Raw genomic sequence first — 57,671 nt, 5'->3', positions numbered from 1 at the left:
TCTCAATGACACCGTCTTCATGACTGACATCCACGATGGTACGAAGTTCCTGCTCTGTCATGGCATTTGGCTTGGCATCGGGATCTACATGAAGCAGAAATAAGACACCTCGCGAAAGCAGATTCACAAGGAAAATTACAGGAGTCAGCAGCCTGGTCAGAGGATAGATTACCGGTGCATAGGCAAGAGAGATTTTTTCTGCCTGTAATGTTGCCAGGGTTTTCGGAGTAATCTCACCAAACAGAAGAATCAGCAAGGTCAGAACGCCGGTGATAAAACCAATAAAGGCATTACCAAGAACTCTCGTGGTCCAGGTGGTTGCCAGAGAAGATGCCGACAGGTTGACAATATTATTGCCGATCAGGATCGTACTCAGAAGCTTTCCCGGATTTTCAATAATTTTCAATAAGGTTTTTGCTTTTTTATTCCCATCGTCAGCAAGAGACATGATACGGATCTTGTTGACTGTAGTCATGGCCGTCTCTGCGGAAGAGAAAAATGCGGAAAGCAAAATTAACAGCAGTAACACAATTAGTTGTATGGCGTCGCCAGAATCCAAAAATATTCACTCCTTTGAAAATATGTAGTAGTTGTACTTGAATATACAGGAATTCGATTCAAAAATCAAGACAAATTCTTGTAAAATCATATTTTTTAGGGTGTTGAAAAAGAGAAGTATATGTTATAATATAAAATTGAATAACTGTGAAAGTAGTAAAAAAAGCTGTGAAACCGCAGCTGAGAATACAAGCAGGAGAGATGTGGATAATGAAGAAAAATAATAAACCGGCAGCGAAGCGATACATGAAGACGGTGGGAATGGTGATGGCATCTGTGATGGTTCTTTCTTCCACAACCGGTCAGATGGTATATGCGGAGTCTGCAAAAGACCAGAAAGATACTCAGGATGGGGAAAAGAAAGAAGAAAAAACTATCGTATATCTGAATGGAAAAACGGGAAATGATAAGAATAGCGGCGAGAGCCAGGATGAGGCAGTAAAAAGCTTTGAAAAGGCAGCAGAACTTGCAGGAGAGTCCGGCGTGATCCGAATCAGCGGAACCGTTACCGTAGAGGATGAGGAGACATGGGAACTGCCATCCGGCGTTTCTATCCGCCGTGCGAAAGATTTTGAAGAGGCACTGGTTCAGGTAAACGGAAGCCTGAAACTGGACAATGTCCGTATGTACACCGAAGACATTACCGGAGACGGCAAGGTGGAAGGTGCAGTGGAAAAAGAAAATATCTATGTTCCCAAAGTGATCACCGTAAAAGATCCAAAAGCATTATCGGAAATTTCGCTGGAAGGATGCGACGGCGACGGTGTATTTTCCTGGAAAGACGAGGATACAGTTCCGTCCGAATACGAGACGGACTATCAGGTGGTTTTCCATCCGTATGACATGAAAAAGATTGATTACAGCAAGGAAAAGGGCTGGGATGCGGAAAGTGAGACCGTTACCAGACAGATCACGGTTCGTGTAAAATCTCTGAAACCGGAAGTAACGCCGACGCCGGAAGTGACCGATACACCGGAAGCCACTCCGACCCCGGAGGCAGCACCGGAAGTGACCGTAACACCGGAGCCGACCACAGCACCGGAAGCTCCTGAACAGACGGAGACCACTCCGGAGCCAACACCTGAGGTGACAGAACCGGCGGATTCCGATACAGGAGTGACCGCTCCGACTGCAACACCGGAACCGACTGCAGAGCCGTCGACAGAACCGGAAGTACCGGCAGAAGATCATACGGCAGCGCCGACACCTGAGACACCGGAAGAACCGGGAACAGAGACACCGGATACGGACAGCACACAGAAGCCGTCAGGACTTACCTGGGAGCAAATGAATGAGATCGCAGCTGTACAGGAACAGCTGGATTTCCTCCCGAGTGAGGTGACAACACCGGAAGAAGTAGAAGCAATCGTGGCAGCCACAAAAGAATACGAAGCACTGTCGGAAGCACAGAAAGCATACATTGAGTCTGACAGCCTGGTACTGTTACAGACAGCCCAGGAAGGAGCGAAGACGGTCAATCGGACAAGCAACGGCGTTACGGTGGCCGGAGATTTTCCATGGTATATCCAGTTTCAGGTACAGCTGAATAACGATAAGTCCGACAGCTCCGTTCTGGCAGGTCAGAATGCAGATACTTTTATCAGCCCGTATGAGATGCAGCTGTGGGATCTGATGAATGAATGTGAATATCAGTTAAATGGACAGCAGGTGCGCATTACGATGCCTGCACCGGACGATCAGCTTTATACACAACTTGTTGTGATCCATTATCTGAAAGACGGAAGCGTCGAATATATCACTCCGATTTATAATGCGGACGGAACACTGAGTTTTGTGACAACTTCTTTCAGCCCGTACGATGTAGCAGGTTTGAAGCTGGCAGGAAGTCAGTCTCTGGTAGGAAATACGGATAAAGCGTATGGAAATAAAAATACCACTTCTTCCTCCGGCACGACGACAAAACTGACACCGAATGTGTCCGCAGGAAGTACATCCGGAAGTGTGACAAAGAAAAATACGCAGAAGAGCCAGACCACACAGTCCCAGACCGGTAAGAAGTCTTCCGGCACAACACTGAGAAGAGTAAATCCGAAAACAGGCGATATGCAGCAGACAGCCTGGTATGCAGGATTTGCGGCAGCAGCGCTTGCAGTACTCGGTATTGCCGGTAAGAAAACCCGTAAAAAAGAAATCTGAGACCGATAAGGTATAGAACGAACAACCCTCCCATATAGTACTGTATGGGAGGGATTTTTTTGGATACAGGGAAAAGCATCTGGATACAAAAGAGCAGCAGAGTCGTGAAAGGACTGATCGTATCGTACCTGGTCAGCGGGACAGGACTTTTGCTTCTGGCATTGCTTTTGCTGAAGTGCCAGCTGGATGAGGGAAAAGTATCCGCAGGTATTCTGGCTGTTTATGTGCTCTCTGGACTCTGCGGGGGAATCTATATGGGAAAAACAGCGGAAAGAAAGAGATATCTGTGGGGAATGGTACTCGGAGGGATGTACTGGATCATTCTGATGAGCATTACGGTGTTTTCCGGTGCGGGTATAGGAACGGGAGTGAAAGGTGCATTTCTTACGCTGCTCATCTGCGCCGGATCGTCAACTTTGGGCGCGATGGTGGCGGGCGCGTGAAAATAGCGTAAATAGGAAGAAGTTGCGAAAAAAACTCTTTGAAAATGAAGGAAGATATGCTATAATGCAAGAAGTAATAACATAAGGAGGAAGCAAAAATGAAACATATCAAAACTTTAAATACAAAAAGTTTACAGAACACAATGAAAAAAGGTGGATGTGGCGAATGTCAGACATCCTGCCAGTCTGCTTGCAAGACTTCTTGTACAGTAGGAAATCAGAGCTGCGAAAACACAAAATAAGAATTCGACAGGCTCCATGATGCTTGGAACATAACAGGCAGCGGTTCAAAAAGCCGCTGCTTGCTTTTTGTTTGTTGTGCATCGGATAAAAACTGCTGATTGAGAAAAGAAAAAGGAGAACAGAAAGTGATTCATCAATATAAAAGTAATGGATACGCAATTGTTCTTGATGTAAACAGCGGATCAGTTCATGTGGTGGATGATATTGTATATGACTGTATCGCCCTGCTGGATCAGGGATGTTCGAAGGGAGAAGTGACAGAAAAACTGTCTGCTTCTTATTCCAAAGAAGACCTGAAGACGGCTCTCGAAGAGATTCAGGAGTTGACCGATCAGGGAATGTTGTTTACCGAGGACATTTATGAAAATGCGATCGAGCATTTTAAAGAGCGGCCAACGGTAGTCAAAGCGCTGTGTCTGCATATTGCGCATGACTGTAACTTGGCCTGTAAGTACTGCTTTGCGGAAGAGGGAGAATACCATGGAAGACGTGCACTGATGTCCTACGAAGTAGGAAAGAAAGCACTGGATTTCCTGATCGCCAATTCCGGAAGCAGAAGAAATCTGGAAGTAGACTTCTTCGGAGGGGAACCTCTGATGAACTGGCAGGTTGTCAAAGACCTGGTAGCTTACGGAAGAGAGCAGGAAAAGATATATAATAAAAACTTCCGTTTTACACTGACCACCAACGGTGTTCTGGTCAATGATGAAGTGATGGAATTCTGTAACAAAGAGATGGGCAACGTGGTTATGAGTATCGATGGACGAAAAGAAGTTCACGATCATATGCGTCCGTTCCGTAAAGGTGCCGGAAGCTATGACCTGGTAGTTCCGAAGTTCCAGAAATGGGCAGAGAGCCGTAACCAGGACAAATATTATGCCCGTGGTACATTTACCCATTATAATCTCGACTTTTCCAAGGATGTACTGAATCTGGCAGATCTGGGATTCAAACAGATCTCTGTAGAGCCGGTTGTGGCACCTTCGGATGCGGATTACGCATTGCAGCCGGAAGATCTTCCGAAACTGTTTGAAGAGTACGATAACCTGGCGAAAGAGATGATCAAACGAAATAAAGAAGGAAACGGATTTAATTTCTTCCACTTTATGCTTGATCTGACCGGTGGTCCATGTGTATACAAACGTCTGTCCGGATGTGGATCAGGAACGGAATATCTGGCAGTTACCCCTTGGGGCGACCTGTATCCGTGCCATCAGTTTGTAGGAAATGAAGATTTCCTTCTCGGTAATGTGGATGAGGGAATCACAAAACCTGCAATCTGCAAAGACTTTAAAAACTGCAACGTCTATGCAAAAGAGGCATGTAAGAAATGTTTTGCGCGGTTCTACTGCAGCGGCGGCTGTGCGGCAAACTCCTATAACTTCAAAGGCAAGATCGATGATGTTTACGAAGTGGGCTGCGAGCTGGAGCGTAAGCGTGTAGAGTGTGCAATCATGATAAAAGCTGCAATGGCAGAAGAAGAGGTATAAGAAAATGAAGAAGAAACAGGGAGTTCTTGTGCTGGTTCTTACAGTAGTTCTGATTGGTCTTTTGGCATTCACAACTGCTGTGGGATTTGGCCCGACAGGGACCGGATCTGCAAGAAACATCAAGACCGGTCTGGATCTTGCCGGTGGTGTAAGTATCACCTACCAGGCAAAAGGAGACAATCCGTCTCAGGAAGATATGGATGATACCGTCTATAAACTTCAGAAACGTGTGGAAGACTACAGTGAAGAAGCACAGGTATATCAGGAAGGTGATGACCGTATCACCGTAGAAATTCCTGGTGTTACCGATGCAAACAAGATTCTGGAAGATCTTGGTAAACCGGGATCTCTGGAGTTCCAGGATGAAAGCGGCAACGTGGTTCTCGACGGAAGCGATATCGCCGGTGCAGAAGGCGGTGTCACAGAGGATTCACAGACCGGAACCAAACAGTATATTGTGGAACTGACACTGACCAAAGACGGTACCACAAAGTTTGCAGATGCAACTGCAGCAAACCTGCAGAAGAGAATCTCTATCGTGTATGATGGAGAAACCATCAGCTCACCGGTTGTACAGGCAGTCATCTCTGACGGTAAAGCACAGATCAGCGGACAGCAGTCCATCGAAGAAGCAAAAGAACTGGCATCGATTATCCGTATCGGTTCCCTGAAACTGGAACTGGAAGAACTTCGTTCCAACGTGGTAGGTGCACAGCTGGGACAGCAGGCAATTAAGACAAGCCTGATCGCCGGTGCCATCGGTCTGGTACTGGTTGGAATCTTTATGATCGTTGTTTATGCACTGCCGGGTGTGGTAGCTGCCCTGTCACTGGCAATCTATACCGGTCTGGAACTGGTTATGTTAAATGCCTTTGACCTGACACTGACCCTTCCGGGTATCGCAGGTATCATTCTTTCCATCGGTATGGCGGTAGATGCGAACGTTATCATCTATGCACGTATCCGTGAGGAAATTGCAGCAGGTAAGAGCGTAAGAAGTGCCATCAAGATCGGTTTCCAGAAAGCGATGTCCGCCATCGTGGACGGTAACATCACAACCCTGATCGCAGCAGCCGTTCTGGGTGCAATGGGAAGCGGAAGTGTCAAAGGATTTGCCATGACACTGGCTCTTGGTATCGTTCTTTCCATGTTTACCGCGCTGGTAATCTCCAGACTGCTGGTAAATGCATTCTATGCCGTGGGACTCCGCGATGAAAAATTCTACGGAAGACAGAAAGAAAGAAAAACGATCGACTTCCTTGGAAAGAGAAAAGTATTCTTTACGATTTCCATTATCCTGATTCTGCTTGCACCGATCGGTATGGGCGTGTTCCATGCAAAAGACGGAAAAGCACTGAACTACAGCCTGGAGTTCATGGGCGGTACTTCTACGAATGTAACTTTCAATGAAGACCTGTCCATCGACGATCTTGACAGCCAGGTAAAACCGGTAGTACAGGAAGTAACCGGTGATGCGAATATTCAGATTTCCAAAGTTGCTGACAGCAATGCGGTTATCATCAAGACAAGATCTCTGACTCTGGATGAACGTCAGGAACTGAATCAGAAACTGGTAGACAGCTTTGGTGTGGATGAAAGCAAGATCACTGCGGAGAGTATTTCCTCGACGGTAAGTTCCGAGATGAGAAGAGATGCTATCGTGGCAGTCCTGATCGCTACAATCTGTATGCTGCTGTACATCTGGTTCCGTTTCAAAGATGTACGTTTTGCATCCAGTGCGGTTCTGGCATTGTTACATGATGTTCTGGTAGTTCTGGCATTTTATGCACTGTCAAGAATCTCTGTAGGTAATACCTTTATCGCCTGCATGCTGACGATCGTTGGTTATTCTATCAATGCGACCATCGTTATTTTCGACCGTATCCGTGAGAATCTGAAGACTGCGGGCAAGAAAGCGGATCTGAAAGAACTGGTGAACTTAAGTATTACCCAGACACTGACCAGAAGTATTTATACATCTTTCACAACCTTTATTACAATCTTTGTAGTATTTGTTATGGGTGTATCTTCTATCCGTGAGTTCGCACTTCCGATCATGGTAGGTATCGTATGCGGTGCTTATTCTTCCGTATGCATCACAGGTGCTCTGTGGTATGTTCTGAAGACAAAAGTTGGAAAACGTGCAAAATAAAAATCAGTAAGCAAAAAAGCTGTTGCAGCGATGCAGCAGCTTTTTTCAATCACAGAGGAAACAGGAGCAGACAAATATGGAAAAATGGATGGTAGCAGCGAAACGTGCTGATTTTAAGGAAATCGGAGAGCACTTCGGCATTGATCAGGTTACGGCGAGGATTATCCGCAACCGCGATGTGATCGGGGAGGAAGCGATTGAGAAATATCTGCATGGAAGCCGGAAAGATTTCTACAGTCCATGGCTGCTAAAAGACATGGAAAAAGCAGTGGCTATCCTGCAGGAAAAGATAACGAATAAAAATAAGATCCGGATCATCGGAGATTATGATATTGACGGAGTGATGTCCACCTATATCTTACTGGTGAGCCTGCGGGGACTCGGAGCGGATGCGGACATGGTGATTCCAAACCGCATCATGGACGGATATGGAATCAATGAACATCTGATCGAACAGGCATGGGAGGACAAAAGAGATACGATTATTACCTGCGACAATGGAATCGCAGCGGCAACACAGATTCAGAAAGCGAAAGATCTAGGAATGACGGTGATCGTGACAGATCATCACGAGGTGCCGTTTGAAGAAACCGAAAACGGTAGGACAGAGATTCTGCCGCCGGCGGATGCCGTTGTCAATCCGAAACAGAAAGACTGTGGGTATCCGTTTTCCGGACTCTGCGGTGCGGTAGTGGCAATGAAAGTGATGGAAGCACTGTATGAGAAAATGGTACCGGAAGTGGATCTGGTAGACCGGATGCTTCCTTTTGCGGGAATCGCAACGATCGGAGATGTGATGGATCTGAAGGATGAGAACAGGATTCTGGTAAAGGAAGGTTTGCAGGGACTCCATCACACGACGAACCTGGGATTACAGGAACTGATCCGGGTAAATGGTCTCGAACCGGAGAATATCAGTCCCTATCATATCGGATTCGTCCTCGGTCCGTGTCTGAATGCCTCGGGAAGGCTGGATACGGCAAAGCGTGCCCTTAAGCTGCTGCTGGCAGAGACCAGAGAGGAAGCAGCCGTGCTGGCAGGTGATCTGAAGAATCTGAACGAGAGCCGCAAGGAGATGACCGCACAGGGAGTAGAAAAAGCCATCGAACAGGTAGAATCCACTTCCATGATGGAAGATACGGTTCTGGTAGTCTTCCTGCCGGAATGTCATGAGAGTCTGGCGGGCATTATCGCCGGCCGTCTGCGTGAGCGATACCACAAACCGTCCTTTGTGCTCACCAGAGGGGAAGAGGGTGTCAAAGGATCGGGACGGTCAATTGAAGCCTATTCGATGTACGAGAAACTCTGCGAGTGTAAGGAATATCTGACAAAATTCGGCGGACATCCGATGGCGGCAGGACTGTCACTGGAGGAAGAAAATGTGGAAACATTCCGCAGAAAATTAAATGAGAGCTCCGGGCTGTCACAGGATGATCTTGTAGAAAAAGTGTCAATCGATGTTCCGATGCCGATTCATTATATCCGCAAGGATCTGGTGCGGGAACTGTCCCTGCTTGAACCGTTCGGAAAAGGAAATGAAAAGCCGCTGTTTGCACAGAAAAATCTGTGGATCAGTCAGCTGCGTGTCTTTGGAAAAAATCGGAATGTCGTAAAGATGCGTCTGACCGATGAAAACGGTTATCCGATGGACGGCGTGTACTTTGGGGATGGCGATGCATTTGCCGAGGAGGCGAGAGGAAAACAGAAAATTGCCATCGTATACTACCCGGATATCAACGTGTATCAGGGACGGGAAAGCCTGCAGGTGATCATTCGGCATTATCAGTTTGATTGAAAGATCAGATGAAATAATAGAGTTACTGTTCACACGCTACTATCCCGCGAGGTGTTTTGGCATGAATATGCCAAAATCCCGAGACATACAGCGCGAATTTATGCGGTTAGCATAAATTCTGTGCATCGCGAAGCGTGTTACTGAGAACGGAGTGAACAGTAACATAATAGATAAGAATCATAGATAAAAATGACGGAAAATATTGCTTCAAAAGATGGTTTATGGTACTATATATACAAAACTATGGTATGCAGACCATAAATAAACGAAGCAGGAGAAAAGAGCGAGCTTACCTGGCGGCGCGCGCCGCTTTGGTTCGTTTGCTCTTTTTCTTTTGAAATGATTTTGGGAGGAAAGAATGGCAAAATATGTAATGGCACTGGATGCAGGAACTACCAGCAACCGCTGTATCCTGTTTAACGAAAAGGGAGAAATGTGCAGTGTGGCACAGAAAGAATTTACCCAGTATTTTCCGAAGCCGGGCTGGGTAGAACATGATGCCAATGAGATTTGGTCCACCCAGCTTGGAGTAGCGGTGGAAGCGATGTCAAAGATCGGGGCATCTGCGGAAGATATCGCAGCCATCGGAATCACCAATCAGAGAGAAACTGCTATCGTCTGGGATCGTCATACCGGGGAACCGGTGTACCGGGCAATCGTCTGGCAGTGCCGCAGAACTTCAGAATACTGTGATTCTCTGAAAGAAAAAGGACTGACGGAAGTGTTCCGTAAAAAAACCGGACTGATCATCGATGCGTATTTTGCCGGTACAAAGGTAAAATGGATCCTTGACAATGTACCGGGAGCACGGGAGAGAGCAGAAAAAGGAGATCTGTTATTCGGAACGGTAGAAACGTGGCTGATCTGGAAGCTGACGAAGGGTGCGGTTCATGTGACGGATTATTCCAACGCATCCCGAACCATGTTATTTAACATCAATACGCTGGACTGGGATGACGATATCTTAAAAGAACTGAACATTCCAAGATGCATGCTTCCGAAACCGATGCCGTCAAGCTGTGTATACGGTTATGCGGATCCTGCATTTTTCGGAGGAAAGATCCCGATCGGCGGGGCAGCGGGAGATCAGCAGTCCGCACTGTTCGGACAGACCTGTTTTGCACCGGGAGATGCCAAGAATACGTATGGCACAGGTTGTTTCCTGCTGATGAACACCGGGGAAGAGCCGGTATTTTCGGAAAATGGGCTGGTTACTACGATCGCGTGGGGCATCGACGGAAAAGTGTATTATGCGCTGGAGGGATCAATCTTCGTGGCAGGAGCGGCGATTCAGTGGCTGCGTGATGAACTGCGGGTGATTGATTCCGCGGCAGATTCGGAATATATGGCAAAGAAAGTAAAAGATACCCACGGCTGCTATGTAGTGCCGGCATTTACCGGACTGGGAGCACCGTACTGGGATCAGTACGCCAGAGGAACGATCGTGGGACTGACACGTGGTGTAAATAAGTATCACATTATCCGGGCAACACTGGAGTCCATCGCGTATCAGGCACACGATGTCATCAAAGCGATGGAAGCCGATGCGGGCATCCGGCTAACCGGACTGAAGGTAGATGGCGGAGCAAGTGCCAACGATTTCCTGATGCAGACGCAGGCGGACATGATCCAGGCACAGGTCAACCGGCCATCCTGCGTGGAGACGACAGCGATGGGAGCCGCTTATCTGGCGGGGATGGCTGTAGGATACTGGAAAGACCAGGAAGAAGTAAAAGCCAACTGGTCCATTGACCGGACCTTCGAACCGGAAATTTCCGTGGAAGAACAGGAAAAACGGATGAAGGGATGGAAAAAGGCGGTTCGTTATTCGTTCGACTGGGCGAAAGACGAAGACTGAAAATAACAGCAAAAGTAGTTGTTAAAGTAAAACAAACAATTCAATAAGAACTTGCGGAGAACAGAGACAGGCAGGAAAGACATCCGGTGACGGGTGTTTTTCGGCTTGTCTTTTTTCATTTTATCTATCGCGTTTATTTACAGGAGGGAAAGATTATGTATGATGTAATAATTATAGGCTCCGGTGTCAGCGGGAGTGCTGCTGCCCGGGAATTATCCCGGTATGATCTGAAAATCGGGGTACTGGAAAAGGAAGAGGATGTCTGCTGTGGAACATCCAAGGCGAACAGCGGAATCGTGCATGCCGGATTTGATGCCAGTCCGGGCAGTCTGATGGCAAAGATGAATGTGCGGGGAAACCGGATGATGGAACAGCTGGCGAAAGATCTGGATATTCCGTTTGAGCGAAACGGTTCCCTGGTACTTTGTTTTGCTAAAGAAGAGAGGAATCGTCTGGAAAAACTGAAAGAACAGGGCGAGGAAAACGGTGTGGAAGGACTTCAAATTCTTTCCGGCGATGAAGTGCGCCGGATGGAGCCGGATCTTTCCGAAGAAGTGTATGCAGCCCTGTATGCACCGACCGGCGGTATTGTGTGTCCGTTTGAACTGAACCTTGCACTTGCGGAGAATGCCTGTGAAAACGGAGCAGAATTTTATTTTGACACCGCAGTGGAACAGATTGAAAAGACAGAAGGCGGCTACCGGATCCATGCAGAAGAAAAAATATACGAGACCCGGTGTGTGGTCAATGCGGCGGGTGTCTATGCGGATGTCTTTCACAATATGGTAAGTGCAAAAAAGATCCATATCACACCGCGAAAGGGAGAATATTATCTGCTGGATAAAAAAGCGGGTACAACCGTGCACCATACGATTTTCCAGACACCGGGACCGTATGGAAAAGGCGTGCTGGTGACACCGACCACACATGGCAATCTTTTAGTGGGACCGACCGCTTTGGATATTGAGGAGAAAGAGGGAACGAACACCACAAAAGGAGGACTGGATGAAGTGGCACAGAAGGCGGTGCGAAGCGTTCCGAAGCTGCCGCTTCGCCAGGTGATTACCTCGTTTGCAGGACTGAGAGCGCATGAAGCCGGACATGAATTTATCATTCAGGAAGTGGAGGATGCAAAAGGATTTTTTGACTGTGCGGGAATCGAATCGCCGGGACTTACCAGTGCACCGGCGATCGGAGAGCTGGTGGCAGAGCTGGTGAGCACACACCTGTATGCGAAGAAGAAAGAGCATTTTGTGGAAAAAAGAAAAGGGCTTGTGGATCCGAAAAAACTTTCCAGAGAAGAGTATCAGGAACTGATCCGGAAAAATCCGGCTTACGGCAATGTGATCTGCCGGTGCGAGACGGTGACAGAAGGGGAAATCGTGGAAGCTATTCACCGCCCGATCCCGGCAAAGTCTCTTGACGGAGTCAAACGGAGAACCCGGGCAGGTATGGGAAGATGTCAGGCGGGCTTCTGTTCTCCGAAAACCATGGAGATTCTGGCAAGAGAATGGAATGTACCGATGGAGACAATCACAAAAGCAGGAAAAAATTCCCGGCTGATCAAAGGATACAATAAGGACAGCCTGTAGGCGAGGAGGAGTAAGATGAAGGCAACATATGATATTGTAATTATCGGCGGGGGACCGGCAGGACTTGCCGCAGCCTGCGCAGCATATGACCAGGGGGTACAGGATGTCCTGATCCTGGAACGTGACAAAGAGCTGGGAGGTATTCTGAATCAGTGCATCCATAACGGATTTGGACTGCATACATTTCAGGAAGAACTGACCGGACCGGAATATGCAAAACGGTACGAGGTGGAAACGGAAAAGAGAAAGATTCCGTATCTTCTCGAGACGATGGTTCTGGATATCAGTCCGGAGAAAGAAATCACAGCACTGAACCGGAAAGACGGATTATTTACCATTCAGGCAAAGGCAGTGATCCTTGCCATGGGATGCAGAGAGCGTCCGAGAGGGGCGCTGAATATTCCGGGGTATCGTCCGGCAGGCATCTATTCGGCGGGAACCGCACAGCGGCTGGTCAATATTGAGGGATATCTTCCGGGCAGAGAAGTCGTGATCCTGGGTTCCGGGGATATCGGGCTGATCATGGCAAGAAGAATGACACTTGAAGGGGCGAAAGTCAAGGTTGTGGCAGAACTGATGCCGTATTCCGGCGGTCTGAAACGAAATATTGTCCAGTGTCTGGATGATTTTGGGATTCCGTTAAAATTAAGCCATACCGTGGTGGATATCAAAGGAAAAGAACGGGTGGAAGCGGTGACACTGGCACAGGTGGATGAGAACCGGAAGCCGATTCCGGGAACGGAAGAAGAATATACCTGCGATACGCTGTTGTTATCGGTAGGACTGATCCCGGAAAATGAACTTTCCGATAAACTCGGTGTCCGCCTCCATCCGGTAACCGGAGGTCCGGTGGTCAATGAGAGTCTGGAAACGAGTATCCCGGGTGTATTTGCCTGTGGAAATGTCCTGCATGTGCATGACCTGGTGGATTTTGTATCGCAGGAGGCATCTATGGCGGGAAATTGTGCGGCTGCATTTGTAAAGACAGGAAGAACGGAGGAGACAGCGGAAGTTTTAGTCAAATGCGGAACTGGTGTGCGCTATACGGTTCCGGCGAAGATCCGTCCGGCATATATGGAAGAAAAATTGCCGGTGAGGTTCCGTGTGGGGGCGGTGTACCAGAGGGCAAGTATCGTGGTACGATCTGGTGATACGGTACTGTTGAGAAAAAAACGCCCGGTTATGGCACCGGGAGAGATGGAGACAGTATACATAAAAAAAGACGCTCTGTTATCTGACGAGAGACCGGAAGAGATAACCATCAGCATAGAGGAGGAGTAAACCATGGAAGAGAAAAAACTGACCTGTATCTGCTGCCCCATGGGATGTCAGCTGCAGGTTACACTGAAGGACGGACAGGTGGAAAAAGTAGAAGGAAACACCTGTAAAAGAGGAGCAGAATACGGGAAAAAAGAGGTGACCAATCCGACAAGGATCGTGACCACGACGGTGCGGGTACATGGCGGCAGCCTTCCGGTGGTACCGGTAAAGACAGCTTCAGATATTCCGAAGAGTGCAGTGATGGACTGCATCCGACAGTTAAAAGAAGTGGTTGTAGAGGCTCCAGTGTACATCGGGGATGTGGTGCTGACAGAAGTTGCAGGAACAAAAATCGCGGTAATAATTACTAAAAATATCGAAAAACTTTGTGAAAAACAGAACTTGTGATCCCTCAGACTCTTAGGTAAAATAAATCGTAACTATTCAGTAGGTAGTATCTCGCGAGGCGTTTTGGCTCGTAACTGTGAAGGTACCGAACAGTTACAATAAATCAAATAAAAGCAAGAAAAGGAGACGGGAAGGAAATAATTATGGCGGTAAATGAAAAAAATATGACCAGCGGATCTCCTGGGAAACTGATCATCACCTTTGCCATTCCACTGATGCTTGGAAACGTGTTCCAGCAATTTTATACGATGGCAGATACGATGATCGTCGGTCAGGTGGTCGGTGTGGAAGCTCTGGCAGCAGTGGGGGCTGCAGACTGGCTTGTCTGGCTGGTATTTGGTATCATGACAGGGATGGCGCAGGGCTTTTCAATTCTGATATCCCAGTATTACGGTGCAGGAGAGAAAGAAAATCTGAAAAGAGCAGTAGCAAAAAGCTATGTACTGACAGCGATACTTTCCATAATTGTACTGGTATTGAGCGAAGTGACCGTTCAACAGGTACTGCAGTTTTTACATACTCCGGAGAATGTTATCGGACTGAGTTTGATGTATATACGAATGGTATTTGCAGGAATTCCAATCATTGCAGCGTATAACATTTTTGCCGCAATCCTGCGGGCACTGGGAAACAGCAGATCTCCTCTGATTGCCATGATTATGGCAGCGTTTATCAATGTGGGACTGGATCTTCTGTTTGTGGCAGTGTTTGGCTGGGGTGTACTGGGAGCAGCGATTGCCACGGTGATCGCACAGGGCTTTTCAGCAGCGTATTGTCTGTCGGTCCTGCGGCACATTCCGGATGTGCGTCTGACAAGAGAAGATTTTCATCAGCAGCCGGCGATGAGTCTGCGGCTTTTAAAACTGGCAGCTCCGCTGGCAATACAGAATGTGATTATTTCTGTAGGAGGACTTACGGTACAGTACGTGGTGAATGGATTTGGATTCCTGTTTGTGGCAGGATTTACAGCTGCTAATAAGTTGTACGGTGTGCTTGAGATGGCATCGGTATCCTATGGCTATGCCATTACCACGTATGTAGGACAAAACCTCGGTGCCAAAAAATATCGCAGGATCCGAAATGGTGTCCGCAGTGGCGTTTACATGGCACTGATTACATCTATTGTGATAGCCGGTGTGATGGTGATTACCGGAAGAAATATCCTGTCACTGTTTGTATCCGGAGAAGCGGGGCAGGTAAAACAGGTATTGGATATTGCATACAAGTATCTGTTTATAATGGCAATATTTCTGTGGGTTTTATATCTTCTGTATGTCTATCGTTCAGCCATTCAGGGACTGGGCAATACACTGATACCGCTTGCCAGCGGCGTTGTGGAATTCTGCATGCGAGTGGGTGTGGCGCTGTTGCTGCCGAAACTGATCGGTGAGGATGGAATTTTTTATGCGGAGATCAGTGCATGGAGCGGAGCGGCGATTTTACTGATCGTCAGTTATGTGGTAATTATACGAAAATATAAAGAATAAGGTTTCCTCTTCAATTTTTCCCGGTTTCGTGGTATGATGAAGCCAGTTCGGGATTGTCCGGGAAGTGACCGGCACAGAGAGAGGAATTATTATGAAATGTGAAGAAGCACTGACAAAAATAGAAGCGTATATCGATCATACCCTGAGCGGGCGGGAGCTGGAAGAATTTCTGGAACATGTAAAATCCTGCCGGGAGTGTTATGACGAACTGGAGACCTATTACATTATCAGTGTGGGTATGCGGTATCTGGAGGAGGAAAATCTGGAATCCTATAATATTCCGAAGATGCTGCAGGAAGATCTGCACACCAGAGAACGGCAGGTGAGACGGAGAAATATTTTCCGGAAAACAGCGGTTTTTCTTGGTGTGCTTTTTTTCATAGTACTACTGGTTCTGGTGCTTTCCTATCTGGGACATCAGGAACTGCCCAGACTTTTTTGAACCGGGTAATCGGGGAAAAGTCTGAGAAAGGAATAAAACATGAGTGAAAAAATCTTACTGATTGACGGACACAGCATTTTGAACCGTGCGTATTACGGGCTGCCCAACCTGACGAACTGGGAAGGGCTGCATACCAATGCGGTGTACGGATTTTTAAATATTATGACGAAGGTGTTAGAGGAAGAAAAACCGGAATATCTGGCAGTTGCATTCGACCTTCATGCGCCTACGTTCCGTCATAAAATGTATGATGCTTACAAAGGAACGAGAAAACCTATGCCGGAAGAACTGCGGGAACAGGTTCCGCTGATCAAAGAGGTTCTGACAGCGATGGGTGTGGCTATTGTCACGAAGGAAGGATACGAGGCAGATGATCTGCTGGGAACCATTGCCGGGTTGGCGGAAAAGAAGGGGATGGATGCAACGATCCTGTCGGGTGACCGGGATCTTCTGCAGCTTGCTACCGATCATGTACTGATCCGGATTCCGAAGACCAAAGGCGGAAAGACAGAGGTGGAAGATTATCACGCGAAAGAAGTACTCGAGACGTATCAGGTGACGCCGCCGCAGATCATTGAACTGAAAGCCCTGATGGGAGATACCGCGGATAATATTCCGGGAATCCCGGGCGTGGGTGAAAAGACAGCGACGAAAATTATCGCAGCTTACGGCTCGATCGAGAATGCCCATGAGCATCTCGAGGAGATCAAACCAAACAAAGCGAAAGAATCCCTGCGGGATCACTATGATCTTGCGGTGCTCAGTAAAAAACTGGCAACCATCGATACAGAAAGTCCTGTAGAATTTTCCTGGGAGGCTGCCCGGATGGGTAATCTGTATACGCCGGAAGCGTATGATTACTTCAAACGGCTGGAATTCAAGAATCTGTTATCCAGATTTGACCAGCAGGAGACGGAACAGAAAGAACTACCTTCCTGGCGGAGCGTAGAAGATTTTGCAGAGGCGGAAAATATCTGGAACCAGGCAGAACAGTCCGCACAGACCGGCGTGGCTGTCGTGGACGGGATGGAAGGAATCCGCGGTGTCGCGGTAGCGATGGAAGATCAGGAAGTGGTGTATTTCCCGGTGGAAGGCTTCCAGACCGAAGGTGTGTTATGCGGTCATCTGGAGCGGCTTTTTGCGGGCAGTTCCGAGATTGGAGCCTGGGATGTAAAATCCATCCGTAAAAAGATAGAGATTCCGGAACGGAAAGGAATCTTTGATCTTGGCATCGGTGCATATCTGATGAATCCGCTGAAAAGTGATTACACCTATGACGATGTGGCAAAAGAATATCTGGGAGAGCAGCTTCCGTCGCAGGAAGAAGTATTTTCAGGAATGAAAAAGCCGGATCCGAAAAAAGCAGACAACGAACAGGCGGCAGCCTACGGAGCCTATCAGGCGTATGTGGCACTTCACGGAAAGGATGCCCTGAAAAAAGCCTTACAGGAAGCCGGTATGTGGAACCTGTTTGAAGAGATCGAGATGCCTCTGGTATTTACCCTGGACGATATGGAAAAAGAGGGAATCCTTGTAAAAGGAGAAGAACTGAAGTTGTACGGGGAAAAACTGGAAGTCCGTATCCGGGAGCTGGAGGAGAAGATTTACGAGGAAGCCGGAGAGACCTTTAATATCAATTCTCCGAAACAGTTGGGTGTGATCCTGTTTGAAAAGATGCAGATGCCGGGTGGAAAGAAGACAAAGACCGGATATTCCACCGCGGCAGATGTTCTGGACAAACTGGCACCGGACTATCCGTTTGTTGCCGACATTCTGGAATACCGACAGCTTACAAAATTAAAATCCACGTATGCAGACGGACTGGCAGGCTATATCGGGGAGGATGGAAGAATCCATTCCACCTTCAACCAGACGATCACAGCAACCGGAAGAATCAGCAGTACAGAACCGAACCTGCAGAATATCCCGGTGCGTATGGAACTGGGACGGCTGATCCGAAAAGTATTTGTTCCGAGAGACGGTTTTGTATTCCTGGATGCGGATTATTCACAGATTGAACTTCGTGTGCTGGCGCATCTTTCCGGGGATGAGATGCTGATCAAAGCGTACCGGGAGGCGCAGGATATCCACAGGATGACAGCTTCTCAGGTTTTTCATATCCCGTTTGATGAGGTAACGCCGTTACAGAGAAGAAATGCGAAAGCAGTCAACTTCGGCATCGTCTACGGGATCAGTTCTTTCGGACTGAGCCAGGATCTGAGTATCACAAGAAAAGAAGCAGCCGATTATATCGAAAAATATTTTGCCACCTATCCGAAGATCAAGAGTTATCTGGACGGAGAAGTGGAAAAAGCGAAAGCGGACGGATACAGCCTTACGATGTTCGGACGCCGCCGCCCGGTACCGGAATTAAAATCAAGCAATTTTATGCAGCGCTCTTTCGGGGAACGAATCGCGATGAACTCTCCGATTCAGGGAACGGCTGCGGATATCATAAAGATTGCGATGATCCGTGTCAATCAGGCACTTCGAAGCGAACATCTCCGCTCCCGCCTGGTGCTGCAGGTACATGATGAGCTGCTGATCGAGACGGCGAAAGAAGAAGTGGAAGAGGTATCTGCGATTCTGGAGCGTGAGATGCGCCAGGCGGCAGATCTGTCTGTTCCGCTGGAGGTGGATATGCACACAGGAGAAAACTGGTATGAAGCAAAATAATTGCTGTCCGGAATACGGGAAACGGTAACGAAAGAAAGGGGAGATACCAGATGAAGGTGATAGGAGTAACCGGCGGAGTAGGAGCCGGAAAAAGCGAAGTCCTTGGCTATATCGCAGGGAACTGGAATGCGACGGTTGTGGAAGCAGATGAAGTGGGTTATCTGGTCATGCGGCCGGGAAAAGCCTGCTACAGTGCCATTGTAGACCTGTTCGGAGTGGGGATTTTAAAGGAAGATGAGACACTGGACCGGGAACAGATCGCAAAGATTGTCTTTGAGGACAAAGAGATGCTTGCAAAGATGAACGCGATCGTTCATCCGGCAGTAAAAGAATATATCAGAAAAGCAATAAAACGGGAAGAAGAAAATGAGACAGACATCTTCATCGTGGAAGCGGCTTTGCTGATTGAAGATAAATATGATGAAATCTGTGACGAATTGTGGTATATTTATGCGGATGAAGAAACCCGCATGGAGCGATTGAAACAAAACAGAGGATATTCAGAAGAAAAATGCCGCAGTATCTTCAGAAACCAGCTCAGCGAGGAAGAATTCAGCAATCACTGCGATTTTGAGATTGACAACAGTGGTGATTTCAAAGAAACAAAAGAACAGATTCAACAAAAGATGCAAAGGATGCAGATTGATGAGACTATGTAGTATTGCAAGCGGAAGCAGCGGAAACTGTATATATGTGGGGAGCGATACAACTCATCTTCTGGTAGATACGGGAATCAGTGGAAAGAAAGTGGAGTTCGGGCTGAATTCCCTGGATCTTACCACGGGGGACCTGGATGGGATTCTGGTCACACATGAACATTCGGATCATATCAAGGGACTCGGTGTGGTGGCAAGAAAATGCGGGGTACCGATCTATGCGACAGCGGGAACGATCCGTGCCATGGAAGATTCCGGAAGCCTCGGGAAAATGCCGGAAGGTATTTTCCATGAAGTAATACCGGATCAGGACTGCCCGATCGGGGATCTCACCGTACACCCGTTTCGGATTTCTCACGATGCCGCTGAGCCGGTTGCCTACCGGATCGGGCAGGGTAAACGGGAAGTCGGGATCGCTACCGATATGGGTGTTTATGATGATTATATCGTGGAAAACCTGAAGGGACTGGATGCCCTGCTTCTGGAAGCAAACCACGATGTAAATATGCTGCAGGTAGGAAAATATCCCTACTACCTGAAGCGGAGAATCTTAGGGGATAAAGGTCATTTGTCCAATGAGACGGCAGGACAGTTGCTTTGTCAGCTGCTTCATGATAATATGAAACAGATCCTGCTGGGACATCTGAGCAGAGAAAACAACTACGAGGCGCTGGCTTATGAGACCGTCTGTGCAGAGGTGACGATGGGGGATAATCCTTATAAAGCAAAGGATTTCCGGATTGATGTCGCTCACAGAGATACAGCATCAGAAGTAGTAGAAGTGTAAAGGAGAAGAAAGATGAAAAAAACAATTATCACAGTAGTAGGAAAAGATACTGTAGGAATCATTGCAAAAGTTTGTACTTATCTGGCAGACAATCAGGTGAATATTCTTGATATCACGCAGACGATCCTGGATGGCTACTTCAACATGATGATGATCACAGATGCAAGCGCATGTGAAAAAACAACCGGCGAGATCGCAGAAGAACTGAACGCACTGGGTGAAGAGATCGGTGTAAATATCCGTTGTCAGCATGAGGATATCTTTAACAAGATGCATCGTATCTAAGACCGGCGCAGGAGGGCAGAAAAATGATTAATATGTTCGAAGTAAACGAAACCAATAAGATGATTGAGCAGGAAAACCTGGATGTGCGTACCATCACACTGGGTATCAGTCTGTTAGACTGTATCGACAGTGATCTGGAAAAAGTCAATCAGAAGGTTTATGAAAAGATCACAGGACTGGCAAAAAATCTGGTACAGACCGGTGAAGATATCTCCAAAGAATACGGAATCCCGATTGTAAATAAACGAATCTCCGTTACCCCGATCGCACTGATCGGCGGTGCAGCATGTAAAACACCGGAAGACTTTGTCACACTGGCAAAAACACTGGATAAAGCAGCAAAAGAAGTAGGCGTAAACTTTATCGGTGGTTATTCTGCACTGGTATCCAAAGGGATGACAAAAGCAGATGAACTGCTGATCCGTTCCATCCCGCAGGCTCTTGCAGAAACCGAGCGTGTCTGCAGCTCCGTAAACCTGGGATCCACAAAGACCGGTATCAACATGGATGCTGTAAAACTGATGGGTGAGATGGTTCTTGCCACCGCAGAGGCTACAAAAGAAGACGATTCTCTGGGCTGTGCAAAACTGGTTGTATTCTGTAATGCACCGGATGACAACCCGTTTATGGCAGGTGCTTTCCACGGTGTGACAGAAGCAGACGCAATTATCAATGTCGGCGTCAGCGGACCTGGTGTTGTAAATTACGCCCTGTCAAAAGTAAGAGGCGAGAACTTCGAAGTTCTGTGTGAAACCATCAAAAAGACCGCATTCAAGATCACCCGTGTCGGACAGCTGGTTGCACAGGAAGCATCCAAGAGACTGAACGTACCGTTTGGTATCGTAGACCTGTCTCTGGCACCGACTCCGGCAATCGGAGATTCTGTTGCTCAGATTCTGGAAGAGATCGGTCTGGAGCGTGTAGGCGCACCGGGAACCACAGCTGCACTTGCCATGTTAAATGACCAGGTGAAAAAAGGTGGTGTTATGGCATCCTCCTATGTCGGCGGCTTAAGCGGAGCATTTATTCCGGTCAGCGAAGATCAGGGAATGATTGATGCCGTCAATCTGGGAGCACTGTCTCTGGAAAAACTGGAAGCCATGACCTGTGTCTGCTCGGTAGGTCTGGACATGATCGCGATCCCTGGAGATACACCGGCAACTACGATTTCCGGTATGATCGCAGATGAGATGGCAATCGGTATGGTAAACCAGAAAACCACAGCAGTCCGCGTGATCCCGGTCATCGGAAAAGGTGTGGGAGAAACCGTAGAGTTCGGTGGATTACTCGGTTATGCACCGGTAATGCCTGTGAATACGTTCCGTTGCGATGATTTCATCAACCGCGGAGGAAGAATTCCGGCGCCGATCCACAGCTTTAAAAACTAAGAGGAATATTTTTCAAAAAAGACTTGCACATTGGGTGCAGGACTGTTATACTGGGTTCTGTCAGATAGTTCTTTATCTGACAGAACCTTTTTTGGTTCATTCCGGCAGTTCTGCCATCCATTCCATTTTATGAAAAACGAAACAAGAAGGTCAGGAGCAGAGTATTTTTGCGCCTCAACACAGGAAAAGAGGGGTGATCGAGATAAGAACAAGATAAACAACATTTTCAACATTTCCATTTCAATGAAACATATCAAAAAACACATGAAAAAACACATCAAAAAACATATCAAAGGAGATCACAAATATGAAAAACAACACATGGAAAAAATATATGGGTATCACTGCAATCACAGCTGTCCTTCTGGTAGGCTCCGTATCTGCGTACTTTACCGATCAGGACGAAAAAACCAATACCTTTACGGTTGGAAAAGTCACGATTGATTTGGAAGAGCCGGAGTGGGACAAAAAACCGGATGAAAACGGGAACGACATCCCGGACGAAGCGGAAAACATGACACCGAATCAGACCATCGAGAAAGATCCGCAGGTAAAAAATACCGGAACGAACGATGCGTTTGTTTATATGACCGTGGAAGTTCCGTGCAAAAAGATCGTTACGGTAAACAATGACGGCACAAGAAATCCGGAAGTAGTGAGAGAACTGTATACCTATCAGACAGACAGCTCCTGGAAATTACTGGGATCTGTGGATGTCACAGATGAGACAGGAGAAAAAACAGCAGTCAAACATCTGTATGCCTATGCCGGAGCACAGGGAACCTGTACCGTGGTAAAACCACAGGAAACCACAAAAAATCTGTTCCGCGAAGTTACGTTTGTCAATGCAATGGAAGGTCAGGGACTCGAAAACGGCATGTATAAGATCGGAATCAAAGCATTTGGTATCCAGACAACAGATCTGAACGGAGGAACCAATAATGCGGTAGAAATCTGGAAGATCATTTCCAATCAGAGAGAACTGGCAGAAAGTTTTTCATGATAGAAAGGAACGGGAGGAATGAAAAGAGTCATGACTGTTACAGGACTCCTGTCTGCGCTGCTGATGATGATGCTGCTGGTCGGTGGACGAACCATATACGGCTGGTTTACCGACCAGAGCCGGCAGGATAATACGCTTTCTGTCGGTATGAATGAAGTGGAGATAGAAGAGGAATTTCCGGATCCGGAACTGAAACCGGGGGAAAAGATCAAAAAAGAAGTGACGTTTACCAATACCGGACGGGGTCCGATGTATGTGAGAGCCTGCTGTCTGTTCAGCAGTAAAGAGGCAGAAGAAGGAGCCAGACTTCTGATGGGAAGCAGCCGGTGGGAACTTGCAGAAGACGGGTATTACTATTATACCGATATCGTAAATCCCAAAGAACGTACAGAGGTGCTTCTGTATGGACTGACTTGGGAGAGCGAGGAAGAAATCACGGATTTTGATCTGACCGTCTATACCGAAAGCGTACAGGCAGCAGGACATGAAAACAGCAGAGAGGCATTTGCACATCTGATGGAACGGGAAGAAGGGCAGGAAAAATGAAAAAGACAGGAAAAATCGGCAGTATCTTGTGTTTGCTTGCGCTTCTCGGGCTGACAGGAATCTATGCACTCCCGAAAGTATATGTTCTGTATCAGGCAAATACCGGAAAAGTGGATATCTGCTTGAAAGAATATATGCTGGAGGAAGGAAAAGAAGTACCCTGGAAAAACGGAAAAGATGTACTGCCCGGTGGTTTTGTATCAAAGATTCCACGAATCCGAAATGACGGAGCGGAATGTTATGTGAGGGCAACGGTGTCTTTTTCCTCACAGAAAGAGTCAGAAAAACCACTGTCACTGGAAAATCTGGAAGGAATCAGCAGTGACTGGGTACGGGATGGTGATTACTTCTATTATAAGCATACGGTAAAACCGGGAGAAAAGGTGGAGTTCTTTCAGGGAATCCGAATCCCATGGGAATGGAAAACACCGGATGAAGATAATGTGTGGAAGGCCTGTGTCCGTGCAGAGGCAGTACAGGCAGAATATTTTTCACCGAATTTTACGGGGGAAGATCCGTGGGGGATGAAGGTGTACACCTTTCCGATTCAGTATGCACCGGGGGGAGACATACAGGAACAGACGGCAGACACAGAGGAAGTGGAACTGTTACTTGCCGAGCAGGTGCAGGGATTTGCGGTAGAACAAGAAGGATGCATGAAAACACTCGAAACCTTTGTTCCGGGAAAAAGCCAGACGGGAAGTATCCGGCTGAAAAATACGACCGAAAAAGAACGGGAAGTATTTTTCAGAGCGGAAACACAGGAACAGAGTGTATTGCTGGAAAAGATGGAACTGAAGGTGGAACTGCTTGAAAAAGAAGAAAACCGGATTCTGTATCAGGGAAGTGCGGCAGCATGTACACCAAAAGAACTGCAATCCCTGGGAAAACTTGCACCACAGGAGGAAAAACAGTTACGGTTTACGTTTTCCCTTGCGAAGGCCGCGGATAATACTTATGCGCTGCAGAAAGGAAAAATAAAGTTCTGGTTTACCACAGGAGAAGAAGAAACCGGAAAAATAGCAACTGCAGTCAGCACCGGAGACCCGCAGAAACCGATCGGTTATCTGGTGACGGCAGTCGGTGCGGCAATTGTTTTACTTTTCATGCTGCTTGGCAGAAAGCGGCCGGTAAGGAAGTGATGAGCAGATGAGAAAAATGATCAGATATGCAGAGTATGGACTGCGGATCCTTCTGACATTGACAGGAATTGCAGGGGTTCTGCTGTTTATTTTTCCACGGGTGGCGGGCTGTACACCGAGAATTGTTGTGAGTGGATCGATGGAACCGGCAGTTCCGGTGGGAAGCATTACCTATACCTGCTCGAATATTCCGCCGGAACAGATAGAAACCGGAGATGTCATTGCATATAAACTGAAAAACGGGATTGCGGTACTTCACCGGGTGGTAAAAAAGGATGCAGAGAAAGAAATCTGGGTGACGCAGGGAGATGCCAATGAGACAGAAGATCCCGCAGCCGTATCGTACGGGCAGTATCTTGGAAAAATGGTATTTCATGTGCCGTATGCGGGGTATGTGGCGAACTGGCTGCAAAAAAAGAAGATTCTGTTTCTGGCAGTGGCAGCAGCTGTTTTACTGCTGATCGTGCACCCGACAGGAGAAGAAAGGAGACAGATCACTTGAGAAGGTGGATAAAAAGCAAACATACGGTTTCGGGGCTGGCATTTGGAATCTTTCTGTCCGCTCTGGCTCTGGCAGGTGGAATGAAAATTTACGGAGCCGGAACCGGGATGCAGGAACAGGCGGAAGTATATCAGGAAGAAGAACTGGAAGAAAAGGAAACAAACGAAGAAGCCGCAGAGCAGCAGGAGGAAGAAGGCATCCAGTTTTATCTGAAACAACAGACATCTTCGGATATAGATACCTATTCTTTTGACAACAGTGCGACACTTCCTGTATCCAATGTCCGTTATGACAAGTTTTTGTCAAAAACCGGAGGATCGGGAACTACATCAACACCGAACATGGGAATGGGAATCAAGTACATCGAAGGCGATGATAAAAATGTAGACGGCGGGGGAAAGTGGCGCTATGTCTATTGTGTGGAGTTTAAGAAGGACTGTCCGATCGGTGGTCTTGGAATGGAATTTATCGGATGGAATAACCGGAAAATAGCCTATGCGATGTACTACGGTGCGCTTTATTACGGGTATCCGTGTCGGTTTGGTCCGTATTCTACCGGGGACTGGCAGATGGATTATTTTATCACGCAGGTGGCAATCCATATCCTGAACGGAGAGTATACCCTTGCAGCGGCAAGAAACGGAATGAACCAGAGCAATGCGACGACAGCGGAAAAGAACCTCGCGTATGACAGGATTGAAAAGATCGTAAACGGGGCAAATAACAGCAATAATTACGGAGGATTTACCGGGGACGGCTGGCTGAATATGGATCAGGCAAAGTTTTCACTGACCGGTTACAGCGACAGCTGGCAGCTGCTCAATGGAAATTATCTGTCCGGTGGAACGTTTCACGGTGTATTTACCAGCTATTACGGATATGATTTCCGGGAACAGCTGACCGGATATGAGATATCGGTTCCGCAGGGTGCTTATGTCGAGAAAAGCGGAAAGGAGACGTACAGTGATTTCCGGGTGGGTATACCGGAAAAACAGTACAAACGCTGGCAGCTGACCGGGAAAAAGATACCGGTCACGGTAACCGCAAGTATTCCCCGGTACTGGGGAGCGGGAATCTACCGATGCAAGGCTGCATCCAATTTTCAGGACGTATGTCTGCTGACCTGGGATGGCTCCGGTGGAACCACCAAGATGGAACAAACGGCAAATCTGAATATCCCACAGGTTACGGCAGATCTGACGATTTATAAAAAAGACCAGAATGACGGAAGCAGTCTGAAAGGTGCAAAATTTTCACTATGGGGATATGAGGACAATGCGTACAGTAAAAAGATCGGAGAATTTGAAGATATGCAGGATGGCAGCTATCAGCTGGAAAATATTGCATATACCGATACGGAAGACGGATGGTTTCTGATCCGGGAAGAGGAGCCGCCCGAACATTATAGCGCGAAGTATCAGCTGAAAAACAGCAAAGATGAGGAAGAATATCAAAAATACGGAGGACGCCAGGTACGAATGAATGAGAATGGATTTTATTCTCCATGGATCGAGGAGCCGGAGGTTTTCTGCGATGAAAAAGCAGCTTCCGGGATGCATGTGGCGGTAAAGAAATACGACGGCAAAACAAAAGAAGTGCTTCCGGATGCGGAGTTTCAGGTGTTTCCCTGGATACAGGAAAACGGGACATACAGTACCGTCCCGGAGCAGACACTGATATTCAACAGCGAAAGCCGGCAGTATGAGACAGTGCAGATGCTGAAGGCAGATGGAAAGAATCAGGGAAAATTTCTGATTCGTGAAACAAAAGTACCGGCGCATTACAGCGGAAGATGGCAGCAGGAGATTACGGTAACAGAAGCAGGTACGACAGATCTTGTGCTGGAAGCATACAATTATCCGGAGCGGAAGTTCACGATCTGGAAAAAAATCAGGGCAGACGAGGTGGTATGGGATCACGGTACGCCGACTTTCTTTTTTCGGATCTCGGGAAAAGATCTGGATGGCATTCAGCGCTGGTATCAGTGTATGATTCATTTTACGAAACAATCCGTGAAGGAGCAGGAATATCTGGTTGGAAAAGCAGAAGTGAACGGCATTCCGGCAGGACAGTATCAGGTGGAAGAACTTCCGTTGACGGCACGGTATATTCTGACGGATGCATCGTCCTCAGATCCGAATGTGACCGTAAAAAATACATTGCTGGATACCGTAAACGGAATTCAGAAAATCCGATCGGAGATTACGGCGGATCTGACACTGGAAGACGGAAGTGTGATATTTGAGAACCGGAAGGTATTTTTTGATGAGTACTCTCACGATGATGTGGAAGTCAATCATCTGAAAGCATCGGAGGAGAAAAACGGAAAAAAACAGTAAAAAACTGCCAATAACAGGGGAAACAGTTATCGGCAGAAAATGAGAGCTCGGTATCAGGGAAGAATGATAAGAGGTTTCTGATATTCATGCACAAACGGGGTGTGATATTTTTCACACCAGACACTCTCGTAAAGATTGGAAACCTCCACATTTTTTGCAAAAACAGCAGCGGATTCGTCGGACAACAGGGAAGATGCATCCGCTGCCTTTGTAATGAACGGGATGGAACTGTGCTTTTTGAGTGCGGAGAGTACCGGTGATGCCTGACGGCGGAAACCGAGCAGGCGGGCGTAGGAAAGAGGCGGCACATCGGAAATCTGCAGCAGACAGTGCATCAGCATCCGGCAGATTCGGCTGTAGGTAAGTTCCCGCGTCTTTAAAAGTGCCGCATATTGTCCCCAGCTCTCATAAGAACCTCTGGTGTGAAAAAGACGCTGCACAAAGTCCGGTGTGACATCCTGATAAGAAGCCAGCTGTGCTTTGTCTGTCGAAAACAGAAGCCAGCGAAGATAAGGAGAAAAATCCTCCTCATCCAGAAACTGCGGGCAGGAGAAAGTCTGCGAAAGAAGCGCAGATATGGCGGGCGGAAAACAGGAAGATACAGTAGAATCTGACATCTTGCAGTCCGCAGATTTCCACAGGGCACGGATAGCGGAAGCAGAAGGAAACTGTTCTTTTAATGATTCCTCGTGATAGGCGTTTCCTTCGCGTTTCACCGTAAACGGCCGGATCGGACTGTTCCGTCGGCAGAGTGCCTTACAGTATTCCACACCGAGAATATTATTCGGCGTCTGCAAAAAGGTTCCGGTATCTGTATCGGTGTCCGAAAGCAGCTCCTGAAGGGCAAGACTGCGCGCTTTGGGGAAGGATTCACCTTTCTTCAGATATTTTTTTAAAAGATTCTGATATTCCGGCGTCTCGGTGGCAAGAAAAGCTCCGAGCTGTAAAAACGGTTCGATGTCTCCGCTTTCGCTTCCAAAAGAAAGAACATCCACACAGCCGAGTCCGTCAAGCAGTCCGACGGCACTCTGCGCAAAGAATTCCGCACTCTCGCAGGCATGGGTTGCCGGCAGTTCGAAGACCAGGTCCGCACCGCCGAGAAGTGCCATCCGAGTGCGCAGATGCTTGGAATACAAGGCGGGTGCTCCCCGCTGTACAAAATCTCCGCTCATGACAACGACGATATAATCGGCTCCTGTAAGTTCTCTTGTTTTCTGTATATGATAGGCATGTCCTGTGTGAAACGGATTATATTCCGCGATGATTCCGGCAATTTTCATGGTTGCACCTCAAAAAATACATAAATTATTTTCTCATTCTAACAGGGAAAATGCAGAAAAACAAGGCTTTCCGGAGAAATAAAGAATATATGTTAAAAAATTAACTAACCTTGTCACTGTAAAGGAAAAAGAGTATAATTTTATGTAGTGAGCAAAATAGGAAAGGAGTCATGAAATCATGGGATTTATTGACACAATCAAAGCAAGAGCAAAAGCTGATAAAAAAGTAATTGTACTTCCGGAAACCGAAGACAGAAGAACATATGAAGCAACTGCACAGATCCTGAAAGAAGGAATCGCAGATGTTGTTCTGGTTGGTAGCGAAGAAGCAATCAAAAAAGGCAGTGAAGGACTGGATATTTCCGGTGCAAAGATCGTAGATCCTGCTACATCCGAAAAAACACAGGGATATATTGACAAACTGGTAGAACTGAGAAGCAAAAAAGGTATGACACCGGAACAGGCAAAAGAGATCCTGTTAAACCAGTATCTGTACTACGGTGTTATGATGGTTAAGATGGGCGATGCAGACGGAATGGTATCCGGTGCATGCCATTCTACCGCAGATACACTGAGACCGTGTCTGCAGATCCTGAAAACAAAACCGGGAACAAAACTGGTATCTGCATTCTTCCTGATGGTAGTTCCGGATTGCGAATATGGCGCAAACGGTACTTTCGTATTTGCAGATTCCGGACTGAACCAGAACCCGAATCCGGAAGAACTGGCAGCTATCGCAGCTTCCTCTGCAGAATCCTTCAAACTGCTGGTTGAAGAAGAACCTGTAGTAGCTATGTTGTCCCATTCTACCAAAGGCAGTGCAAAACATGCCGATGTAGATAAAGTTGTAGAAGCTACAAGAATCGCAAAAGAACAGAATCCGGATCTGAAACTGGACGGAGAATTCCAGCTGGATGCTGCTATCGTACCGAGCGTTGGTGCTTCCAAGGCTCCGGGAAGTGAAGTAGCAGGAAAAGCAAACACTCTGATCTTCCCTGATCTGGATGCAGGAAACATCGGATACAAACTGGTACAGAGACTGGCAAAAGCAGAAGCATACGGACCTGTAACACAGGGTATCGCAAAACCTGTAAACGACCTGTCCCGTGGATGCTCAGCAGAAGATATCGTTGGTGTTGTTGCAATCACAGCAGTACAGTGCCAGGCTGAATAAAACAGATACATAAAAGGATGTTTAAGTGGAGGAAGAAAACATGAACGTATTAGTAATCAACTGCGGAAGTTCATCTCTGAAATATCAGCTGATCAACTCCGATACAGAAGAAGTTCTGGCAAAAGGTCTCTGTGAGAGAATCGGAATCGACGGAAGACTGGTATACCAGAAAGCAGGATGCGACAAAGAAATCACAGAAGCTTCCATGCCGACACATAAAGAAGCCATCCAGATGGTTCTGGATGCCCTGACCAATGATAAAACAGGTGCAATCGCAAGCCTGAAAGAAGTAAATGCAATCGGACACCGTGTCGTACACGGCGGAGAAAAATTTGCTTCTTCCGTAGTTATCACAGACGAAGTAATCCAGGCTGTAGAAGAGTGTAACGATCTGGCACCTTTGCACAACCCGGCAAACCTGATCGGTATCCGTGTATGCGGCGAACTGATGCCAGGTGTACCGCAGGTAGCAGTATTTGATACCGCTTTCCATCAGACCATGCCTGCAAAAGCATATCTGTACGGTCTGCCACTGGAATACTACAAGAACTACAAAGTAAGAAGATACGGTTTCCATGGTACAAGCCACAGCTTTGTATCCAAACGTGCCGTAGAATTCCTGGGACTGAACCCGGAAGACTCCAAAGTAATCGTTTGCCATCTGGGTAACGGATCTTCTATCAGTGCCGTAGTAAACGGAAAATGTGTAGATACCACCATGGGTCTGACTCCACTGGAAGGTGTTGTTATGGGAACCCGTTCCGGTAACATCGATCCGGCTATCATGGAATTCATCGCAAAGAAAGAAAACCTGGATATCTCCCAGATAATGAATGTACTGAATAAAAAATCCGGTCTGTTCGGTCTGTCCGGCGGTCTGTCAAGTGACTTCCGTGATCTGAACGAAGCAGCAGAAGGCGGAAACCAGGATGCAGCAAATGCAATCGATGTTCTGGCATACGGTATCGCAAAATTCGTTGGCGGCTATGTAGCAGCTATGAACGGTGTAGATGCGATCGTATTTACCGCAGGTATCGGTGAGAATGCAATTCCGGTACGTGAAAAAGTAGTAAGCTATCTGGGTTACCTGGGAGTTACACTGGACAAAGATGCAAACGGACACAGAGGAGAAGAAATCGTAATTTCTACTCCGGATTCCAAAGTAAAAGTTGCAGTAATCCCGACAAACGAAGAACTGGCTATCTGCCGTGAAACAGTAGCTCTGGTATAAAAACAGAGAAAAACTGTAAGATTATATATAAAAGAAAGTCCCCTTTTGACTGTAAGCCGAAGGGGATTTTCTTCCCACTGAAAGACAGGACAATCTGTAATTATTGTAAAAATATTTCAGAAATATTGCAGGTTGTCAGGAAAAAACAGTTGACAAAAAGAAAATGCTTCTGTATAATTGGAGAAGTGTGGTTAGGAGTGAATTATGCTGATTGATTTATCCAAATTACTGACTCATGAAGGAAAGCAACAACAGGTAGAAATATTGTCGTCAGGAGATACTTTTTCCTGTGAACTGGGTGAGTTTTCTTATGGAGAGAACGAGCCGGTGATGCTGACGATCAAGCACAAAGAGAATCAGATTCTGAGTATCCGTGCGGAAGGTCAGGTTGCTGTATGGATTCCATGTTCCAGATGTCTGGAGCCGGTGCTGGTATCATGTCCGGTCGATTATGACGAGGAGATTGATATGAAGCTGTCCGAGGAAGAACGGATTGAGGCATTGGATGAAAGCAGTTTTATCCAGAACAAAGAGCTGGATACCGATAAGCTGCTGCATAATGAAATACTAATCAATTGGCCAATGCGGGTACTCTGCAAAGAGGACTGTAAAGGAATCTGTAGCCGTTGTGGAGCAAATCTAAATCAGGGATCCTGTGATTGCGATACGGCAGATTTAGATCCCAGAATGGCTGTTATCAGTGATATATTTAAGAATTTTAAGGAGGTGTAACTGATGTCCATCTGTCCAAAGAATAAATCATCTAAAGCCAGAAGAGATAAAAGAAGAGCAAACTGGAAAATGGCTGCTCCGAACCTGGTAAAATGCAGCAAATGTGGTGCGCTGATGATGCCTCACAGAGTATGCAAAGCTTGTGGTTCCTACAACAAGAGAGAAATCGTTTCTCAGGAAGCTTAATTCAAGCAATTAGAAAGCAGATCCGTATGGGTCTGCTTTTTTTGTATGGGACACAGGAGACAATTTCTTCCACAGCGTTCTAGAGCGTGTCTGAAAAATCATTTCCGCAATCTGCAAGCCCCACTTTGCGGTATATTTTACCCTTATTCGGTTGCCGTAGCCCGCTACGCCGCCCTCATTCGGATAAAATCTCCCACAAACTGGGACTCGCAGCTCACGAAAAGCCTTTTTCAAACACGCTCTAGTCAGGGCACAGCGAAGGGAGGATGATGGAATTCTCAATAAAAAGAGTAATCAAAACTGCTCCACTGGATCAACTGTTGCTATACAATACAAAAAAACCGGCAGACCCTCAAAGCCTGCCGGTTCTCTCTTGTTTCTTAAAATTATAATTTTACAACGTTAGCTGCCTGCATTCCGCGAGCGCCTTCGGTTAAATCATAAGTTACAGCCTGTCCTTCGTCTAAGGATTTGAAGCCTTCTCCCTGGATTGCAGAGAAATGAACGAATACATCTGCTCCGTCTTCTCCTGTGATGAAACCATAGCCTTTTTCAGCATTGAACCATTTTACAGTTCCCTTGTTCATGATATTACCTCCATAAAAATAAAATAAATAGAAAATATAATGCAGAAGAATAATTCCAGAGATAAAAAATCCACCCGGCTCTGGAGATTAGCATTGATAAAATAAATAATAATCCCGTTCAGCCCGATGGGTAATATTAGATATATCCAATTTCCTTCTACAATGCTCATTATAGTTGGAATATTTGTAAAAGTCAAGCAGAAAAAGGCTTTATTTCAGTACAGTTTTCGTGTATGATAGTAGATGGAAAACAGGGTTCCTTACAGAAAGAGGGAACGAAAAAAAGTGTGAAGATATGCAAAAGATGCAGAAGCTTCAGGAAAGGATGCAATATGAAAATCCTGATAAAAAATGGTCATGTGATCGATCCGGATACAAAGCTGGATCAGGTTGCAGATGTACTGTTGGAAGATGATAAGATCCAGGAAGTGAAAGAGAACATCAAAGAAGAAGCCGATCGGGTGATCGATGCCAGAGGCTGCTACGTCATGCCGGGGCTGATCGATATGCATGTACATCTGCGCGATCCGGGGCTGACACATAAAGAGGATGTATTTACCGGATCGAAGGCTGCGGCAAGGGGTGGTGTTACAACACTGGTTGCTATGCCAAACACAAAACCGGTCATTGATAATCCGGAACGACTTTCTTATGTGAAAAATAAAGCAACGCAGTGTAATCTGGTCAATGTCCTGCAGGCAGGAGCTATCACTCAGGGGATGAAAGGCGAGGAACTTTCTGATATTGAAGGGATGGTTCGGGCGGGCGCGCCGGCGATCAGTGAGGATGGAAAATCTGTTATGAATGCGCAGATTTATAAAGAAGCGATGCAGATTGCAGCACGCATGAATATTCCGGTACTGGCACATTGTGAAGATATTCATATGGTAAACGGCGGCTGTATGAATGAAGATACCAATTCCGAGAAGTTTGGTCTGCCTGGAATTTGTAACGCAGTGGAAGATACTATTGTAGCAAGAGATATTTTGATCGCAAAAGATACCGGATGCCACCTGCATCTTTGTCATTGTTCCACAAAAGACAGTGAAGTGATGCTGCGTCTGGCAAAAGAAGAAGGAATCTCTGTATCCGGTGAAGTATGCCCCCATCATTTTACACTGACTTCGGATGATATCGTGGAAGGTGATACTAATTATAAGATGAATCCACCACTGCGCACAAAAGAAGACCGGCAGGCACTTCTGGAAGGACTGAAAAATGATGTCTTTGATGTGATCAGCACCGACCATGCACCACATACGATGGTGGAAAAGGGTGTTTCTATGAAGAGCGCGCCGTTTGGTATCGTGGGACTGGAAACCAGTGTATCTCTGACCATCACCGAACTGGTGGACAAAGGATGGATCACACCGATGCAGATGGCAGAAAAGATGAGTTACAATCCGGCGAAGATCCTGCATCTTGCCAACAAAGGATCCCTGAAACCGGGAAAAGATGCGGATGTGGTTGTGATCGATCCGAAAGAATCGTATGTGATCGATGTGAAAGATTTTGTATCGAAGGGTAAGAACACACCGTTCCATGGTAAAAAAGTAAACGGCAAAGTGAAAGTGACGATTTGTGGTGGAAGAGTCGTATATGAAGATAAATAAACAGGAAACAGACAACATACAGAAAGCAAAAGGCGAGGAGAAAAACAGATGATTAATAAATTGATTGAGAAAATTCAGAAAACACATGCACCGATCGTAGTAGGTCTTGATCCGATGTTAAATTATGTACCGGAACACATCCAGAAACGTGCATTTGCAGAGTACGGTGAGACACTCGAAGGTGCAGCAGAAGCCATCTGGCAGTTTAATAAAGAAATCGTGGATGCTACCTATGATCTGATCCCGGCGGTAAAACCACAGGTTGCCATGTATGAGCAGTTCGGTATCGAAGGTGTGAAAGCATTTAAAAAGACCGTGGATTACTGCCATGAAAAAGGACTGGTAGTCATCGGTGATGTAAAACGTGGAGATATCGGTTCCACTTCCGAGGCTTATGCGGTAGGTCATCTGGGAAAAGTAAAAGTAGGTTCCCAGCAGTTCGCAGGATTTGATGAGGATTTTGCTACTGTCAATCCGTATCTCGGTTCTGACGGCATCAAACCGTTCATCAAGGTTTGCAAAGAGGAAAACAAAGGCCTGTTTATCCTGGTAAAAACTTCCAACCCGTCCAGCGGAGAGTTCCAGGATCGTCTGATCGACGGTCGTCCGCTGTATGAGTGGGTAGGAGAACAGGTAGATGCGTGGGGCAAAGAACATATGGGCGATTCCTACAGCTATATCGGTGCGGTTGTAGGAGCAACGTATCCGGAACAGGGAAAAGTATTAAGAAAACTGATGCCGAAGACCTTTATTCTGGTACCTGGCTACGGCGCACAGGGCGGAAGAGGAAAAGATCTGGTACATTTCTTTAATGAAGACGGACTGGGTGCGATCATCAACTCTTCCAGAGGTATCATCGCAGCATACAAACAGGAAGCATATGCACAGTTTGGATCTCAGAACTTTGCAGAGGCATCTCGTCAGGCGGTAAAAGATATGATCGCAGATATCGACGGTGCACTGCAGGCGGCAAAATAAACTGGAAAAGACAGGAGTATCGAACATGAAAAAGAAAGAAATCTGTACTGTGATCTGTCAGAAAGAAATTGGTGACGGAATTTTCAGCATGTGGATTCAGACGGAAAACATCGGGAAAGAAGCAAAACCGGGACAGTTTGTATCGTTGTATAGTAAGGATGGAAGCAAACTACTTCCCCGTCCGATCAGTCTTTGTGAGATCGACCGGGAAAACAGTCGCCTTCGCCTGGTGTACCGTGTCACGGGAACGAAGACCGGAACCGAAGAATTTTCCGGACTGAAAGCCGGAGATACGATCCCAGTGATCGGACCGCTGGGAAATGGTTTCCCTGTAGAAAAAGCAGAGGGAAAACGAGTTTTTCTGATGGGCGGAGGTATCGGAGTACCGCCGATCCTGGAACTGGCAAAACAGATGCAGTGCGAGAAAAAACAAATCGTTGTGGGATACCGCAACGCGCAGACCTTCTTAAAAGAAGAATTTGAAGCAGCCGGAGAACTGTATATTTCCACAGAAGATGGCAGCGTGGGAACAAAGGGAAATGTAATGGATGCAATCCGGGAACAGAAACTGGAAGCGGATATCATCTATGCCTGCGGTCCGACACCGATGCTTCGGGCGATCAAACAGTATGCCGAGGCAAATAATATCGAATGTTATATTTCACTGGAAGAGCGTATGGCATGCGGTATCGGTGCCTGCCTGGCATGTGTCTGCAAGTCAAAAGAAAAAGATGCACACAGCAACGTGAACAATAAGAGAATCTGTAAAGACGGACCGGTCTTTCTTTCTACGGAGGTGGAAATCTGATGGATATGAGTGTAAATATTGCCGGCGTAGAATGGAAAAATCCGGTAACTGTGGCATCCGGAACATTTGGATCTGGAGAAGAATTTTCAGAATATGTGGATCTGAACCGTCTGGGAGCAGTGACCACCAAAGGTGTGGCAAATGTTCCATGGAGCGGCAATCCTACCCCGCGCGTGGCAGAAGTCTACGGTGGTATGATGAATGCGATTGGTTTGCAGAACCCTGGAATTGATCTGTTCTGCAAAAGAGATATCCCGTTTCTGAAACAGTACGATACAAAAATCATTGTCAATGTATGCGGACACGCACCGGAAGAATATCTGGCGGTGGTAGAACGGCTGGCAGACGAACCGATTGACATGATGGAGATCAACATTTCCTGCCCGAATGTCAATGCAGGATTTCTGGCTTTCGGTCAGGATGCACATCATGTGGAAGAACTGACCGGACAGATCAAAAAAATCGCAAAACAGCCGGTGATCATGAAACTGACACCGAATGTAACGGATATCACAGAGATTGCAAAGGCAGCGGAAGCCGGTGGTGCCGATGCGGTATCTCTGATCAACACACTGACCGGTATGAAGATCGATATCAACAGAAAGACCTTTGCCCTGGCAAATAAAACCGGCGGCGTATCCGGTCCGATCGTAAAACCGATCGCTGTCCGTATGGTCTACCAGGTGGCACAGGCAGTCAACATCCCGATCATCGGTATGGGCGGTATCTCCTGCGCAGAGGACGCAATTGAGTTCATCCTTGCCGGAGCAAGCGCTGTATCTGTGGGAACCGCCAACTTCCACAATCCGGCAGTGACGATGGAAGTGATCGACGGAATCGAAGCCTATATGAAGAAAAACGGTTTCTCATCCGTAAAAGATATGGTTGGTATTGTCAAATAGTAAATTTATTAATTTACCACTTGAAAGTAACAGAACCTTTTGCTATAATAAGAGCCGACAAAGGCGTCAGAAGAAAGAAATATTTCTTCTGGCGCCTTTTGCGTAAGATTAAAAAGCGTAAGAAAAAAGGAGGATGTTATTATGAACGCAGGAGACACTGGATTTATGTTGATCTGCACGGCACTGGTATTTTTTATGACACCGGGTCTTGCCTTTTTCTATGGAGGGCTGGTGCGAAGAAAAAATGTGGTAAATACTATGATGGCGTGTACCTTTATCATGGGACTTTCCGTAGTTATGTGGATACTTTTCGGATATTCCCTCTCTTTTGGTGGCAATCACGGCGGAATAATCGGTGATTTCCGATGGTTTTGCCTGAACGGAATCGGAATGGATGATGCAGGACCGTATGCGGCAACGATTCCTCATTTTGTTTATATTGCCTTTCAGATGATGTTTGCAATGATCACACCGGCGCTGATCACGGGATCCCTGGTGGGAAGGGTAAAATTCAAAGCCCTGTTTTTCTTTGTTCTGTTCTGGTCGATTCTGGTATACTATCCGATGGCACATATGGTATGGGGCGAAGGCGGATTCCTGGCAGAGATCGGTTCCGTGGATTTTGCCGGCGGTAATGTGGTTCATATCAGTTCCGGTGTGAGCGCACTGGTATTTGCCATCATACTGGGAAGAAGAAAAGGTTATGAAAATACAGCATATAGAGTACATAATATACCGTTTGTAGCGCTGGGAGCATTTCTGTTATGGTTCGGCTGGTTCGGATTCAACGCGGGAAGCGCATTGGCAGCGAATGGTTTGGCAGCACATGCATTTCTGACGACAGCGGTGTCCAGTGCCAGTGCGATGCTGACTTGGATGTTGATAGATGTGATCAAGGACGGAAAACCGACACTGGTTGGTGCGTCCACCGGACTGGTCATCGGTCTGGTGGCCATCACACCGGGAGCAGGATTTGTTCCGATCTGGTCTTCTTTCCTGATCGGTGGACTGGTAAGCCCGATCTGCTGCTTTACGATTTCTACAATTAAAGGGAAACTGAAAATTGATGATGCACTGGATGCCTTCGGATGCCATGGAATCGGCGGTATCTGGGGAGGTATCGCAACCGGAATCTTTGCAAAAAGTTCCATTAACCCGGTGGCACGCTGGGACGGACTGATCTTCGGAGAGTATTGGCTCTTTGTCGCACAGATTGTCGGCATCGTTGTGACGGCAGCGGTTGCTATTGTCGGAACACTGATCTGTCTGTGGCTGGTAAAACGCATTACGCCGATCCGCGTCAGCGACAAAGAAGAGAGAATCGGTCTGGATATCTCTGAACAGGGTGAAAGTGCGTATCCGACCTTCAATGGACTGGATTCATAAAAAGGAGAACAGAAAATTATGATGATAAAAGTAGAAGCCATCGTCAGAGAGGAAGTCTTTGATGATGTCAAACAGGCGTTAAATGATATCAAAGTGAATGGCATCACCGTATCTCAGGTTATGGGATGTGGTACTCAGCGTGGATATAAAAAACTGGTTCGTGGAACTCAGGTGGATGTGGTCATGCAGCCGAAGATCAAATTTGAGATCGTGGTATCTTCCGAAGAATGGGAGAAAAAGACGATCGAGGCGATCCAGAAAGCAGCGTATACCGGAGAGGTGGGAGACGGAAAAATCTTCAGCTATGAGATCCGGACAGCGATGAAGATCCGGACAAAAGAGACAGGATATGATGCGTTGAATTAAACTAAGAGAACGGCGGTTTTTCACTGCCGTTCTTTTGGCATATATACGGAAAAGCGCAGGTTCACGCAACAGTTGAAAAAAAGTGCGTAACGTAGTATACTTATCATAGATATGGAAAAATTCGGGCGCACGCCGAAAAACAGGAGGATGACAGAGCATGGAACAGTATAAGCAGGATTTTATTAAATTTATGGTAGAGAGTGACGTATTAAAATTCGGTGACTTTACGCTCAAAAGCGGAAGAAAATCACCGTTCTTTATGAATGCAGGTGCTTATGTAACAGGATCTCAGCTGAAGAGACTGGGTGAGTATTATGCAAAAGCAATTCATGATACTTACGGAGATGATTTTGACGTATTATTCGGACCGGCTTACAAAGGAATTCCCCTTGGCGTTGTAACGGCTATCGCCTACAGTGAACTTTATGGAAAAGAAGTACGCTACTGCTCCGACAGAAAAGAAGAGAAAGATCACGGTGCAGATAAGGGAAGCTTCCTGGGAAGTAAATTAAAAGACGGTGACAGAGTCATCATGATCGAGGATGTCACAACTTCCGGTAAATCCATGGAGGAGACCGTACCGAAAGTAAGAAATGCAGCAGATGTAACAATCGTTGGTCTGATGGTATCTCTGAACCGTATGGAAGTAGGAAAAGGCGGAGAAAAATGCGCGCTGGATGAGATCAAAGACCTGTATGGATTTGAAACTGCAGCGATCGTATCCATGGCAGATGTGGTAGAATGCCTGTATAACAAAGAATGCAACGGAAAAGTAGTGATCGACGATGCGTTAAAAGCAGCCATCGACGCATATTATGAACAGTACGGTGCAAAATAAAAAGGGAAAGAGGTAACAGAGATGAACAATGAAAAAATTTACCGGACAATTTCCCACAGCGGCGGTGCCAGCCTTGCGCTCGGCATCGTGGTACTGGTGACAGGAATTGTCTCCGGTGTGTTGATGATCGTGACAGGAGCGAAGCTTCTGAAACAGAAATATCAGATTACTTTTTAGAAAGGCGTAAGCCGAAGTACGGGGATCAAGGGGTAAATAAAGAAGTGAAAAAAGAAACAAAAAACAGAATCCGGATCATAAGCTGGATTCTGTTTGTGATTTATATAGGATTGCTGGTCTATTTTCTGTTCCTTTCGGAGGAGTACGGAAGGACAAGCTTTGATCAGCGGATATATCGATACAATCTGACACCGTTTCAAGAAATCAAAAGATTCTGGATCTATCGTCACCGGGTAGGATTCTGGGTGGCATTTCTGAATCTGGCGGGAAATGTGATCGGTTTCCTGCCGTTTGGATTCTTTCTTCCGATTCTGAGCAGACGCTTACGAAACGGAGCTGTGGTAACGGCTCTTGGATTTGGCTTAAGTCTTCTGGTGGAATCGATCCAGCTGGTTTTTAAAGTGGGATGTTTTGATGTGGACGATCTGATCTTAAATACACTTGGTGTATTGCTCGGGTATCTGTCCTTTTGGATCTGTAACGGGATAAGGAGAATGATTTATGAGAAGAAAATTTAAATACACATTTACCAGGAAAGAAGAGACAGAGGGCGGTTTTTCTTCAATGGTTTTTGCCGGCTGCTCGCTGCTGCTGTTTCTGGTATCTGCGTGTCTCTCTTTTTTCTGGGAAGGGAAAGCAGAAAGCTGGATCGGAGCGCTTGGTCTGATGGCAGTGCTTTTTTCGGTCAGCGGCTTTGTGATCGGAATGAAGAGTTTTAAAGAAAAAGGAAAAAATTATCGGTTCAGTGTGATGGGGGCGATGGCAAACGGAGTGATCTCCGTGGGCTGGCTGGCACTGATCCTGATTGGATTATAAAACGAGAACAAGTAAAAAGAAATGTAGAGGGATTGCCTGTGGATGAATTAGCAAAAGAAAGATATGATCTGGCTGTGGAAAGGATCCGCGAGATCCGGGAGGAAAAGACGGTGGCAAAGCCGTATCTGGACTTTTTTAAAAAAACAGCCGGATTTCTCGAAGAGATGATCCGCCTGCGCGACCGGGTGGAAGCCGGAGAGATGAAAAAACTGTCCCTGGAAGAGCTGCGCCGGGAAAATACGCAGTGCTATCAGGATATTCTGCCGGAGAACTACCCGACTTCCTATGCAAGTCCGGATTATGCGGCAAAGATGCTGGGAGAAGATTTAGGCGTTTTATTAAGTTTTCTGTATACAGAACTTCGCGGAATGATCGTGTATGCCTGGGAGCAGAAAAACTGGGATTTTCTGGTGGGACTGGAACTGTTTTTGCAGGTGTACAGCGAGTTTGAGGACGGGGAAGTACCGACCAGAGAAAATGTACGGAAAATCTTATACTGGTATGTGAACGATTACTGTCAGGAGATGGTAGAAGAACGGGTGCGCCAGGCGGTGGATCCGTCACTGGATTTTGCAGTAAAGATCATAAAAGATGCAGATCTGAAGGATCTTCGGTATCTGTATCAGTTCGGTGAATATGTGACCGAAGAGGAAGAAAAGACTGCCGCCTTTTTAAATACGCTGCCGGAAGAAGAAATTACTGCGATGGCGTGTACCTATACGGAAGGTTATCGGATCGGTTTTATCGCTACCGGCAAAGATTTGTCCAGAAAGAAAACCGTGAATATTCGGTATGTGCTGGGATTTGAGCGGATGATCCGTGCTGCGATTACGCAGTTTGAGCAGATGGGATTACAGCCGGTGATCTACCGGAGTGCTGTGCACATGGTAAATAAGGGACTGCACCGGATCGGCTATTACGGAGCGATTCCGAATCCACAGTTTGACTATGACCACCGTAACGATATTGCACTGTATCTGGATGATGATTTTGTCAGCCGGAAGCTGCGGGCAACCCGCGGGGCATATGAAACTTATAAGGAACTGGCGGGTGTGCATGCCGGACCTGCCGTTGTGGAAATCTTCGGAGAACGGCCATTTGTACCGGAGACCTGTGAATATGCGATGAAGCTTACGGAAAAGCAGCAGAAGTTAAAAGTGCATATGCAAAATGAGATTGGTCAGATTACGAACCGTTATATCAAAGGCGAGGAGAGAAGTTTCACGATCATCGCCTATCCGGTACCGGCGATCGGAGATCAGTTTGAAGAAATCTTTCGTGAGACGGTAAAAATCAATACGTTGGACTATAATCTGTATCAGCAGATTCAGCAAAAGCTGATCGATGCACTGGATCTTGGAACGAGTGTGCATATTCTGGGAAAAGGTGAAAACCGGACAGATCTGCGTGTACAGCTTCACAAACTGGAAGATCCGGAAAAACAGACGAATTTTGAAAACTGCGTGGCAGATGTCAATATCCCGGTGGGGGAAGTATTTACCTCTCCGAAACTGGCGGGAACAAACGGAAAGCTGCATGTAACGAAAGTTTATCTGAATGAACTGCAGTATCAGAATCTGGAACTGGATTTTACGGATGGAAAGATTACAGACTATACCTGTACCAATTTTGATTCCGAGGAAGAAAATAAAAAATACATCCGGGAAAATATTCTCTATCATCATCCGACACTTCCGATGGGTGAGTTTGCGATCGGAACCAACACAACGGCATACCGGGTGGCGAGAGAATATGGCATCGAGGCGAAACTTCCGATCCTGATCGCAGAAAAGACAGGACCGCACTTTGCAGTGGGAGATACGTGTTACAGCTGGGCAGAAGATACGAAAGTATATAACCCGGATGGAAAAGAGATCATAGCGAGAGACAATGAAGTCTCGATCCTGAGAAAAGAAGATGTGAGCAAGGCGTATTTTGGCTGCCACACCGATATCACGATCCCGTACGATGAACTAGGAGCTATTCTGGTGGAGACGGAGGACGGAAGAGAGATTTCGCTGATTCAGGATGGAAGATTTGTGCTTGCAGGAACAGAAGAACTGAATAAAGAACTGGATGCGCTGGAAAAATAAAAAAGTACACAGAGGATAAAAAAGCGACCGGAAATCAGAGAGAACCTTGAAAAGTTCTGAGTTGATTTCCGGTCGCTTTTGAAATTTGAGCAGGTAAAAATAAAAATTGACAGAAATTACAGGCAATGCTAATGTAAAAGAGAAAAAAAGCAAAAAACACAGTAACTATTCAGTAGCCACTGTACCGCGAAGTGTTTTGGCATGAATATGCTAAAATCCTGAGACATACAAGCCAAAATGCCATCACCGAAGGTGATTTTAAATGCATTTTGGCTCGTAACTGTGAAGGTACTGAACAGTTACAAAACACAAAATAATACATAAATACACAGGAAACAGCAAGAGGAGGTATCAAAAGATGAAAGTAGGAGTCATTGGATGTGGCGGAATGGGAACTACTCATTATCTGTCCTTAAAAGTTCTGTCTTCCCAGATGGATGTGGAAGTGGTCGCACTGGCGGACTGCCGGGAAGAATTTTTACAGAAAGCAGCAGCAGAATTTCCCGAAGCGCGGACCTATACTTATGGAATGGAACTGATCGAACGTGAAAATCTGGATGCAGTACATATCTGCCTTCCAAGCTACCTGCATACAGAGCATGCCGTAGCAGCGATGAAAAAGGGCATGAATGTTCTGGTAGAAAAACCGGTCTGCCTGACCAGAGAAGAAGGAGAACTGCTTTTGGAGACACAGAAAGAAACAGGAGTGAAAGTCATGGTAGGACAGGTGGTCCGTGCCTTTGACGAATACCGCTATCTGAAAGAAGTGTACGATAACAAGACACTCGGAAAGCTTAAATCGATCGTGATGCAACGTGTGAGCGGCAATGTCCGCTGGGGATTTGAGGGATGGTTCCATGATGAGAAAAAGAGCGGTTCGGTCGTGCTGGATCTTCACATCCATGATCTGGATTTCCTAAGATACATGCTGGGAGAGCCGGATGATTTTGAAGTGCGGGCAACGACATTTGACTCCGGTATGATCAATCAGGTAATTACCACCTATGAGTTCGGTGATGTATTTGCTACAGCAGAAGGGGTGTGGGATGTGTCTCCGATACCGAAATTCCAGGCAGGATTCCGGGCGTATTTTGAAAAAGGAACTGTTTACTTTAATCAGGCAGGGCAGCCGGGGCTTGCGGTATACAAAGCTGATGGAACAGAGATTGTTCCCGAGTTGCATCCGGAGTATGAGGGACAGACGAATACCGGTATCAACATCACGAACCTCGGACCATATTATACAGAGATCAAGTATTTTCTGGAATGTCTGCAGGATGGAAAAGAAATCACTCTCGCGCCGCTTCAGGAAGGCGTAAAATCCGTAGAACAGGCATTGGAAGAGTGGGAAGCTGCGAAGCTGTATCTTCGTGAGAAAAAAGAAATGTATATCTGAGAAATACAGGAGGGAACATATGCGGGTAGGAGTGATCGTCCGTATGGAAGCGGACACAGATATTGATGAAAAATTTGCGGAAGTCCGTGCGATGGGCATGGAGAGCTGTCAGCTGGTATGCTGGGAGCGGAAAATTATCAACGATGAGAAGGCAGCAGAAGCGATTCTGGCGGCAGCCGAAAAACACGGGATTACTATCAGTGCATTCTGGTGTGGCTGGGGCGGACGGAAAGTCTGGGATTTTTATGATGGTCAGCTGACACTCGGTCTGGTTCCGGCAGATTATCGGGCAGAGCGCGTGAGAATGCTTCTGGAAGGTTCCGATTTTGCAAAGAAACTGGGTGTCATTGATTTTGTCACCCATGTAGGCTATATGCCGGAAAATCCATATGATCCTAATTATCAGGGAACACTGAACGCCTGCAAAGAAGTGGCAGAACGGTGCAAAAAGAACGGACAGGTCTTCTTATTCGAAACCGGACAGGAGACGCCGGTTACATTGAAACGTGCGATGCAGGATATTGAAAAGAGCGTGGGCGAAGGATGCGTGGGAGTGAATCTGGATCCGGCGAATCTTTTAATGTACGGAAAAGCTAACCCGGTGGATGCGCTGGAGGTCTTCGGGGAATATGTGCGCGGTGTCCACGGAAAAGACGGAAAATACCCGACGGACGGTCATTTTCTTGGAGAAGAAGTGCCGATCGGGCAGGGAAAGGTCAATTATCCGGTCTTTGTCGAACGGTTAAAAGAAGCGGGATATGACGGAGATATTACCATCGAGAGAGAAATCTCAGGAGAAGAACAGAAAAAAGATATTCTGGCAGGAAAAGAATATCTGGAACAACTGATCGGATAACAGAGAAGAAAAGAGAACAGCCTGTGGGGAGGTTCTCTTTTTTTGACTGTTCCTGGCAATTTTCATGATTTATATTGACAAGAAGTGACAGACTTAGTATTATTACTAATAAGTAGGGATGAATTAATTAAAACTACTTATAAGAAGAACTAATAAGTATTTATGAGCAAAGGAGACAAGCAATGGCTAAAGTAGGAATTGTTATGGGAAGTGATTCTGACATGCCGGTGATGAGCAAAGCCGCAGCAATGTTGGAAAAATTAGGCGTAGATTACGAGATGACGATTATTTCTGCACACAGAGAACCAGATGTATTCTTTGAGTATGCGAAGAGCGCAGAGGAGAAAGGATTTAAAGTAATCATTGCAGGCGCCGGTATGGCTGCCCATCTGCCGGGTATGTGTGCTGCTATTTTCCCGATGCCGGTGATCGGTATCCCGATGCATACCACTTCTCTGGGAGGCAGAGATTCCCTGTATTCGATCGTACAGATGCCGACCGGTATCCCGGTGGCAACCGTGGCAATCAACGGAGGAGCCAATGCAGCGATTCTCGCAGCAAAGATTCTTGCAACATCTGACGATGCGCTGCTCTCCCGCCTGAAAGCATATACACAGGAAATGAAAGAAGAAGTAGAAGCAAAAGACGCAAAATTAAAAGAAGTAGGATATAAGAACTATACAAAATAAAAGTGCCGCAGAGCAGATGGAGGATCAAGATGGATTACAAGAAAGCTGGAGTAGATATTGAAGCAGGTTACAAATCCGTAGAACTGATGAAGGAACATGTAAAAAGAACTATGAGAGAAGAAGTTCTTGGCGGACTTGGCGGATTTTCCGGTGCATTTTCTCTGAAAAAGATCAAAGAGATGGAAGATCCGGTACTGCTGTCCGGAACAGACGGATGCGGAACCAAAGTAAAACTGGCGATGATCATGGACAAACACGATACCATCGGAATCGATGCGGTTGCCATGTGTGTGAATGATATTGCCTGTGCAGGCGGAGAACCATTATTCTTCCTAGATTACATTGCCTGCGGTAAGAACTATCCGGAGAAGATCGCACAGATCGTAAGCGGTGTGGCAGAAGGATGCGTACAGTCCGATGCAGCCCTGATCGGCGGCGAGACAGCAGAACATCCGGGTCTGATGCCGGAAGAGGAATACGATCTGGCAGGATTTGCCGTTGGTGTCTGCGACAGAAAAGAGATGATCACCGGCGAAAACCTGAAAGACGGAGATGTATTGATCGGTATGGCATCCACAGGCGTACACAGCAACGGATTTTCTCTTGTAAGAAAAGTTTTCGATATGACAAAAGAATCCCTGGATACCTATTATGACGAACTGGGAACCACACTGGGAGAAGCACTGCTGGCGCCTACAAGAATCTATGTAAAAGCTCTGAAAAATGTAAAAAATGCAGGTGTGACCGTAAAAGCATGCAGCCATATCACCGGTGGCGGATTCTATGAAAATATTCCGCGTATGTTAAAAGACGGTGTTCACGCAGTGATCGAAAAAGACAGCTATCCGATCCCTCCGATCTTTACCCTGATGGCAAAGAAAGGGGATATCGCAGAACAGATGATGTACAACACCTACAATATGGGTATCGGTATGATCGTTGCCGTAGATCCGGCAGATGTGGACAAGACCATGGAAGCTATGCGTGCAGCAGGCGATACGCCGTACGTTGTCGGTAAAATCACAGAAGGTGAAAAGGGAGTGACCTTATGTTAAAAATGGCAGTTCTGGTATCCGGCGGCGGTACCAATCTTCAGGCGATCATCGACAGCATAGTAAACGGAACCATCACCAACGCGGAGATTTCCGTTGTGATCAGTAACAATGCCAACGCCTACGCACTGGAGCGGGCGAAAAAACATGGTATCGAGGCAAGATGCATCTCTCCGAAACAGTATGAGACGCGAGAAGCATTTAACGAGGCGCTTCTGGCAGCGATCCAGTCTTACGATGTAGATCTGGTAGTCCTGGCAGGATGTCTGGTTGTGATTCCGGAGATCATGGTGAAGGCATATCCGAATAAGATCATCAACATTCATCCGGCACTGATCCCGTCTTTTTGCGGAACTGGCTATTATGGACTGAAAGTGCATGAAGGTGTGTTAAAAAGAGGCGTAAAAGTAACCGGAGCTACCGTGCATTTTGTAGATGAGGGAACGGATACCGGTCCGATTATCCTGCAGAAAGCGGTAGAAGTGAAAGAGGGAGATACCCCGGAAGTTCTGCAGCGAAGAGTTATGGAAGAGGCAGAATGGGTGATCATGCCGAAAGCGATTGATCTGATTGCAAATGATAAGATAGAGGTAGTGGACGGACTGGTAAGATCCAGATAGGAGGAAAAGACATGAAAGTACTGATCGTAGGGAGCGGCGGAAGAGAACATGCTATCGCATGGAAAGTAGCACAGAGTCCGAAAGTTGACAAAATCTACTGTGCACCGGGCAATGCGGGAATTGAAGAATATGCAGAATGTGTCAACATCGGTGCGATGGAATTTGACAAACTGGTGGCTTTTGCAAAAGAAAAAGCGATCGATCTGACCGTCATCGGTATGGACGATCCGCTGGTTGGCGGCGTGGTAGATGCCTTTGAGGCAGAGGGACTGCGTGTATTCGGACCGAGAAAAAATGCAGCGATCCTGGAAGGCTCCAAAGCATTTTCCAAAGATCTGATGAAAAAATACAACATTCCGACAGCTGCTTATGAAAACTTTACCGATCCGCAGGAAGCGCTTGCCTATCTGGAAACCGCAAAATTCCCGATCGTTTTGAAAGCGGACGGACTGGCACTGGGAAAAGGTGTACTGATCTGTAATACACTGGAAGAAGCACAAGACGGTGTCAAAGAGATCATGGAAGATAAAAAATTCGGCAATGCCGGCAATACGATGGTAATTGAAGAGTTCATGACCGGTCGTGAGGTATCTGTTCTGACTTATGTGGACGGAAAAACCATCAAACCGATGACTTCCGCGCAGGATCACAAACGTGCCAAAGACGGAGATCAGGGACTGAATACCGGTGGTATGGGAACCTTCTCTCCAAGCCCGTTCTATACGGAAGAAGTGGATGCATTCTGTAAGGCACATATTTATCAGGCAACGGTAGATGCGATGGCAGCAGAGGGAAGAGAGTTCAAGGGAATCATTTTCTTCGGTCTGATGCTGACCGCAGACGGTCCGAAGGTACTTGAGTACAATGCCCGTTTCGGTGATCCGGAGGCACAGGTTGTTCTTCCGAGAATGAAGACCGATATCATCGATGTGTTTGAGGCATGTATTGACGGAACGCTGGATCAGATCGATCTGGAATTCGAAGACAACGCAGCCGTGTGCGTCGTTCTGGCATCTGACGGGTATCCGGTATCTTATCAGAAAGGCTTCCCGATCAAAGGACTGGATACATTCAAAGAAAAAGAAGGTTACTATGTATTCCACGCAGGAACCGCAAAGAAAGACGGACAGATCGTGACAAACGGCGGTCGTGTGCTGGGTGTAGTAGCAAAAGGAGACGATCTGAAACAGGCGAGAGCGAATGCGTATAAAGCAATTGATCTGGTAGAGTTTGATAACAAATATTATCGTCATGATATTGGAAAAGCGATTGACGAGGCATAAGATAAGGTAAAAAATAACAGGGGCAGAAGACGAAAGAATCGTTTTCTGCCCCTGTTTTTCTGTGTTGCATATCAATAATTGATTCAGTGGATCAATTTTAAATTACGCGAGCAACGAGCCAAAGTTCATGCTTGCATGAAATCTTGGAGATTGCTGCGATAACGAGTAAAATTTGTGAAGCGTATTTTATCTCGTTATATAAGAGTTTTAAGTTGTATGAAAGTTGTATAAATACTGCAAAAACAATAAGTATTTATCAAGCATTTGTTTTTTATAGGTGCAAGATGTTTCTAATATGCATATTTATGTATAGCCGCGGTCAGGAGTGAAAAATCAGTGTTCTTCCTCCGGATATGTCATCCCCCAGTCTTTCCGGATCGAGGTCATCATATCCATCACATCGATCGTATAGTCGAGATGTATCCGATCCGCTTCTCCTGCAACTGCCGCTTCCATGTCTGCAATTTCATATTCCAGCGCCCGGTCGGTAGAACCGGCGGATATCACTTCTTTGTGACCGTCTTCCGTATAAGTGATGATGGCTTCTTCGCCCCGCGGATACTCGAAAAGTTCGATGTAAGCCTTATCAAAAGAGATCGTTCCCCGTTTGGGCTGTTTGGCATGTAGAGATAAAATGACGGTAGCCATTTCCTCCTCTTTGTTTTTCAGCAGAATTGATGCTTGCTCGTCCACGCCGGTAGGCGCGTATTTTACCTGAGAGAGAATCTGATCCGGCTTTGAGGACATAAACCAGCGAAGGAAAGACAGCGCATACACACCGATATCAAGCAGTGCTCCGCCCGCGAGATTCCGGTTGAAAAAGCGGTTTTTCATGTCATACTCTTTGTAACTTCCGAAGTTCATCTGCAAAAGCCGAAGTTCCCCGAATTCCCCGGCATCCATCCGGCTGCGAAGTTCCTTGTAGATTGGCATGTGGAAAATCGTCATGGCCTCGGCAAGAACTACATGATGTTCTTCAGCGAGACGAACCGCTTCTTCCAGTTCTTCAGCGTTGAGGGTAATGGATTTTTCACAGAGTACATGTTTTCCGGCACGTAAAGCCTTCCGAAGGTAGGAAATATGTGTGTTATGCGGAGTGGAAATATAGATAATGTCCACCTCATCATCCGAAAATACATCGTCAATCTGATCATAAACTTTATCAATTCCATATTTCTCAGCAAAAGCAACTGCCTTTTCGTGCGTACGGTTTGCTACGGAATATAGTTTCCGTCCGTTTGCAGCAAACGCCTGTGCCAGCTGATTGGCGATCACGCCACATCCGAGAGTAGCCCACTTATATTCTTTCATAACGGTGTCCTTTCTTACTCTTTCTATAAGATTTTGTCATGTATTTATTATAGCGAAGAGAAAAGAAGGGTGCAAGTGGGAAGTATTGTGTTGACAGTGAATGGGACGGTTTCGATCATTACTTGTTCCTGTTCGCAGTAACATTACTTTTTAGAAACACAGGGAAAATACAGAAAACAAATGTGAATAATGTGATTTTATTCTAAATATTACAAAAGAACCTTAGTAGGAAAATTAAAAAGAGCATTTGCAAAAACAAGTGCTCAAGTGTATGATCAAATTAGAAAGGTAATCGGATATGACTCCGATTTGCCCTCTGTCAATTAGCTAAAAAAGAAATAGCATCCTAAACTTTGGGCGGTAGAGGATGCTATTTCTTTTTATTTTTCTTTTTGCGTTTCTTTTTACGCTTATGTTTCTTTTTATGATTGTCTATGTAAGACAGAGTCTCAAAAACTACTAACAATAAAGTAAGAACTTTCATTGCGTTCATAGGGCATCACCCTCCTTTCATAAGATCAGAGGGCATAAAATAATCAGAAATCACATCCTGCTTTCTATTCGATTGTACAAATGTAGTATACTACATTGCAAACAGATGTTCAAATGGAAAGTATTCCGTATGAATAGACTAAAAATTAAAACGTTACTGTTCACTCCGTGCCCAGCAACACGCTGCGCGATGCACAGAATTTATGCTGTTCGCATAAATTCGCGCGATATGTCTCGGGTTTTCTGTGACCTTCGCTCACAAAAAACACCTCGCGGGATATTACCAGTGAACAGTAACATTAAAACATTACATTTTCACCCGAATCAACACCGAACAAAAAGACCAACTGGTTTTATCCGCCCTACAGCCACCACAAGATATAGTAGCCCCACCACCCAAAAACGTGAGACGGCGTGAGATAAAAATCGTATCATTTAGACAATAAAAAAAGCAGAAAACCTGAATAAAATCAAAGCTTTCTGCCCTTTTCTCTGTATGCGGGAGATGGGACTTGAACCCACACGAGCATACACCCACAAGATCCTTAGTCTTGCCTGTCTGCCAATTCCAGCACTCCCGCGCGCTTTCTTTATCTGAAAGACAAGTGATATTATATCCCCGTAAAACAGAAAAGTCAACACTTTTTTTGAAAAATTATGCAAAAAAATTAAAATAGACAGTCAGAGGTGCGCGCGGTATAATAAAGCCGACATAAGAATACGATCCCGACAGCAAATGTCAGGCACCGTTTGGCAGGAGGGTATCAATGAACGAGAAAGAGAAAGTATTAACACATCTGGATATTCCATATTCCTATGAACTGGCAAAACGTATGGAGATGTATCGGTGTAATCCGGTGCTGGGATATCGGTCGGCAGGATCAAAAGCAGAGTTTCTGACCGGCGAGATGTTAAAAAAAGAGATGGAAGAGATTGGCCTGTCCGAGGTAACCAAAGACGAGATTACCGTGGATGGGTGGGAATTTCGCAAAGCGGTTCTGTATGTGCTGGATGAAAACGGAAAGAAACGTGAGATCCAGCTGGGAGCCTACCAGACCAACTGTGTGACCGATGGAGCGGAAGAATATCCACTGGTCTATGTTGGAAAAGGAACAGAGTTAGACTATAAAGACATCGATGTAAAAAATAAACTGGTATTAGTTGACATTAATCAGCGTGACGAATGGTGGATCAATTTTCCGGTATATCAGGCACATCTGAAAGGCGCAAAAGCACTGATCGCGGTGCAGCAGGGCGGTTACGGCGAGATTGATGAAGACGCGTTAAATGCACAGGATATCGCAGGACCTGCAGATGCTCCTGCATTTTCCATATCCAGAAGAGACGCTCAGTGGCTGAAAGAACAGCTAGATAACCAGCAGAGCCGGGAACTATGGGTGACACTCGAAGCGGACAGCCGGGTGATGCCGGAGTGCAAAACCTATAATATCACTGGTCAGATTCCGGGAAAACGCAAAGACCGTATGATCGTGCTTTCTGCTCATTACGATTCGTATTTTGACGGATTTCAGGATGATAATACGGCGGTGGCAATGATGTTCGGAATCGCGAAAGCATTGATCGATGCGAAGATTCAGCCGGAAAATACGATCCTGATCTGCGCGATGGCAGCAGAAGAATGGGGCGTGATCGATTCGGATTTTGACTGGTCGACGGGTGCCTACGAACAGGTCTTTACCGCACATCCGGAATGGGTGGGAAAAGTAATCGCCGACCTGAACTTTGAACTTCCGGCGCTGGCACACGGAGCCGGGGCGCGGATCCGAAGCTGTTATGAATATCAGCCATTTTTGGAACAATTTCTGGAAGACCTCCCGGTTCTTACGAGAGCGTATCCGGAGGATGCATCCGTGGTATCTCCGATCGAAACCTGGTCCGATGACTTTTCGATGGCGATCGCAGGAATCCCGTCCATGGTAAATGATTTTACCGGCGGAAGTTTTATGGAGACACACTATCACTCACAGTTTGACAACGACGAATACTACGATCCGCAGGTCTACCAGTTCCATCATGAACTGTATGCACTGCTGATTCTGGCAATCGACGCGACAGCCGTAGTACCACTTTCCTTTACCGGTGTTATGAAACGCGCACAGGAAGGTCTGGAACTGGTAAAATCCTGTGAAAACAGCTGTCTGGAAGAAAAATACGAAACAATCAGCAAATTACTGACCGGAGCAGAAAAACAGCAGGAAGAAAATTACCGGTGGATCATGCAGAAAAACAGTGCATATAAAGCGTGCGAAGATCCGGAACAACGGGAAACACTGTATCAGAGCCTGCGACAGACAGAGACGGAACTTCTGAAACGCTTCAAAACAGAACAGGATGCATTTGTCCGCATTGACTGGTACGGAAATGTATTCTATCCACATGAGATTTTACTGAGAAATATCCACCTTTTAGAGGGAGCCAAAAAGAATCTCGAAGAGGGAGAACTTTCGGTGGCACTCAGAAAACTGTATGATGTGGATAACAATGCCTATGCATTTATGTTTGATAAAGAAGTCTACAGACATTTTACCGATTATGTGTACCATCAGCCGAAAGAACGGCTGAAATGGGGATACAGACGTCTGATGCAGCATGAAAATCTGTACGATCTGGTAAAACAGCTGCTGAAAAAAGAAGAAGCAGGAGAAAAAGACTGTCGGGAAGAGACAGCAGCACTTGCAAAAGTAATCGATAAACAGTACAAAATGGCAGAACAGACAATGGAAGAGATTTATCAAACCGTGAAAGAACATTTTGTGCATCCGATACAGGAACAATAAGAAAGGTGACGGGGAAACCCGCTGAAAAATATGGAAAGCGATAAGTTATATAGGGTAAAAAAAGAAGATTTACCTAAGTTAGAGGAACTTTTAAATATTTGTTTTGCACACGATCCGTTGTACGAGACACTGATCCCGGATCCGGATGTGAGAAAACGTCTGATGCCGGAGCTGTTCCACTGCGATATGGATGAATTCTATGAAACATGTGAGATTTTTGCGGACAGCGAAGAACTTAACAGCGTGCTGGTGGTATCCGATGAGACGGAGTCCTACAATCTGTTTCATTTCCTGCTGACAGAAGCGAAGGCTACCCTGCAAAATGATCTGTATCTGATCAAGGAGGATCCGTCTTTTCATACCTTTTATAATTTTATCAAAGGCGGTGACTACCTGAATTCGAGCTGGACACAACAGCTTCATCAGACAAAACGACTGCATATTATTTACCTGGCGGTTCATCCAAGGATGCAGCACCACGGAATGGCAGCGATGTTGATGAATGAAGCAATCCGGTATGCCCAGGAACATGGAATGATGATTTCACTGGAAACACACAACGAAAAAAATCTGGAATTCTACAAAAAGTTCCAGTTCAAAGAGTATGGAATCTTAAAAAAGAACTTTAATCTAAAACAATACTGTCTGATCCGGGAATATCAGTAAGGGTCTGCTTTACAAACCGTGGGATCTGTTATATGATGTATAACACACAGAAAAGAGAAAGCAGGGTGAACAGATGCAGATAGAATTGCTGGAGATAGACTTTAACAGTGAAGAAGCGATTTATATGCAGCTTCGCAACCAGATCATACTGGGAATCGCGACATCCAGACTGCAGGACGGAGATACGCTTCCGTCGGTAAGACAGATGGCAGAATGTATCGGGATCAATATGCATACAGTAAATAAAGCATACGCGGTTCTCAGAAAAGAGGGCATCGTATCCATAGACCGGAGAAAAGGTGCGGTGATCTGCATCGATTCGAATAAATTGCTGGCACTGGAAGAGATGCGTCGGAATCTGTATATCATTCTGGCGAAGGGAAGATGCCATAATATATCCAGACAGGAAGCACATCAGCTGCTGGATGAAATCTATGATATGTGGGAGCAATCCCCCGAAGACCCGTTGGAATAATCTGCGGGCAAAAAGGACACGAAAAATGGAGGATAGAACGCTGCATGAGTACACAATATACGAATCAGGCAAAGACAGCGGTAAAATATGCGGAAAAGACAGCGCGCAGATGTAAACATAGTTATATCGGAACGGAACATTTGCTGGCAGGTCTTTTACACGAAGAAGAGGGAACAGCCGGTATGGTTCTGCGTGATATGGGAATCAGTGAAGAACGGCTGATGGAAATGATCCGGAAACTGATTGCACCGGAAGAGAGTAATGTGCTGACTGCGGATCGGGCAGGATATACACCACGGGCGGCAAGAATGCTGGAAGGAGCTGTGGAAGAAGCAGATGATCTTCGCAGTGAAAAGATAGGAACAGAACATCTGTTGCTTGCGATGCTGCGGGAAGTAGACTGTATGGGAACCCGTCTGCTGCACACGATGGGAGTAAATATCCGAAAACTGCAGAATGAAGTTCTGACAGCGATGGGAGAAGAAGTTGCGAATCCAAGAGATAATGGCAATGCAAGATCCCAAAATGAAGCGGCTACAGGCACGCCGACGCTGGATCAGTACAGCAGAGACCTTACCGAGATGGCGCGGCAGGGAGTTATGGATCCGGTGGTCGGAAGAGAAGAAGAGATCGGACGCGTGATCCAGATCTTAAGCCGTCGGACGAAAAATAATCCGTGTCTGATCGGCGAACCGGGAGTTGGAAAAACAGCGGTAGTAGAAGGACTTGCCCAGCGGATCGCACAGGGATTGGTGCCGGAAAAAATGAAAAACAGACGGCTGGTCGTTCTGGATCTGTCCGGTATGGTGGCAGGATCCAAATACCGCGGGGAATTTGAAGAAAGAATCAAAAAAGTGATCACAGAAGTGATGGAACATCCGGGGATTTTGCTGTTTATTGATGAACTGCATACGATCATCGGAGCTGGCGGTGCGGAAGGAGCACTGGACGCGTCCAATATTTTAAAGCCGTCTCTTTCGAGGGGAGAGATTCAGATCATCGGTGCGACTACGATTGAAGAGTACAGAAAACATATTGAAAAAGATGCGGCACTGGAACGAAGATTTCAGCCGGTTACGGTAGAAGAACCGACCGAAGAGCAGGCGGTTGAGATCCTGAAGGGACTACGTCCTTATTATGAAAAACATCACGGAGTTACCATTACCGATGATGCGCTGGAGGCAGCAGTCAAGATGTCTATCCGCTACATCGCTGATCGTCATCTGCCGGACAAAGCCATCGATCTGATGGATGAAGCGTCTTCGCGGGTACAGCTGGCAGGGATTGCAGTGCCTCCACAGTTAAAAGAGATGGAGCAGAACTTGCATGTAATTTCCGGGGAAAAAGAAGAAGCGATTCGAGAAGGCGATTTTTCAAGAGCACGGGAGTTACAGGAAGAACAGAAAGAACTGGAAGGATCCTACGAAAAATTGAAAAAACGTCAGGAACAGCGCTATAAAAATAAAAAAATGCAGGTGACCGAAGAAAATATCGCGCAGATTGTATCCAGCTGGACCAAGATTCCGGTACAGAAACTTGCACAGAAAGAGTCCAAACGTTTGGCAGGTCTGGAAAAAGAATTGCACAAACGGGTAATCGGTCAGGAAGAAGCGGTGGAAGCAGTCGCCAAAGCGATCAAACGTGGACGCGTGGGCTTGAAAGATCCGGCAAGACCGATCGGTTCCTTCCTGTTTCTCGGACCAACCGGTGTAGGTAAGACGGAACTGTCCAAAGCACTGGCAGAGACAGTCTTCGGCTCCGAACAGGCGATGATCCGTGTGGATATGTCGGAATACATGGAAAAGCACAGTGTATCTAAACTGATCGGTTCACCACCGGGATATGTGGGATATGAGGAAGGCGGTCAGCTCTCCGAAAAGATCCGGAGAAATCCATACAGTGTGATCCTGTTCGATGAGATTGAAAAAGCACATCCGGATGTATTTAACATCTTATTACAGGTGCTGGATGACGGTCATATCACCGATGCACAGGGAAGAAAGGTGGATTTCAAACAGACCTGTATCATCATGACATCCAATGCCGGTGCACAGTCGATCGTAGAACCAAAACGTCTTGGATTTTCTCAGGGAGAAGACAAGAAAAAAAACTACGAAGATATGAAACGCGGCGTTATGGAAGAAGTGAGAAGGATCTTCAAGCCGGAATTCTTAAACCGTATTGATGAGATCCTGGTCTTCCATATGTTAGATAAACAGGAGATCCGGCAGATCGTCAATATTCTGGTGAAAAAACTGGAAAATCGATGCAAAGAACAGTTGGATATCGAACTGGTTGTACGAAGCAGTGTGAAAGACTATCTGGCAGAAAGCGGATTTGACAGCAAATACGGTGCCCGACCGTTGAAAAGAGCGATCCAGAACAAACTGGAAGACAAGATGGCGGAGGAAATCCTGGAAGGAAAGATCCACAGAGGAGACCGGGTTATTGTGTCTGTATCTAAAAAAGTTATTAAATTTTCAGTCAATGACTAGATGTTTTTCTGAATTTATTATATAATATATACAAAACAAAAGCAACGTCAGAGATGACGGAACGCACAGAGGAAAACTAGGAGGGTACTATGGCTACGATTAAAGAATTGATCAGAACAGAAGCAGCTGGAGGAATCAGTTTCGGTAATTATGAACTGGACACCAAGACGAAACTTTCTGATTATGAATATGATGGTGACTTATATAAAGTAAAAACCTTTAAAGAGATTACAAAGCTGGAGAGAAACGGAATGTTCGTATACGAATCCGTTCCGGGAACCACAGTTTTAGATATGAAGATCGGAAATAACGGTATGGTATTTTCTGTGGAAGGAACAGAGAATACACAGATTACAGTAGAGATGGAAGCAGATTGCGAATACAAAGTTCTTCTGGATGATGTGAGCGTTGGTCATATGAAAACCAATCTGGGAGGAAAATTATCTTTCAGCGCAGACCTATCCCCGGATAAAGCCGTGTGCGTAGAGATTGAAAAATTATAAGCAATCAAAAGCTTGTGATAAAAAGAGCTGTCGTCTTACCGGAAAACGGTAGGGTGGCAGCTTATGTTGTATATGAGGATGAACAGGAGCAGAAAAGAGTATGGCAAAAGCGAAGAAAACAGTATTTTTCTGTCAGGAATGTGGATATGAATCACCAAAATGGATGGGACAGTGCCCGGGATGCAAAAGCTGGAATACGTTTGTGGAAGAGACCGTGAGTCCGAGCCAGACAAAACATCAGGAGGCAGCAGGAAGAAAGAAAGCAGAACCCGTGGCACTTTCCGAGATTTCCCTGGATGAAGAAGACCGCATCCATACTGGCATCAAAGAACTGGACCGAGTTCTTGGTGGTGGAATCGTGCAGGGCTCGATGACACTGGTAGGCGGTGATCCGGGTATCGGAAAATCTACGCTTCTTTTGCAGGTGTGCAGAAATCTGGCAGATCAGGTATCGGTTCTTTATATCTCCGGTGAGGAATCCTTAAAACAGATCAAGCTGCGGGCACAGAGGATCGGTGCGTTCGGAGATCGGCTACGGCTACTGTGCGAGACCAATCTGGACACGATCCGCCAGGTGATCGAAAAGGAGAAACCTACGGTGGTTGTGATCGACTCGATCCAGACTATGTACAATGAGGAGGTATCTTCGGCTCCCGGAA

At 46.3% G+C, this 57,671-nt stretch carries 55 protein-coding genes, 1 tRNA gene and 1 pseudogene (2 of these 57 running past the window's edge); 50 read left to right on the top strand and 7 right to left on the bottom strand.

What is annotated here, in order from left to right:
* A protein-coding gene (locus ETP43_RS10730; RefSeq protein WP_129258038.1) for an HlyC/CorC family transporter crosses the window boundary here: on the bottom strand, positions 1-559 show its 5' end (the start). Its footprint begins 728 nt before the window's first position; the window shows 559 of its 1,287 coding nt (coding positions 1-559); it begins with the start codon at positions 557-559; its stop codon lies beyond the left edge, outside the window.
* 209 nt (positions 560-768) lie between these two features.
* On the opposite strand from ETP43_RS10730, the gene ETP43_RS10725 reads away from it, so the two are divergent.
* From ETP43_RS10725 to ETP43_RS10620, 22 genes are all read left to right on the top strand, one after another.
* Positions 769-2,715, top strand: a complete 1,947-nt coding sequence (locus tag ETP43_RS10725) for an LPXTG cell wall anchor domain-containing protein (protein ID WP_129258037.1) — start codon at positions 769-771, stop codon at positions 2,713-2,715.
* Between the two features lie 59 nt (positions 2,716-2,774).
* Complete coding sequence (locus tag ETP43_RS10720) at positions 2,775-3,158, top strand: TIGR04086 family membrane protein (protein WP_164979685.1); 384 nt, start codon at positions 2,775-2,777, stop codon at positions 3,156-3,158.
* 98 nt (positions 3,159-3,256) lie between these two features.
* The gene (gene scfA, locus ETP43_RS10715) at positions 3,257-3,400 is read left to right on the top strand and encodes a six-cysteine ranthipeptide SCIFF (protein WP_022172544.1); all 144 of its coding nucleotides are present in this window, start codon (positions 3,257-3,259) and stop codon (positions 3,398-3,400) included.
* A 126-nt stretch (positions 3,401-3,526) separates the two neighbouring features.
* Entirely contained in the window at positions 3,527-4,891 is a 1,365-nt protein-coding gene (scfB, locus tag ETP43_RS10710) for a thioether cross-link-forming SCIFF peptide maturase (RefSeq protein WP_129258035.1), read from the top strand.
* A 4-nt stretch (positions 4,892-4,895) separates the two neighbouring features.
* A complete protein-coding gene (gene secD, locus ETP43_RS10705) occupies positions 4,896-7,043 on the top strand; it encodes a protein translocase subunit SecD (RefSeq protein ID WP_129258034.1) in 2,148 nt (715 codons plus the stop codon).
* 76 nt (positions 7,044-7,119) lie between these two features.
* The gene (gene recJ, locus ETP43_RS10700) at positions 7,120-8,838 is read left to right on the top strand and encodes a single-stranded-DNA-specific exonuclease RecJ (RefSeq protein ID WP_129258033.1); all 1,719 of its coding nucleotides are present in this window, start codon (positions 7,120-7,122) and stop codon (positions 8,836-8,838) included.
* A 358-nt stretch (positions 8,839-9,196) separates the two neighbouring features.
* On the top strand, positions 9,197-10,696 hold the full coding sequence (gene glpK / locus ETP43_RS10695; protein ID WP_129258032.1) for a glycerol kinase GlpK: 1,500 nt from the start codon (positions 9,197-9,199) through the stop codon (positions 10,694-10,696).
* Positions 10,697-10,851: 155 nt separating this feature from the next.
* Positions 10,852-12,288, top strand: coding sequence for an NAD(P)/FAD-dependent oxidoreductase (locus tag ETP43_RS10690; RefSeq protein ID WP_129258031.1), 1,437 nt, complete (start codon positions 10,852-10,854; stop codon positions 12,286-12,288).
* A 15-nt stretch (positions 12,289-12,303) separates the two neighbouring features.
* A complete protein-coding gene (locus ETP43_RS10685) occupies positions 12,304-13,569 on the top strand; it encodes an NAD(P)/FAD-dependent oxidoreductase (protein ID WP_129258030.1) in 1,266 nt (421 codons plus the stop codon).
* Positions 13,570-13,572: 3 nt separating this feature from the next.
* A complete protein-coding gene (locus ETP43_RS10680; protein WP_129258029.1) occupies positions 13,573-13,956 on the top strand; it encodes a DUF1667 domain-containing protein in 384 nt (127 codons plus the stop codon).
* A gap of 143 nt (positions 13,957-14,099) precedes the next feature.
* A complete protein-coding gene (locus ETP43_RS10675) occupies positions 14,100-15,443 on the top strand; it encodes an MATE family efflux transporter (RefSeq protein ID WP_129258028.1) in 1,344 nt (447 codons plus the stop codon).
* Positions 15,444-15,534: 91 nt separating this feature from the next.
* Positions 15,535-15,885: an anti-sigma factor family protein gene (locus tag ETP43_RS10670; protein ID WP_129258027.1), complete on the top strand. Its 351-nt coding sequence runs from the start codon at positions 15,535-15,537 to the stop codon at positions 15,883-15,885.
* A gap of 39 nt (positions 15,886-15,924) precedes the next feature.
* Positions 15,925-18,561: a DNA polymerase I gene (gene polA, locus ETP43_RS10665; protein WP_129258026.1), complete on the top strand. Its 2,637-nt coding sequence runs from the start codon at positions 15,925-15,927 to the stop codon at positions 18,559-18,561.
* A gap of 50 nt (positions 18,562-18,611) precedes the next feature.
* Positions 18,612-19,220, top strand: a complete 609-nt coding sequence (gene coaE, locus ETP43_RS10660; protein WP_129258025.1) for a dephospho-CoA kinase — start codon at positions 18,612-18,614, stop codon at positions 19,218-19,220.
* Positions 19,207-20,004: an MBL fold metallo-hydrolase gene (locus ETP43_RS10655; RefSeq protein ID WP_129258024.1), complete on the top strand. Its 798-nt coding sequence runs from the start codon at positions 19,207-19,209 to the stop codon at positions 20,002-20,004. The genes coaE and ETP43_RS10655 overlap by 14 nt, the downstream gene beginning before the upstream one ends.
* A 12-nt stretch (positions 20,005-20,016) precedes the next feature.
* Positions 20,017-20,289 carry an ACT domain-containing protein gene (locus ETP43_RS10650; RefSeq protein WP_022399830.1) on the top strand — a complete coding sequence of 91 codons (273 nt, stop codon included), beginning with the start codon at positions 20,017-20,019 and terminating at the stop codon, positions 20,287-20,289.
* Between the two features lie 23 nt (positions 20,290-20,312).
* Entirely contained in the window at positions 20,313-21,677 is a 1,365-nt protein-coding gene (locus ETP43_RS10645; RefSeq protein ID WP_022399831.1) for a PFL family protein, read from the top strand.
* Positions 21,678-21,984: 307 nt separating this feature from the next.
* Positions 21,985-22,680 (top strand): TasA family protein, encoded by a 696-nt coding sequence (locus ETP43_RS10640; protein ID WP_129258023.1) that lies wholly within the window; start codon positions 21,985-21,987, stop codon positions 22,678-22,680.
* An 18-nt stretch (positions 22,681-22,698) separates the two neighbouring features.
* Complete coding sequence (locus ETP43_RS10635; protein ID WP_022399833.1) at positions 22,699-23,226, top strand: TasA family protein; 528 nt, start codon at positions 22,699-22,701, stop codon at positions 23,224-23,226.
* Positions 23,223-24,368, top strand: a complete 1,146-nt coding sequence (locus ETP43_RS10630; RefSeq protein WP_129258022.1) for a hypothetical protein — start codon at positions 23,223-23,225, stop codon at positions 24,366-24,368. Before ETP43_RS10635 ends, ETP43_RS10630 begins: the two co-directional genes overlap by 4 nt.
* Positions 24,369-24,375: 7 nt before the next feature.
* Entirely contained in the window at positions 24,376-24,870 is a 495-nt protein-coding gene (locus ETP43_RS10625; RefSeq protein ID WP_129258021.1) for a signal peptidase I, read from the top strand.
* Entirely contained in the window at positions 24,867-27,209 is a 2,343-nt protein-coding gene (locus ETP43_RS10620) for an MSCRAMM family protein (RefSeq protein WP_129258020.1), read from the top strand. The genes ETP43_RS10625 and ETP43_RS10620 overlap by 4 nt, the downstream gene beginning before the upstream one ends.
* A gap of 53 nt (positions 27,210-27,262) precedes the next feature.
* Here ETP43_RS10620 and ETP43_RS10615 read toward each other — a convergent pair whose 3' ends face one another.
* On the bottom strand, positions 27,263-28,489 hold the full coding sequence (locus ETP43_RS10615; RefSeq protein WP_129258019.1) for a tRNA(Met) cytidine acetate ligase: 1,227 nt from the start codon (positions 28,487-28,489) through the stop codon (positions 27,263-27,265).
* A 178-nt stretch (positions 28,490-28,667) separates the two neighbouring features.
* Here ETP43_RS10615 and pta point away from each other — a divergent pair, with 178 nt between their 5' ends.
* The 4 genes from pta (at position 28,668) to rpmF (ending at position 31,812) form a co-directional block, all read left to right on the top strand.
* Entirely contained in the window at positions 28,668-29,663 is a 996-nt protein-coding gene (pta, locus tag ETP43_RS10610) for a phosphate acetyltransferase (protein WP_022172630.1), read from the top strand.
* 40 nt (positions 29,664-29,703) lie between these two features.
* Positions 29,704-30,894: an acetate/propionate family kinase gene (locus ETP43_RS10605; protein ID WP_022399838.1), complete on the top strand. Its 1,191-nt coding sequence runs from the start codon at positions 29,704-29,706 to the stop codon at positions 30,892-30,894.
* Between the two features lie 204 nt (positions 30,895-31,098).
* Positions 31,099-31,626 (top strand): YceD family protein, encoded by a 528-nt coding sequence (locus ETP43_RS10600; RefSeq protein WP_129258018.1) that lies wholly within the window; start codon positions 31,099-31,101, stop codon positions 31,624-31,626.
* Positions 31,627-31,629: 3 nt separating this feature from the next.
* Positions 31,630-31,812: a 50S ribosomal protein L32 gene (gene rpmF, locus ETP43_RS10595; protein WP_022172627.1), complete on the top strand. Its 183-nt coding sequence runs from the start codon at positions 31,630-31,632 to the stop codon at positions 31,810-31,812.
* 9 nt (positions 31,813-31,821) lie between these two features.
* Here the strand turns inward: rpmF and ETP43_RS18500 are convergent.
* Positions 31,822-31,986 (bottom strand): annotated as a pseudogene (locus ETP43_RS18500) (DUF6783 domain-containing protein); the annotation flags it as partial.
* Here ETP43_RS18500 and ETP43_RS18495 point away from each other — a divergent pair.
* Entirely contained in the window at positions 31,924-32,082 is a 159-nt protein-coding gene (locus ETP43_RS18495; protein WP_334295522.1) for a DUF6783 domain-containing protein, read from the top strand. The pseudogene ETP43_RS18500 and the gene ETP43_RS18495 sit on opposite strands and share 63 nt — an antisense overlap.
* A 116-nt stretch (positions 32,083-32,198) precedes the next feature.
* On the opposite strand, the gene ETP43_RS10585 is transcribed toward ETP43_RS18495, so the two are convergent.
* Positions 32,199-32,399 carry a cold-shock protein gene (locus ETP43_RS10585; RefSeq protein ID WP_022171257.1) on the bottom strand — a complete coding sequence of 67 codons (201 nt, stop codon included), beginning with the start codon at positions 32,397-32,399 and terminating at the stop codon, positions 32,199-32,201.
* 332 nt (positions 32,400-32,731) lie between these two features.
* Here ETP43_RS10585 and ETP43_RS10580 point away from each other — a divergent pair, with 332 nt between their 5' ends.
* The 17 genes from ETP43_RS10580 (at position 32,732) to purD (ending at position 48,272) form a co-directional block, all read left to right on the top strand.
* Positions 32,732-34,012: a dihydroorotase gene (locus ETP43_RS10580; RefSeq protein ID WP_129258017.1), complete on the top strand. Its 1,281-nt coding sequence runs from the start codon at positions 32,732-32,734 to the stop codon at positions 34,010-34,012.
* 48 nt (positions 34,013-34,060) lie between these two features.
* The gene (gene pyrF / locus ETP43_RS10575; protein WP_022399842.1) at positions 34,061-34,990 is read left to right on the top strand and encodes an orotidine-5'-phosphate decarboxylase; all 930 of its coding nucleotides are present in this window, start codon (positions 34,061-34,063) and stop codon (positions 34,988-34,990) included.
* A 25-nt stretch (positions 34,991-35,015) separates the two neighbouring features.
* Positions 35,016-35,798 (top strand): dihydroorotate dehydrogenase electron transfer subunit, encoded by a 783-nt coding sequence (locus ETP43_RS10570; RefSeq protein ID WP_129258016.1) that lies wholly within the window; start codon positions 35,016-35,018, stop codon positions 35,796-35,798.
* Positions 35,798-36,700 (top strand): dihydroorotate dehydrogenase, encoded by a 903-nt coding sequence (locus tag ETP43_RS10565; protein WP_022399844.1) that lies wholly within the window; start codon positions 35,798-35,800, stop codon positions 36,698-36,700. Before ETP43_RS10570 ends, ETP43_RS10565 begins: the two co-directional genes overlap by 1 nt.
* A gap of 141 nt (positions 36,701-36,841) precedes the next feature.
* The gene (locus ETP43_RS10560) at positions 36,842-38,086 is read left to right on the top strand and encodes an ammonium transporter (RefSeq protein ID WP_129258015.1); all 1,245 of its coding nucleotides are present in this window, start codon (positions 36,842-36,844) and stop codon (positions 38,084-38,086) included.
* Between the two features lie 18 nt (positions 38,087-38,104).
* Positions 38,105-38,452 carry a P-II family nitrogen regulator gene (locus tag ETP43_RS10555; RefSeq protein WP_022399846.1) on the top strand — a complete coding sequence of 116 codons (348 nt, stop codon included), beginning with the start codon at positions 38,105-38,107 and terminating at the stop codon, positions 38,450-38,452.
* Between the two features lie 157 nt (positions 38,453-38,609).
* The gene (gene pyrE / locus ETP43_RS10550; protein WP_022399847.1) at positions 38,610-39,290 is read left to right on the top strand and encodes an orotate phosphoribosyltransferase; all 681 of its coding nucleotides are present in this window, start codon (positions 38,610-38,612) and stop codon (positions 39,288-39,290) included.
* Between the two features lie 21 nt (positions 39,291-39,311).
* Positions 39,312-39,467, top strand: a complete 156-nt coding sequence (locus ETP43_RS17100) for a hypothetical protein (RefSeq protein WP_022399848.1) — start codon at positions 39,312-39,314, stop codon at positions 39,465-39,467.
* Positions 39,468-39,511: 44 nt separating this feature from the next.
* Positions 39,512-39,985, top strand: coding sequence for a VanZ family protein (locus tag ETP43_RS10545; RefSeq protein ID WP_106493348.1), 474 nt, complete (start codon positions 39,512-39,514; stop codon positions 39,983-39,985).
* Positions 39,969-40,283: a DUF6142 family protein gene (locus tag ETP43_RS10540; protein ID WP_129258014.1), complete on the top strand. Its 315-nt coding sequence runs from the start codon at positions 39,969-39,971 to the stop codon at positions 40,281-40,283. Before ETP43_RS10545 ends, ETP43_RS10540 begins: the two co-directional genes overlap by 17 nt.
* 38 nt (positions 40,284-40,321) lie before the next feature.
* Positions 40,322-42,376: an aminopeptidase gene (locus ETP43_RS10535; RefSeq protein ID WP_129258013.1), complete on the top strand. Its 2,055-nt coding sequence runs from the start codon at positions 40,322-40,324 to the stop codon at positions 42,374-42,376.
* A gap of 358 nt (positions 42,377-42,734) precedes the next feature.
* A complete protein-coding gene (locus tag ETP43_RS10530) occupies positions 42,735-43,772 on the top strand; it encodes a Gfo/Idh/MocA family protein (RefSeq protein ID WP_129258012.1) in 1,038 nt (345 codons plus the stop codon).
* A 19-nt stretch (positions 43,773-43,791) separates the two neighbouring features.
* Positions 43,792-44,628 (top strand): sugar phosphate isomerase/epimerase family protein, encoded by an 837-nt coding sequence (locus tag ETP43_RS10525; RefSeq protein ID WP_129258011.1) that lies wholly within the window; start codon positions 43,792-43,794, stop codon positions 44,626-44,628.
* Between the two features lie 182 nt (positions 44,629-44,810).
* Positions 44,811-45,317: a 5-(carboxyamino)imidazole ribonucleotide mutase gene (gene purE / locus ETP43_RS10520; protein WP_022171245.1), complete on the top strand. Its 507-nt coding sequence runs from the start codon at positions 44,811-44,813 to the stop codon at positions 45,315-45,317.
* Positions 45,318-45,346: 29 nt separating this feature from the next.
* Positions 45,347-46,372: a phosphoribosylformylglycinamidine cyclo-ligase gene (purM, locus tag ETP43_RS10515; protein WP_022399854.1), complete on the top strand. Its 1,026-nt coding sequence runs from the start codon at positions 45,347-45,349 to the stop codon at positions 46,370-46,372.
* Entirely contained in the window at positions 46,366-46,989 is a 624-nt protein-coding gene (gene purN / locus ETP43_RS10510) for a phosphoribosylglycinamide formyltransferase (RefSeq protein ID WP_022399855.1), read from the top strand. Before purM ends, purN begins: the two co-directional genes overlap by 7 nt.
* Before the next feature lie 11 nt (positions 46,990-47,000).
* Complete coding sequence (purD, locus tag ETP43_RS10505) at positions 47,001-48,272, top strand: phosphoribosylamine--glycine ligase (protein ID WP_129258010.1); 1,272 nt, start codon at positions 47,001-47,003, stop codon at positions 48,270-48,272.
* Positions 48,273-48,605: 333 nt separating this feature from the next.
* Here the strand turns inward: purD and ETP43_RS10500 are convergent, their stop codons facing one another.
* The 3 genes from ETP43_RS10500 to ETP43_RS10495 all read right to left on the bottom strand — a co-directional run bounded on the left by ETP43_RS10500 (position 48,606) and on the right by ETP43_RS10495 (position 50,656).
* Complete coding sequence (locus ETP43_RS10500) at positions 48,606-49,583, bottom strand: Gfo/Idh/MocA family protein (protein ID WP_129258009.1); 978 nt, start codon at positions 49,581-49,583, stop codon at positions 48,606-48,608.
* Positions 49,584-49,953: 370 nt separating this feature from the next.
* On the bottom strand, positions 49,954-50,076 hold the full coding sequence (locus ETP43_RS17935) for a hypothetical protein (RefSeq protein ID WP_279222175.1): 123 nt from the start codon (positions 50,074-50,076) through the stop codon (positions 49,954-49,956).
* Between the two features lie 496 nt (positions 50,077-50,572).
* Positions 50,573-50,656, bottom strand: a tRNA-Leu gene (locus tag ETP43_RS10495).
* 186 nt (positions 50,657-50,842) lie between these two features.
* Here ETP43_RS10495 and ETP43_RS10490 point away from each other — a divergent pair.
* The 6 genes from ETP43_RS10490 to radA all read left to right on the top strand — a co-directional run.
* A complete protein-coding gene (locus ETP43_RS10490; protein WP_129258008.1) occupies positions 50,843-52,873 on the top strand; it encodes a M28 family peptidase in 2,031 nt (676 codons plus the stop codon).
* A 30-nt stretch (positions 52,874-52,903) separates the two neighbouring features.
* Entirely contained in the window at positions 52,904-53,539 is a 636-nt protein-coding gene (locus ETP43_RS10485) for a GNAT family N-acetyltransferase (RefSeq protein WP_129258007.1), read from the top strand.
* Positions 53,540-53,612: 73 nt separating this feature from the next.
* Positions 53,613-54,014, top strand: a complete 402-nt coding sequence (locus ETP43_RS10480; RefSeq protein ID WP_022399862.1) for a GntR family transcriptional regulator — start codon at positions 53,613-53,615, stop codon at positions 54,012-54,014.
* A 44-nt stretch (positions 54,015-54,058) separates the two neighbouring features.
* On the top strand, positions 54,059-56,509 hold the full coding sequence (locus tag ETP43_RS10475; RefSeq protein WP_129258006.1) for an ATP-dependent Clp protease ATP-binding subunit: 2,451 nt from the start codon (positions 54,059-54,061) through the stop codon (positions 56,507-56,509).
* A gap of 89 nt (positions 56,510-56,598) precedes the next feature.
* A complete protein-coding gene (locus tag ETP43_RS10470; protein WP_022399864.1) occupies positions 56,599-57,012 on the top strand; it encodes a hypothetical protein in 414 nt (137 codons plus the stop codon).
* Between the two features lie 100 nt (positions 57,013-57,112).
* A protein-coding gene (gene radA / locus ETP43_RS10465) for a DNA repair protein RadA (protein WP_129258005.1) crosses the window boundary here: on the top strand, positions 57,113-57,671 show its 5' end (the start). Its footprint extends 812 nt past the window's final position; the window shows 559 of its 1,371 coding nt (coding positions 1-559); the start codon lies at positions 57,113-57,115; its stop codon lies beyond the right edge, outside the window.

The sequence above is a fragment of the Blautia faecicola genome, from assembly GCF_004123145.1.
In the GTDB taxonomy this organism is placed as follows: Bacteria; Bacillota; Clostridia; order Lachnospirales; family Lachnospiraceae; genus Oliverpabstia; species Oliverpabstia faecicola.
Note: the sequence above shows the minus strand (reverse complement) of the source record. Positions and strands in the feature narration are given on the sequence as shown.

Excerpts from the sequence above, each read along its gene's own strand:
- pyrE (WP_022399847.1), top strand. The coding sequence starts at position 38,610 with ATGGAACAGTATAAGCAGGATTTTATTAAATTTATGGTAGAGAGTGAC.
- ETP43_RS10680 (WP_129258029.1), top strand. The coding sequence starts at position 13,573 with ATGGAAGAGAAAAAACTGACCTGTATCTGCTGCCCCATGGGATGTCAG.
- secD (WP_129258034.1), top strand. The coding sequence starts at position 4,896 with ATGAAGAAGAAACAGGGAGTTCTTGTGCTGGTTCTTACAGTAGTTCTG.
- ETP43_RS10580 (WP_129258017.1), top strand. The coding sequence starts at position 32,732 with ATGAAAATCCTGATAAAAAATGGTCATGTGATCGATCCGGATACAAAG.
- ETP43_RS10555 (WP_022399846.1), top strand. The coding sequence starts at position 38,105 with ATGATGATAAAAGTAGAAGCCATCGTCAGAGAGGAAGTCTTTGATGAT.
- purE (WP_022171245.1), top strand. The coding sequence starts at position 44,811 with ATGGCTAAAGTAGGAATTGTTATGGGAAGTGATTCTGACATGCCGGTG.
- ETP43_RS10470 (WP_022399864.1), top strand. The coding sequence starts at position 56,599 with ATGGCTACGATTAAAGAATTGATCAGAACAGAAGCAGCTGGAGGAATC.
- ETP43_RS10600 (WP_129258018.1), top strand. The coding sequence starts at position 31,099 with ATGCTGATTGATTTATCCAAATTACTGACTCATGAAGGAAAGCAACAA.
- ETP43_RS10645 (WP_022399831.1), top strand. The coding sequence starts at position 20,313 with ATGATTAATATGTTCGAAGTAAACGAAACCAATAAGATGATTGAGCAG.
- ETP43_RS10625 (WP_129258021.1), top strand. The coding sequence starts at position 24,376 with ATGAGAAAAATGATCAGATATGCAGAGTATGGACTGCGGATCCTTCTG.
- ETP43_RS10630 (WP_129258022.1), top strand. The coding sequence starts at position 23,223 with ATGAAAAAGACAGGAAAAATCGGCAGTATCTTGTGTTTGCTTGCGCTT.
- recJ (WP_129258033.1), top strand. The coding sequence starts at position 7,120 with ATGGAAAAATGGATGGTAGCAGCGAAACGTGCTGATTTTAAGGAAATC.
- pyrF (WP_022399842.1), top strand. The coding sequence starts at position 34,061 with ATGATTAATAAATTGATTGAGAAAATTCAGAAAACACATGCACCGATC.
- polA (WP_129258026.1), top strand. The coding sequence starts at position 15,925 with ATGAGTGAAAAAATCTTACTGATTGACGGACACAGCATTTTGAACCGT.
- ETP43_RS17935 (WP_279222175.1), bottom strand. The coding sequence starts at position 50,076 with ATGAACGCAATGAAAGTTCTTACTTTATTGTTAGTAGTTTTTGAGACT.
- ETP43_RS10670 (WP_129258027.1), top strand. The coding sequence starts at position 15,535 with ATGAAATGTGAAGAAGCACTGACAAAAATAGAAGCGTATATCGATCAT.
- ETP43_RS10685 (WP_129258030.1), top strand. The coding sequence starts at position 12,304 with ATGAAGGCAACATATGATATTGTAATTATCGGCGGGGGACCGGCAGGA.
- scfA (WP_022172544.1), top strand. The coding sequence starts at position 3,257 with ATGAAACATATCAAAACTTTAAATACAAAAAGTTTACAGAACACAATG.
- ETP43_RS10675 (WP_129258028.1), top strand. The coding sequence starts at position 14,100 with ATGGCGGTAAATGAAAAAAATATGACCAGCGGATCTCCTGGGAAACTG.
- ETP43_RS10650 (WP_022399830.1), top strand. The coding sequence starts at position 20,017 with ATGAAAAAAACAATTATCACAGTAGTAGGAAAAGATACTGTAGGAATC.
- rpmF (WP_022172627.1), top strand. The coding sequence starts at position 31,630 with ATGTCCATCTGTCCAAAGAATAAATCATCTAAAGCCAGAAGAGATAAA.
- ETP43_RS10635 (WP_022399833.1), top strand. The coding sequence starts at position 22,699 with ATGAAAAGAGTCATGACTGTTACAGGACTCCTGTCTGCGCTGCTGATG.
- ETP43_RS10570 (WP_129258016.1), top strand. The coding sequence starts at position 35,016 with ATGAAAAAGAAAGAAATCTGTACTGTGATCTGTCAGAAAGAAATTGGT.
- ETP43_RS10690 (WP_129258031.1), top strand. The coding sequence starts at position 10,852 with ATGTATGATGTAATAATTATAGGCTCCGGTGTCAGCGGGAGTGCTGCT.
- purN (WP_022399855.1), top strand. The coding sequence starts at position 46,366 with ATGTTAAAAATGGCAGTTCTGGTATCCGGCGGCGGTACCAATCTTCAG.
- purD (WP_129258010.1), top strand. The coding sequence starts at position 47,001 with ATGAAAGTACTGATCGTAGGGAGCGGCGGAAGAGAACATGCTATCGCA.
- ETP43_RS10615 (WP_129258019.1), bottom strand. The coding sequence starts at position 28,489 with ATGAAAATTGCCGGAATCATCGCGGAATATAATCCGTTTCACACAGGA.
- ETP43_RS17100 (WP_022399848.1), top strand. The coding sequence starts at position 39,312 with ATGAACAATGAAAAAATTTACCGGACAATTTCCCACAGCGGCGGTGCC.
- glpK (WP_129258032.1), top strand. The coding sequence starts at position 9,197 with ATGGCAAAATATGTAATGGCACTGGATGCAGGAACTACCAGCAACCGC.
- purM (WP_022399854.1), top strand. The coding sequence starts at position 45,347 with ATGGATTACAAGAAAGCTGGAGTAGATATTGAAGCAGGTTACAAATCC.
- pta (WP_022172630.1), top strand. The coding sequence starts at position 28,668 with ATGGGATTTATTGACACAATCAAAGCAAGAGCAAAAGCTGATAAAAAA.
- ETP43_RS10565 (WP_022399844.1), top strand. The coding sequence starts at position 35,798 with ATGGATATGAGTGTAAATATTGCCGGCGTAGAATGGAAAAATCCGGTA.
- ETP43_RS10585 (WP_022171257.1), bottom strand. The coding sequence starts at position 32,399 with ATGAACAAGGGAACTGTAAAATGGTTCAATGCTGAAAAAGGCTATGGT.
- ETP43_RS10655 (WP_129258024.1), top strand. The coding sequence starts at position 19,207 with ATGAGACTATGTAGTATTGCAAGCGGAAGCAGCGGAAACTGTATATAT.
- ETP43_RS10485 (WP_129258007.1), top strand. The coding sequence starts at position 52,904 with ATGGAAAGCGATAAGTTATATAGGGTAAAAAAAGAAGATTTACCTAAG.
- ETP43_RS10605 (WP_022399838.1), top strand. The coding sequence starts at position 29,704 with ATGAACGTATTAGTAATCAACTGCGGAAGTTCATCTCTGAAATATCAG.
- ETP43_RS10490 (WP_129258008.1), top strand. The coding sequence starts at position 50,843 with ATGAACGAGAAAGAGAAAGTATTAACACATCTGGATATTCCATATTCC.
- ETP43_RS10540 (WP_129258014.1), top strand. The coding sequence starts at position 39,969 with ATGAGAAGAAAATTTAAATACACATTTACCAGGAAAGAAGAGACAGAG.
- ETP43_RS10725 (WP_129258037.1), top strand. The coding sequence starts at position 769 with ATGAAGAAAAATAATAAACCGGCAGCGAAGCGATACATGAAGACGGTG.
- ETP43_RS10560 (WP_129258015.1), top strand. The coding sequence starts at position 36,842 with ATGAACGCAGGAGACACTGGATTTATGTTGATCTGCACGGCACTGGTA.
- ETP43_RS10530 (WP_129258012.1), top strand. The coding sequence starts at position 42,735 with ATGAAAGTAGGAGTCATTGGATGTGGCGGAATGGGAACTACTCATTAT.
- ETP43_RS10480 (WP_022399862.1), top strand. The coding sequence starts at position 53,613 with ATGCAGATAGAATTGCTGGAGATAGACTTTAACAGTGAAGAAGCGATT.
- coaE (WP_129258025.1), top strand. The coding sequence starts at position 18,612 with ATGAAGGTGATAGGAGTAACCGGCGGAGTAGGAGCCGGAAAAAGCGAA.
- ETP43_RS10500 (WP_129258009.1), bottom strand. The coding sequence starts at position 49,583 with ATGAAAGAATATAAGTGGGCTACTCTCGGATGTGGCGTGATCGCCAAT.
- ETP43_RS10475 (WP_129258006.1), top strand. The coding sequence starts at position 54,059 with ATGAGTACACAATATACGAATCAGGCAAAGACAGCGGTAAAATATGCG.
- ETP43_RS10640 (WP_129258023.1), top strand. The coding sequence starts at position 21,985 with ATGAAAAACAACACATGGAAAAAATATATGGGTATCACTGCAATCACA.
- ETP43_RS10525 (WP_129258011.1), top strand. The coding sequence starts at position 43,792 with ATGCGGGTAGGAGTGATCGTCCGTATGGAAGCGGACACAGATATTGAT.